The following is a 57,671-nucleotide window of genomic DNA, read 5'->3' on the forward strand; positions in this document are numbered from 1 at the left end:
AGGTAATAGGCGCCCAGCGCGTAGGTGAAGTGCGGGCAGCTGACCTCGACCACCTCGGCGCCGCGCTCCTCGAGGAGCTTGACGGCCTGGTGGAAGGAGTCGAGCACGCCGGACTGGTAACCCTCGCCCTGCAGTTCGGTGACGACACCGATCCGGACGCCGGCGAGATCCCGCTCGGCCCCTTCGCGGGCCGCCGAGACGACGTCGGGCACCGGCACATCGATCGAGGTCGAGTCCCGCGGGTCGTGCCCGGCGATGATCTCGTGCAGCATCGCGGTGTCGAGGACGGTACGGCCACACGGGCCGCCCTGGTCGAGCGACGAGGCGCACGCCACGAGCCCGTAGCGCGAGACCGTGCCGTACGTGGGCTTGACGCCGACCGTCGCGGTGACCGCGGCCGGCTGCCGGATCGAGCCCCCGGTGTCGGTACCGATCGCCAGCGGGGCCTGGTACGAGGCCAGCGCGGCGGCGCTGCCACCCCCCGAACCACCCGGGATCTTGCTGGGATCCCACGGGTTCCGGGTGAGCTGGTAGGCGGAGTTCTCGGTCGAGCTGCCCATCGCGAACTCGTCCATGTTGGTCTTGCCCAGGATCGGGATGCCCGCGGCGCGCAGGCGTGCGGTGACCGTGGCGTCGTAGGGCGGAACCCAACCCTCGAGGATCTTGGACCCGCACGTGGTCGGTGCGTCGGTGGTGGTGAAGACGTCCTTGAGGGCGATCGGTACACCGGCGAGGGCCGACGGGGCGTCCCCGGCGGCGATCGCGTCGTCGGCGGCTTTCGCGGCGACCAGCGCTTCGGCGCCACTGACGTGGAGGAACGCGCCGAGTCGGTCGTCGATCTCGGCGATACGGTCGAGGTGGGCCTGGGTGACCTCCACCGAGCTGACCTCGCGGGCACCGATCCGGGTGGCGAGTTCGGCGGCGGACAACCCGGTCAGATCACCGTCGGGACGCGGCGCGGCGACATGGGATCCGGGGGCGCTGGAATCGGGACTCACTGCTCTTCTCCCAGGATCTGCGGAACCGCGAAACGGTCCTGCTCGACGGCCGGTGCACCGGACAGCGCGGCGTCGGTCGTCAGCCCCGGGACGACGACATCGGGGCGCAGCACATTCGCCAGTTCGGCCGGGTGGGCCGTGCCGGGCACGTCGTCGGCGGCCACTTCCGACACCGACGCGACGTGGGTCAGGATCGAGTCCAGCTGCTCGGCGTAGACATCGAGTTCGTCCTCGCTCAACGCCAGGCGCGACAGACGCGCCAGATGCGCGACTTCGTTGCGCGATATGGACTTCGGTTCGCCAGCCACCGCAGCGTCCTTCCTTCCATCACTCTTCGTTCGGGTCTCGCCGTCCCCCGCCGTGTCGTCGACCGATGTCGTGTCGGCGTCTGGGCGACGTCTCCAGACTATGGGAACCCGCGACGACCGCTTCCCCCAGCCACCGGTTGGCAGCCGTGCACTGCGCGCCGCCGGCGCGTGGGTGCGAGAATGTCGCACGTGTCCTACCTGTTGCGGGTCTATCTCGAAGACCGGCCGGGCAGCCTCGGCGTGCTCGCCGTGCAGCTCGGCTCGGTCGGCGCAGACATCCTGTCCCTCGAGGTCGTCGAGCGCGGCAACGGTTACGCCGTGGACGACCTCGTCGTCGAGGTGGCGCCCGGGGCGCTGCCCGACAGCCTGATCACCGCGGCCGAGAAGGTCAACGGCGTCCGTGTCGACTCGATCCGCCCCTACTCGGGCGTGCTGGACACCCATCGTGAACTCGAGTTGGTCGATCAGGTGGCCACTGCCGGACGTGACCGGTTGCAGATCCTGGTGGACAACGCGCCCCGCGTCCTGCGCGTCTCCTGGGCGATGGTGGTCACACCCGCCAGCGGCGGCGTGCTGCAGCTCTTCGGCTCGTCCGGCGCCCCGGAGACCCCGCTGACCAGGGCGGATTGGCTACCGCTCGAGAGAGCCGTCGAGCTGGACGCCGACGGCGACTGGGTGCCCGGCGCCTGGCAGGACATGGACACCCGTCTCGCGGCGGCTCCCCTGGGCTCGGAGTCGAAGGCGATCCTGCTCGGACGCATCGGCGGACCGGACTTCCGGCCGTCGGAGGTCGCCCGACTCGGTTATCTCGCCGGGATCGTCAGTACCGTGCTGCGCGCCGAGAGTTAGCCACAGCCGGTCGATCCGGAGGCATCATGGTCTGATGACGTCCATCACGTTGATACAGGGCGACATCACGACACAGTCGGTCGACGCGATCGTGAATGCCGCGAACTCCACACTGCTGGGCGGCGGCGGTGTCGACGGCGCGATCCACCGGCGGGGCGGCCCGGCGATCCTCGCCGAGTGCAAGGAGCTGCGGGCGGGCACCTACGAACGTGGACTACCCGTCGGCGAGGCCGTGGCCACCACCGCGGGAGACCTCGACGCACGTTGGGTCATCCACACGGTCGGACCGGTGCACTCCTACGACGAGGACCGTTCATCCCTGCTCGTCTCCTGCTACCGCGAGTCCCTGCGCCTCGCAACCGAACTCGGTGCCACCACCATCGCCTTCCCGGCGATCTCGACCGGCGTGTACGGCTGGCCGATGGACGACGGCGCCCGCAAGGCGGTCGACACGGTGCGTGCCACGCTGCCGGAGACCTCGATCGAGGAGGTCCGTTTCGTCCTTTTCGACCAGCGTGCCTTCCGCGCGTTCGAGTCCGCTCTGGGCTGATCGACGGTCACTCGGGGCTGCCGGTCTCCAGCAACTTCTTGAACGCGTCCTCGTCGAGCACCGGCACGCCGAGCTGTTCGGCCTTGTCGGCCTTGGTGCCCGGCGAATCCCCCACCACCACGTAGTCGGTCTTCTTCGACACCGAACCCGACGCCTTGCCGCCGCGTTGCAGGATCGCCTCCTTGGCCCCGTCACGGGAGAAGTCCACCAGCGAACCCGTCACGACGATCGTCTTGCCCTCGAGGGTCCGCGGGATCGACTCGTCGCGCTCGTCTTCCATGGAAACGCCTGCGGCGCGCCACTTCTCGACGATGTCTCGATGCCAGTCGACGGTGAACCAGTCGTGGATCGACTGGGCGAGGGTCATTCCCAACCCCTCTACGCCGGCGAGCTGGTCGATGTCGGCGGCCTCGATGGCCTCGAGGGAACCGAATTCGGTGGCGAGGGCGCGGGCGGCGGTGGGCCCGACATGGCGGATCGACAGCCCGACCAGCACGCGCCACAGCGCCACGTCCTTGGCTTTGTCGAGGTTCGCCAGCAACCGCTTGCCGTTGGCCGAGAGCGCCCCCGCCTTGGTGGTGAACAGATCCGTGCGGATCAGGTCCTCGGCCGTCAGCGAGAAGAGGTCACCCTCGTTGGTGAGCACCCCCGCCGACAGCAGGGCCGACGCGGCCTCGTAGCCGAGCGCCTCGATGTCGAAGGAACCCCGACCGGCCAGGTGGAAGAGCCGCTCGCGCAACTGGGCCGGACAACTCTCCTGGTTCGGACAGCGGAGGTCGGCGTCGCTCTCCTTTTCGGGACGCAGCGGCGTCTCGCAGGCCGGGCACAGTTCGGGCATCTCGAACTCCACCTCGGTGCCGTCGCGGAGATCGACGACGGGCCCGAGGACCTCGGGGATCACGTCCCCCGCCTTGCGGATGGTGACGGTGTCGCCGATCAGCACACCCTTGCGCTTGACCTCCGAACCGTTGTGCAGGGTCGCGCGCGAGACCGTGGACCCGGCGACGAGCACGGGATCGAGGACCGCGAAGGGAGTGACGCGGCCGGTCCGCCCGACGTTGACCTGGATGTCGGAGAGCTTGGTGGTGGCCTCCTCGGGCGGGTACTTGTAGGCGATCGCCCACCGCGGCGCCCGCGAGGTGGAACCGAGGCGGCGCTGCACCGTGACGTCGTCGACCTTGACCACGATGCCGTCGATCTCGTGCTCGACGTCGTGACGGTGCTCGCCCCAGTAGGCGATCTTGTCGATGATCTCGTCGGCGCCGGACACCTTGGTGGTGTGGGTCGACACCGGCAGACCCCAGGCCCCGAGCGCCAGGTAGGCGTCGTGCAACGACTCCGGTCGCCAACCCTCGGTGTGCCCGATCCCGTGACAGATCATCCGCAGCTTGCGACGGGCCGTGACCTGCGGATTCTTCTGCCGCAGCGAGCCGGCGGCCGAGTTGCGCGGGTTCGCGAACGGCGGCTTGCCCTCCGCCACGAGCGAGGCGTTGAGCGCCTCGAAGTCCTCCACCCGGAAGAAGACCTCGCCACGCACCTCGAGGACCTCGGGAATCGGGTACTCCGGGGACTCGGTCAGGCGCATCGGGATGTCGTCGATGGTGCGCGCGTTCAGTGAGACGTCCTCACCGGTGCGTCCGTCGCCACGGGTGACACCTCGCTCGAGAACCCCGTTCCGGTAGACCAGCGCCAGGGCCACGCCGTCGATCTTGAGCTCGCAGAGGAAGTCGGCCCGGGCGCCGGCGTCGGCGACCACGCGGTCGACCCAGGCGCGCATCTCGTCGTGGTCGAAGACGTTGTCCAGCGACATCATTCGCTCGAGGTGGTCCACTGCGGAGAACGCCGTGGAGAAGCCACCCCCGACGAGCTTGGTGGGTGAGTCGGCGGTCGCGAGTTCGGGATGCGCGTCCTCGAGCGCCTGCAGGCGTCGGAGAAGCTGATCGAACTCGCCGTCGGTGATGACCGGCGCGTCCTTCACGTAGTAGCGGAACTGGTGCTCGCGGATCTCCTCGGCGAGCGCGGTCCACTCCTCACGCAGGTCCGCCTCCGGCCCCGACTGCTCGGTGACCGGCTGGCCCGACTCCGTTGTATCTGCCACGTTCCGAGGGTATCGGAGTGGTGGGACAGACCCAGCTCGTCAACCGATGCCTCATTCGCGCGGTACTGCTTCCCTCCCGCTGATCGGATCCGATCAGCGGGAGGGAGACGGGACCGCGGGAGTTTCCGCGCCGACCATCACAACGGACCGAGCTTCGCCACCGACCGTTTGGGTGCGATCTGGCGGTAACTCGTGTCGAGGAGTTCGGCGACCTCGTCCCAGTCGGTCCCGTCGTCGAGGATCAGCCCCACCCAGCCGGCCGGCCCGAGGTAGGCGGGCAGGAAGAACCGCGGATCGTCCAGCAGCGCGGGCCGCTCGGAGTCGTCGGCGAGGACCAGGATCGACTGATCGTGACGCACCTTGCTGCCCTTGACGCCACCGCCGTAGTTGCCGAACATCTTGCCGCAGCGAAAGGTCGGACGACCGTGCGCGACGACCTCGGTCGCGTCGGGCAGCGCGAGCGCGATCTCCCGTATGCGGCCCAGATAGGGATCCGCGTCGTCGAACATGATCGGGTGCGGCATACCGACGAGAATAGGTCCGCGACGCCGGGCCCGCAGGGGTTTTCAGAGCGCGGAGGGATCGCTGCCGAGCAGCTGACCGGCCTCCGCGGTGATCGCCAAGGCCGTCTTGGCCCACTTCGTCGACGCCCCGGCCAGACCACAGGTCGGCGTCACGATCACGTTGTCCGACAACACTTTGCGGTCCAGCCCGATGCGGTCGGTCAGCGCGGCGAGTTCGGTCGCCACGTGTTCGGCGGCCAGCGGACGATCGGGCGCTGTCGACGTCACACGGCCCGCGAGGAGGACGCCGCCGCGGTCGACGAGCATCCCGATGCCGTCGAGATCGGTCGCGGACGGTGTGGTGATGTCGATCGAATATGCAACCCCGGGAAGATGTTCGAGGAGGTCCCACCGCGGTGTGCCGCAATCGTGCAAGACCACCGGGACGCCGACGTGGTCGACGAGTTCGGTGAGTGCGCGAGCCACCTCGACCGCCGGTATCGCCCGGATGGGGTCGAAGCGGGTCAGCGGCTTCACCGTGCCGTCGATGACCTGGCCGACCATCGGCTCGTCGAGCTGGACCACCACGCGCGCACCGAGCCGGCGTTCCACCTCGGCGACGTGCTCGCGCACACCCTCCGCCGTCGACTCGACGATGTCGCGGACGGCTCCGTGGTCTTTCAGGACTCGTTGCCCGTTCGTCAGCTCGACAGATGCCGAGGTGGTGAACGGACCGGCCACCTGCACCTTGAAGGTGCGGCCGGTACCGATGAAACCCGCTGTCTCCCAGAGTTCCTCGACGACGTCGAGGTCCTCGGCAAGCAGGTCCGCGGCGCGTCGGGCCAGGCGGGAGTGGCGTTGCGCCAGCCGGTAACCCCATGTCGCGGTGTCCATCGGCAGGTCGACGAGGATCGCCGCCATCCGGCCGATCAGATCCGCACCGATACCTCGCGCGGGCAGTTCGACGAGGTGGGCGAGATCGAGTTCCCCGTTCACCACCGCGGCGGCCGCACGTGCGTCGGTGCCGGGCATCGACCCCACGCCGGTGCCCACTCCGGTGGGCAGTGCCGCTCCGGTCACCGAGACGCGACGACAGTCGGCTGCGACGAGGTGGTGGCGATGCGTCCGCACCCGACGACCTGGTCGCCGCGTCGGGCATCGGGCAGGTACAGCACCGCGGCCTGACCGCGGGCGACGCCGGTGAGCGGCTCCTGCAGCGCTATGTCGATACCGGGTTCACCGTCGATCGTGGTGGCGGTCGCGCGCACCGGCGCGAGCCCGCCGTGGGCTCGGACCTGCACCATCGCGTCGAAGGGTTCGTCCGGAGTGACGCCGGAGGTCCACACCGCGCGCGTCGCGGTGATGCCCCAGACCTGCAGGTCGGCAGCCGTCCCGACCGTCACCGTCCCCGAATCCGGGTCGATCTCGGTGACATAGCGGGGCTTGCCATCGGCGGCCGGCGCCTCGACCCCCAGGCCCTTGCGCTGCCCGATGGTGAAACCGTGGACCCCGTCGTGCTCGGCGAGGCGCTCGCCCGACGTCGCGTCCACGATCGCGCCCGGCCGGACGCCGATGCGGGCGCCGAGGAACGCGCGGGTATCGCCGCTCGGGATGAAGCAGATGTCGTGGGAGTCCGGCTTGTCCGCGACGGCCAGGCCGCGCCGGGCCGCCTCGGCCCGGATCTCGGACTTCGGGGTGTCACCGATCGGGAACATCGCCCGCGACAGCTGATCACGCGTCAGCACGGCCAGCACATACGACTGGTCCTTGTCGGCGTCGACCGCTCGTCGTAACTCGCCGTCGGTCAGTTGCGCGTAGTGACCGGTGGCCAGCGCGTCGAAGCCGAGCGCCATCGCCTTGTCGGCGAGGGCCGCGAACTTGATCTTCTCGTTGCACGTCAGACACGGGTTCGGGGTGCGTCCGGCCGCGTAGGCCTCGACGAACTCGTCGATCACATCGTCCTTGAACCGGTCGGCGAAATCCCACACGTAGAACGGGATTCCGAGGACATCGGCGGCGCGGCGGGCGTCGGAGGCGTCCTCGCGCGAGCAGCATCCGCGCGAACCGGTGCGCAGCGCACCCGGAGCCGTCGACAACGCCAGATGAACTCCGACCACCTCGTGACCGGCCTCGACCGCCCGGGCCGCGGCAACCGCCGAGTCGACGCCGCCGCTCATCGCTGCCAATACGCGCATCAGGAGATCCTTCCGCCGGGGACCGAGACCAGTCCGGCCGCCCGCGCCCGGTCGACGACCTCGTCGATGACCGCGGCGACCGCGTCGATGTCGGCCTCGGTGGTGGTGTGGCCGAGGGAGAACCGCAGCGACGACCGCGCGTCGGCCATGTCCAGACCCATCGCCAGGAGGACATGGCTGGCCTGGGCGACCCCGGCGGTGCAGGCCGATCCGGTGGAACACTCGACGCCCTTGGCGTCGAGAAGCATGAGCAGCGAGTCACCCTCACAACCGGCGAACGACACGTGCACGTTCCCCGGGAGGCGACGATCGCCGTCGGCACCGTTCCGCACCGTTCCGTCGACGCCGAGGAGAATGTCGGTCAGCCGGGTCTGCAGGGCGCGGACGTGCGCGGTGTTCTCGTCGAGGTGCTCGACGCACCACGACAGTGCGGCGGCCATGCCGGCCGCACCGGCGACGTCCTGGGTTCCCGAGCGCACGTCGCGTTCGTGGCCGCCGCCGTGCAGCAGCGGCACACATCCGACATCGCGACCCAGCAGCAGGGCGCCGACACCCTGCGGCCCGCCGAACTTGTGGGCGGTCAGGCTGAGCGCCGAGAGGCCGCTCGCGGCGAAGTCGACCGGCAGATGGCCGACGGCCTGGATCGCGTCGGAATGCACCGGGACGCCGAATTCGGACCCGACCGCGGCGAGCTCGGCGATCGGTTGGATCGTGCCGACCTCGTTGTTGGCCCACATCAGCGAGATGAGAGCGGTCTCGGCGGCGTGCTCCTCGAGCTCCGCGCGCAGGTCGGCGGGCGAGACGACACCGTCGGCGTCGACCGGGAGCAGGACGAGCTCGGCTCCGGCCTGCTCGGCCAGCCACTGCGCGGGGTCGAGGACGGCGTGATGTTCGATCGCCGAGGTGATGATCCGGCGACGGCGAGGATCGGCGTTCCGCTGTGCCCAGTAGATCCCCTTGACCGCCAGGTTGTCGGCCTCGGTGCCGCCGCCGGTGAAGACGACCTCGGAGGGCCGGGCACCGACCGCCGCGGCGATGGCCTCGCGCGCCTCCTCGAGCCGACGACGTGCGGTGCGACCGGATCCGTGCAGCGACGAGGCGTTACCCGGCTGCGCGAAGACGGCCGTCATCGCCTCGACGGCTTCGGGCAGCATCTGCGTCGAAGCGGCGTGGTCGAGGTAGACAGGCGCCTTCACGGGCGGTCGGCTTGGCACGGGCATCGCTAGCAAGGATAAACGCGCGTAGGTCGCCGACAAATTCCGCGATCGGACGCGGAACGACAGCCCGCCTCAGACCCGCTCGAGGTAGAAGTACAAGTGACGGCCGTCGATGACTCCGCCTTTGCCGTTCATGATCCCCATCACCGTGGTGTCGTCGACGCGCTTGAAGTGGTCGATGACCGGCTGACCGTCGTAGACCATCGATGCGGTGATCTCGCCGCGGAACTCGATCGCCCACAGGCTGGCCTCGCCCTTGCCGAGTGTGGTGTTGGAGTAGAGGTTGCCGTTCTCGTCGCGGCACACCAGCGGTTGGACGTCGCTGCGTGAGGTGAATGTCTTACCGAACCAGTTGGCCTTGGCGAGCGCACCGTTGATGGCGTGCCCGGTGGTGAACTCGCCGCCCTTCCATGCGCCGAGCATCTCCTCGGGCCGTAGCGGCGACAGTCCCGCCCACACGGTGTCGAGGTCGGCGTCGTCAACTCGGCCGTCGACGTCCCGGAGTTCGAAGAACTTGGCGCGCGCGGCTTCTCGGGTCTGAGTGGACGTCATCGTCGGCCTCCTGGGGGTACGCGGTTGATCGTCCGCAGAGCTGCGGACGGCTACCGGAAAACCTATATCAGAGAACGGGTGATGTCACTTTCCGCGGCCGGGAACCGCCCCGCCACGACGCGCTCACACCGACGCGCCAGCTCGCGACGATCTGCGCCGGGTTCCTCGGGCGGGTGGATGACCATCGTGACGACGAGACCACGCGCCCGCAGGACCCGCCGCAGCGTGTCGGCGGGGGTGTCGGCGCCGATGAAACTCGGTGCCGTCGCGGTGGTCCCGTCGCTGCCGACGAAACGCAACCTCACCGGCACGACCGGCACGTCCGCATCGATCGCGGCCTGGAAGAACGCGGGTCGGAATGCACCGGCCGAGCGGCCGCAGTACGTGGTGCCCTCGGGGAACACGATCACCGACGAGTCGCGGTGCAGCCGCCCGGCCACGTCGCCGACCGTCCCCGGCAGACCGCGGAGTGTGCCGCGGTCGACGGCGATGACGCCGAACCGGCGCGCGAGGGACGACACCACCGGCATCCCGACGACATCGGATTTGGCCACCACGTCAGCAGGGCTGATCAGCGCGAGCGCCAAGACATCGAGGAACGAGATGTGGTTGGCGACCACGAGTCCGGCGCGGGTCGGGCCACAGCGCCGGTCCTCGACGCGGACGGCGATGCCCAGGGCCGCCAGCAGTGCACCCGACGCGGATCGACGCAGGGGACGCGGCGGACGACGACGCAGCCGCGCCACCGCCCCGGTGGTCAGCGCCGCCCAGACGATCCACACCACGACCACGACGAGTCGGCACAGACGCCACGCGACGATCGTCGCGCCGAAGACCGCGTCGAACCGCCCGGCCCGCGGTGCACCGATGCAACCGTCGCCACAGGTGCTGATCGGGAACCACGGGTGCGCGAGCGCGCCGGCCGGGCGGGCAGGCGGACACGCGGCGTGTTCGCGTCGGGGACGCTCGGAGCGAGGTCCGACCGGACCGACCAGCAGGGCGGTCATCGTGCCGCGCCACCGGGCTCCGGCGTGGCATCCGCGCGGGCCGAACCCAGCCGTCGGGCACTCGATCGCAGCCGGTCGAGGTATCGCTTGTTGGCCCCTTCGCGGTCGAGCAGGGTCAGGAAGTCCGCGACGTCGAAGACGTCGTCGACCGCCGGCTCGCCACAGATGCGGGCGCCGAGGCGGAGGTATCCACGCATCAGCGCCGGCATCGCGACAGTGTCGGACGGCACGATGTCGTCGAGCAGGCGTCCGCCGATGCGCGCCGGTGCCAGCGGGTGGGCACGTCGCTCGGGGTCCCGGTGGTCGTCCCGCAGACGATCGCGCAGGGCGCGCAGCGACGACCCCGGCAGCCATTCACCCGGCGTGTGCAGGGGCACCGACACACAGCCCATCAGGTATCGCAGGTCGGCGTCGTCCATGTACTGCAGCAGCGCCGCCCACATCAGCGCGGTGACCGACCCGTCGCGGTACTCGGAGTGGACACACGCCCGACCCAATTCGACGGTGGCGGAGACGATGTCGTTCATCTCGCGGAGGTCGAACTCGGTGGCCGAGTACCAGCCGCCGGCGGCGATCGCCCGCGCCGGGGAGAGCAGGCGCGCACACCCGACGACCCCGTCGTCGGCGTGGCGGACGATGAGGTGCTCGCAGAAGGCGTCGAACCGGTCGGCGTCCCGTCCGGTGACCGCGTCACCGATGCAGTTGGAGAAGCCGGGTTCGTCGGCGAAGACGCGATACCGCAGTTCCTGGGCGGCGACGATGTCGGCGGGATCGTCGGACACGAGGACCCGGATGGGCCCCGCGGTGAGCAGGGTCGTCGGCACGGCCCGCGAGAACCGAGCGCGCGCGACATGGCTGGTGCGGACTGGCGACTGCATGGCGTTCATGACTCGAATGAAAACGAGACCGGGCATCGGCGGGACCACCGCAGCGTGTCGTGTCGGTGCGGGTTCGATGAACTCGGGCCGCCACCGGATGAACAGGCCTCGCCACGGCCACCTGCGGGTGAACGACCCCCGAACGCACGGTGACCCCCGACGGGGAGTCGGGGGTCACCGGGTTCTGCAGTTGATCAGTTCATGATCACTTGCGCTTCTTGACCTCTTCGGTCAGCTGCGGCGCAACGTTGAACAGGTCGCCGACAACGCCGTAGTCGGCGATCTCGAAGATCGGGGCCTCTTCGTCCTTGTTGACGGCCACGATCGTCTTCGAGGTCTGCATGCCGGCGCGGTGCTGGATGGCGCCCGAGATGCCCAGGGCGACGTACAGCTGCGGCGACACGGTCTTACCGGTCTGACCGACCTGGAACTGACCGGGGTAGTAACCGGAGTCGACGGCCGCGCGCGACGCGCCCACGGCGGCACCGAGCACGTCGGCGAGTTCTTCGACGACGGAGAACTTCTCGGCGCTGCCGACACCGCGACCACCCGAGACGACGATCGACGCCTCGGTCAGTTCGGGACGATCGCCGCCGACGTTCGGCTCGACCTTGGTGATCTTGACCGCGCCCTCTTCCTGAGCCGGGACCTCGACGTCGACACGCTCGCCGGCGCCGGCCTGCGGCGCGGCCTCGACGCCACCGGGGCGGATCGAGAAGACCGGGACCTCGCCCTTGGCCTGGGCGTCGACGGTGTAGGCGCCACCGAAGATGGAGTGGATGCCCACGCCGCCTTCCTTGACGTCGACGATGTCGGCGAGGACGCCAGAGCCGAGGCGCACGGCCAAGCGGCCGGCGATCTCCTTGCCGTCGGCGGTGGCCGCGACGAGGATGCCGGCCGGCGAGGCGGTCTCGGCGATCGAGGCCAGCACGTCGACCTGCGGGGTGATGAGGTAGCTACCCGCATCGTCGGACTCGGCGACGTAGATCTTCTCCGCGCCGGCCTCCTTGAGTCCGTCGAGGATGCCGTCGGCCGAGCCGGGCTTGCCGACGACGACCGCCGACGGGGTGCCGAGTGCGCGGGCGGCGGTGATGAGCTCGCTGGTGACCTTCTTCAGGGCGCCTTCGGCGTCCTGTTCCACGAGAACGAGTACTTCTGCCATGGTGGTTTTCTCCTGAATGTCTGGGGGTTCGCCGGTGGTCTGCGTGGAGAAGGTCAGATGATCTTCTGGCCGACCAGGTACTCGGCGACCTTGGTGCCGCCGTCGCCTTCGTCGGTGACGCGCTCGCCCGCGGTCTTCGGCGGCTTCGGGGTGTTCGCCGTCACGACCGAGCCGGCGTTCTCCAGGCCCACATCGCTTGCCTCGACGTCGATCTCGGCGAGGGTCAGGACGGTGACCTCCTTCTTCTTGGCGGCCATGATGCCCTTGAAGGAGGGGAAGCGCGGTTCGTTGATCTTCTCGTTCACGCTGACGATGGCCGGCAGGCTGGCCTCGACGTGGAAGATGCCGTCGTCGGTCTCCCGCTCGCCCTTGAGGGTCTCGCCCTCCAGGGTCAGCTTGCGCAGGTGGGTCAGGTGCGGGAGCTCGAGGTACTCGGCGATCATGGCCGGGATGGCGCCGACGCGACCGTCGGTGGCCTCGTTGCCGGCGATGACCAGCTCGACACCCTCGACCGTGCCGAGCGCCCGGGCCAGCACATAGGCGGTCTGGACCGCGTCCGAGCCGTGCATGAGGTCGTCCTTGATGTGGATCGCCTTGTCGGCGCCCATGGACAGGGCCTTGCGGATGGCGTCGGTGGCGCGCTCGGGACCCGCCGTCAGGATGGTGACCTCACCGCCGTCGGCCTCCTTGATCTTCAGCGCTTCCTCGACGGCGCGCTCGTTGATCTCGTCCAGGACGGCGTCGGCGGCCTCACGGTCCAGGGTGTAGTCGTCGTCGGACAACTTGCGCTCGGACCATGTGTCGGGAACCTGCTTGATCAGTACGACAATGTTTGTCATGGGTCTACGTCGACCTCCTGCATCGGGTTCGGCAACTTACCGGCGGGTAAGGCCATGGGTCCCCACCACTTTAGCGTCTCCCATGTTTCCACTAAACATCGACTACCTCACACAATGCACGCTACCGTTCGCTCGCTCGCTACGACGGCCCCGGCGGTCCCCGGGGCATGCCCTACTCTCTGTCAGATGACTGACGCAGACCTCGGATCGTCGCGCGGGACGGCAACCACTGGTCTCGAGGCGCTCGACACCGACCAGCAATTGGCGCTGACCGGCGAGCGGACGGTCCCGGGGATTCCCGCCGAGAACTACTGGTTCCGGCGCCACGAGATCGCCTACCGCCACATCGCCGACCGGTGCGCGGGCCACGACGTCCTCGAAGCCGGCTCCGGCGAGGGGTACGGCGCCGCGATGATCGCCGACGCCGGGGCGTCGTCGGTGGTCTGCGTCGATTACGACGCCGCCGCGGTCGAACACACCCGACGCCGCTATCCCCAGCTCGTCGTCCACCAGGGCAACCTCGTCGACCTCCCCCTCGCCGACGCCTCGGTCGACATCGTGGTCAACTTCCAAGTCATCGAACACCTCTGGGATCAGCCGCGATTCGTCGCCGAATGCCACCGCGTGCTGCGTCCGGGCGGGGTCCTGCTCATGTCGACGCCCAACCGCATCACCTTCTCCCCCGGTCGCGACACACCGCTCAACCCGTTCCACACCCGTGAGCTCGACGCGGCCGAACTCACCGAACTGCTTCTCGACGGCGGCTTCGTGATCGACGCGATGTGGGGAGTCGTCCACGGACCGCGCCTTCGCGCCCTGGACACCAAATGGGGCGGTTCGCTCATCGACGCCCAGATCGAGCGTGCGCTCGCCGGCGAGCCCTGGCCGGACGAGCTGGCCGCGGATGTCGCCGGCGTGGTCGCCGCGGACTTCGATGTCGTCGATTCCGGCGTGTACGACATCGACGACTCGCTCGACCTGTTCGCCGTCGCGTTGCGGGGCTGAGGGTGACCACCCGCACCGAACCCGTCCCGGGCCAGTTCACGCTGGTCCTGCACTCGCATCTGCCGTGGCTGGCCAATCACGGACGTTGGCCGGTCGGCGAGGAGTGGCTGTATCAGTCGTGGGCCGCGTCGTACCTGCCGCTGTTCGACATGCTCGAGCGGCTGGCCGCCGACGGTTTCAGCGACCAGCTCTCCCTCGGGATCACGCCGGTGCTGGCCGCGCAGCTCGACGATCCGCACTGTGCGTCGTCGATGTACGAGTGGCTCGCCGACTGGCAGCTCCGGGCCACGCAGGCAGCGATGTCCCGCGACGCCGACCGAGCCGCGGCGGGCCGCCGTGAGTACCTCGACGCCCAACGCGCGCTGGACACCTTTGCGTCCCGATGGCGTCACGGCGCGTCGCCACTGATCCGCGGACTGGCATCGAGCGGCGTCGTCGAGATCCTGGGCGGCCCCCTGGCCCACCCGTTCGCACCGCTGCTCGACCCGCGACTGCGCCGATTCTCGCTGACCGAGGGGCTCGCGGACGCCCATGCGCGGTGGGGTGTCGACCCGACCGGGATCTGGGCACCCGAGTGCGCCTTCGCGCCGGGGATGGAAACGGAGTACGACCGAGCGGGCGTGCGCCACTTCATGGTCGACGGGCCCGCCTTGCACGGCGACACCGCGCTGGGACGCCCCGTCGGCGACAGCGTCGTCGTCGCCTACGGACGTGACCTGACGGTGAGCTATCGCGTCTGGTCGCCGAAGTCGGGCTATCCGGGTCATGGCGCCTATCGGGATTTCCACACCTATGACCATGAGACCGGGCTCAAGCGGTTCCGGGTCACCGGCCGGACCGTGTCCGGGCAGGACAAGAAGCCCTACGACCCGGCTCGCGTCGACGCGGTTGTCGACCGGCACGTCGAGGACTTCGTCGCGCATGTGCGGCAGCGTCTGGTCGACGAGTCCGCGCGGATCGGCCGGCCCGCGCTGGTGGTCGCCGCGTTCGACACCGAATTGTTCGGGCACTGGTGGCATGAGGGCCCGGTCTGGCTGGAACGGGTGCTGCGACGTCTGCCCGAGGTCGGGGTCACCGTCGGGACACTCGCGGGCGCAACGCAGGCCGGGCTCGTCGGCGCGCCCATCGACCTCCCCAGGTCGTCGTGGGGGTCGGGTAAGGACTGGCGGGTGTGGAACGGCCCGGCCGTGCAGCACCTGGTCGACCTGAACGCCGAGGTCACCGAGACGGCGCTCGACGCGGTCGCCAAGCTGCGGCAACGAGTGAATGCACGCAGCCGGGTCGCCGATCAGATCGTGCGCGAGGCGCTGCTGACCGTGTCCTCGGACTGGCCGTTCATGGTGTCGAAGGACACCGCGGCGCAGTACGCTGTGTCGCGAGCTCACACGCATGCGCATGCCACCCGCGAAATCAGCGACGCGGCGATGCGGGGCCGCGACGACGCAGCCGAGACGCTCGCCGCCGCCTGGGCGCGTGCCGACAATCTCTTTCCCGCACTCGATGCGCGCCGGCTGCACACGGCTCTGACCGCCGACCGGGTCGGTGTCGAGGGGGGAATCCGATGAAGGTGTTGTTCGTGTCGTGGGAGTACCCGCCGGTGGTGGTGGGCGGACTCGGCCGGCATGTCCATCACCTCGCCACCGAGATGGCCGCCGCCGGGCACGACGTGGTCGTGCTGACCCGGCGTCCGTCGGGGACCGATGCGGTGAGTCATCCGACGACGGACACCGTCGTCGAGGGTGTTCGGGTTCTGGCCGTCGCCGAGGACCCGCCGGAGTTCGAGTTCGGGCAGGACATGATGGCCTGGACGCTGGCGATGGGGCATGCCTTCGTGCGGGCGGGACTTCGGATTCTGCACGGCGCCGGAAGCGGAGCGAGCGGGCCGGATCCGCACGGCGCCGGGAGCGGAGCGATCGGGTCGCGATGGGTACCGGAGGTCGTGCACGCGCATGATTGGCTGGTCGCCCACCCGGCCATCGCGCTGGCCGAGTTCTTCGATGTGCCATTGGTTTCCACGATCCACGCGACGGAGGCCGGGCGGCACAGCGGCTGGGTGAGCGGCCGGACGAACCGGCAGGTGCATTCGGTCGAGTGGTGGCTGGTGTCCGAATCCGATGCTCTCATCACGTGTTCGGCGTCGATGCGCGACGAGGTGAACCGACTGTTCGGCTACGACGCCACCGACATCACGGTGATCCACAACGGCATCGACATCCGTACGTGGCCGTTCGCCGAACGTGCTCGGACGAGCGGTCCGGCCGAGCTGCTGTTCGCGGGTCGGCTCGAATACGAGAAGGGCGTGCAGGATCTGCTCGCGGCTCTCCCCCGGATCCGGCGCAGCCATCCGGGTACGACGCTGACGATCGCCGGTGACGGCACCCAGCGAGACTGGCTGATGGAGCAGGCGCGCAAGCATCGGGTCGGCAAGGCGGTGCGGTTCGTCGGCCCGGTCGACCACACCGAGCTGGTGACGCTGATGCACCGCTGCGACGCCATCGTGCTACCGAGTCGCTACGAGCCGTTCGGGATCGTGGCGCTGGAGGCGGCGGCGACCGGCGTGCCCTTGATCGTGACCACGGCCGGGGGTCTGGGTGAGGCGGTTCGCGAGCCGGACACCGGGCTGACGTTCGAGCCCGCGGATGTCGCCGGTCTGGCCGCGGCGGTCCGGGCCACGCTGTCCGATCCGGGCGCGGCCGCGCAGCGGGCACTGCGGGCCCGGGCGCGGCTCACCGCGGAGTTCTCCTGGGCCGAGGTCGCCGAGCGCACCGCGAGCGTGCACCTCGCCGCGAAGCGTCGGGTCCGGCACGCGATCGGACGGCCCGACATCCCGGAACGTCCGCTGCCAGAACGGGACTCGGGCCAGCCATAGCCCCCTGCTCCCTGAGGAGCCCGGAGCCTGCGGAGGGCGTCACGAAGGGTCCCGCTCGGCCGCGGCCTTCTTCCGTTCGATGTCGGCGAGGGCGCGTTCGAGTTCGGCGCGTTCGGCGGCGTTCGAGGCCCAGTCGTCCATCCGGTTCTTGACCACCCGGGCGGGGGCGCCGACCGCGATGGCGTAGTCGGGGATGACGCCCTTGACCACCGCGTGCGAGCCCAGCACGCATCCTCGCCCGACGATGGTGTTGCGCAGCACCGACACCTTGGCCGCGACCCACGTGTCCGGCCCGATGCGCACCGGGCCCTTCACGATGCCCTGGTCTTTGATCGGCAGCGTGATGTCGTCCATCTTGTGGTCGAAGTCGCAGATGTAACACCAGTCGGCGATGAGGGTGGAACCGCCGATCTCGAGGTCGAGGTAGGAGTTCACCACGTTGTTGCAGCCGAAGACGGTCTTGTCGCCGATGCGGAGGCTGCCCTCGTGGCAGCGGATGGAGTTGCCGTCGCCGATGTGGACCCAGCGACCGATCTCCATGCGCGCGAGTTCCGGCGTCGCGTGGATCTCGACGTTGCGCCCGAGGAACACCATGCCCCGCAGCACGATGTGCGGATTGGCGAGGCGGAACCGCGCCAGGCGGTAGTAGCGCACGAGGTACCACGGTGTGTACGCCCGGTTGCGTCTGATCCAGCGCAGCGAGTCCAGCGTGAGAAAACGCGCCTGGTCGGGGTCGCGGCGTCGGCCTGCGCGCCGGCGGGACCGGTACGACGCATTCCACATGGTGGTCATGACCAGAAACCCTAATCGACGCGATTTTCGCGCACGATAGGCTCACTGCTGGCGCGGAGTGCCGTTCGATGGCATGCCCGGCGCCTGGACCCGACGCTGAACAGGGCACGACGACGAGGAGCAGGATGGCTTTGGCACGACCGCAGGTGTCTCGACGCCGCCGATCCGCGCTGACCCGCCTGCTCGTCGCGCTGACGGCCGTGTGCTCGATGGCGCTCGCCGCCTGCTCGGACGGCCACATCGACGTCCGCTCCGTGCCGAGCGTCGGCTGGCCCAGCTACGGGGGCGTCCCGGGCAACGCCAACTTCGCGTATGCCGATGTGCCGGAGGACCTCACGCTGAGCTGGACACGGCCGACCGGCGGCCCGGTCACCGCGCCGGTGACGATCTCCGGCAAGGGGAACGTGGGCGTGACGTCGAATGCGGCGCAGGGATGCAACGTGCTCGTGCTCGACAGCCGCTCCGGACGCAAGAACTTCTGCAAGGACATGCGGGCCGGTGTCGAGATCAACGCGATGCTCGTCGATCAGTACGACCAGCCCTATCTCGGCGAGGAGACGACCTTCCTCGCCTTCAATGCCGGCGGCGCCATCCGCTGGCGGGCCGGCGTGATCGGGGTACCGCTGTCGGCGAAGTTCGCGGCCCCGAACGAGGTGCTGGTCGCCACCACACAGGGTCAGATCCTGCTGATCGACACCCAGCGCAACGAACTCCTCGCGCCTGAGGTGAGACTGCGCGACGACGCCGACCCCGCGCAACCGCTCCGCGGCTTCGGCGATTGCGTGAGCAACGGGCCGCAGTGCGCGATCCCCGCCCCCGCTGCCGTCGACACCGAACGAGAACGCTTCTTCCTCAACTTCTTTCCCCAGGGCGCAGCGACGTCGCAGATCCGCGCGATGAAGTACGGCGCCGTTGCCGGGAACCGCGAAGTCCGGACTGCGTGGCAGGCCGACGTCCCCAGCGGCGTCATCGGGACCCCGACGCTCTCGGCCGACGGCGCGACCGTCTATGCGTTCTCGCGCGACGGCAAGATCGTCGCCCTGAACGCCGAGGACGGATCGACGCGGTGGACCTACGACATCGGCGGCCACGGATTCGCGACGATGACCGTCTCCCCGGACGGTCTGATCATCCCGACCGGTTCGCTCGGCGCCCCGCTGACCCTGCTGCGTGATCGGGGCGATGGTGCCGAACAGGTCTGGCAGCGCACCGATCTGGCGACGGTGAGCCTGTCCGCCTTGACCCAGCAGCAGACCGCGTGGACGGTCGCCCGCGATCCCGGCAAGGACTCCCTGTCCCTGGTCGAGGTGTCCACGACCGACGGCGCGACGAAACGGATTCTGCCGCTGCCGAATTCGCGCGGTTTCGCGACCGGCGTCTCGGTGTCCTACTCCGGACAGATCGCGACCGCGACCAATCTCGGCGAGGTGTACTTCTTCGACAGCAAGGCCGATCTCGAGTAGGTGTTCGTAGAGTGCGGGATTCGTACCGGAAACCGATACCGATCCCGCACTCTGCGTGATCGGGTTCGTTTCAGAACCGGACGCCCGGCTCACAGATGAACGCGGCACCCTTCCGCCCGATCCGGGTCAGCACCACCGACAACGGCCGGGAGCCCCTGAGCTTGAGCTTCTTCCGCAATCGGTCGGGGTCGACGTCGAGTCCGCGGACGAGGATCTCGAGGGGGCCGCAGTCGAGCGCCGCGAGCGCCTTCCGGAGCGCCTTCTCGGTCACGCCCGTCTGCTCGATCACCCGGAATCCGCGGGCGCCGTCGGGGACGGAATCACCCGTGAGATAGGCGATCTGCGGATCGAGTTGCCAGAGCCCGGACCGGTGGGCGTAGTGCTTGACCAGCCCGGCGCGCACGATCGCCCCGTCCGGGTCGACGATCCACTCGCCCGCCTCACCGGCCGGCACGTCGTCGTCTTCGCGGTCGGTGACCTCGACCTCGGCGATGGTTCCGTCGGCGCGGGTGCGGAGCACGGTGGCCCGCCGGCCGGGCTCCACACCCGGGCCCGTCCACAGGCACGCCTCGCGCACGCCGCCGTCGACTGAGGTGACCTGGACCTCGCCGTCGAAGCCATAGCGGTTTCGCAGCATCTGATGATCCAGTCCGGGAGCGCATTTCACGATGAGCGCGCGGCCGGGGTAGGTGGTCAACAGCTCGAAGAGCGGTGGGGTCAGCTGATCGAGTCGGAAGATGCGGCCCGCGTCCGATCGCCGCGCGGGATCGGCGAGGAGCACGTCCGCGGTCGAGGTCGGGGTGAGCGCGTCCGCGACCAGCAGCGTCGCCTCCGGCAAATTGGAACGCGCCATCGCGAGCCGGACCCGGTCGATGTCGCTGCCGATGACACCCGAGATGCCGTTGGCGCGCACCAGCTCTCGCAACTCCGCCCCGATCGAACAGGTCAGGTCGTGCACCACCGATTCCGGGAACCGCGCCGCGATTTCGGCCGCACGGTGCGCGGCGACCACCGACGCGGTCGCCTGCTGCAGGGCGTCGTCGGTGAGCAGGAGCGCCTCGGCATCGCGCAGCTTCGAGCGGGCGCGCCTACGACACTGCACCGTCTCGATCAGCGCGGCGTCGTGGGGCGCGTATCGGCTGCGTACCTCGGTGATGTCGGCCAGCATCGTCGACGGGGTGAGCTCGAGGCCGGCCACCGTGTCGAGCGCCTTCTCGCCGTGCCGCGACCGCAGGAACGCGACGTCGTCGAGATCGAAGGAGTAGCCCATGGCCTGACGACGGAACCGCCTACTGCGGCTTCGTCCCCGTCACCACGACGTTGTAGAAGAACTTCGGCGGCACGACCTTCCGCAGCACGTTCTCGTCGAGCCAGGTCAGCCGCTTCCAGCCACCGAAGGCAAAGCGGGCCCAGCCCCAGCCGAGCTTCTCCGGCGGCACAGCGGCCTCGAAGGTGCGGACCGGCCAGCCGAGCATCGCGGCGGCCAGTTCCTCGGTGGCGGTGGCCACCTTCTGCGCGCCGGCGGCGCGGGCGATGCCGGCGAGCTCGTCGGGATCGAAGGTGTGGATGTCGACCACGGCCTCGAGCGCGGCCGCACGCGAGGACTCGTCGAGTTCCTCCTGCGGGCGCCGCCACCCCTGCAGCGGACCGAGCTTCGTGACGTTCGTCGTGGCGAACCACGTCGCCCGACTCATCCAGCGCGCGTAGAAGTCACCGATCGTCGACGGCTCACCCGCGAAGATGAACCGCCCGCCGGGCTTGAGGACCCGCAGCACCTCACGCAGCGCCTGCTCGACATCGGGAATGTGGTGCAGCACAGCATGTCCGACGACAAGGTCGAAGGTGTCGTCGTCGTACGGGATCTTCTCCGCGTCGGCGACCCGGCCGTCGACATCGAGACCGAGGTTCTCCGCGTTGCGCAGGGCGACCTTGACCATGCCCGGCGAGAGGTCGGTGACCGACCCCTTCGACGCAACACCCGACTGCATCAGGTTCAGCAGGAAGAAGCCGGTGCCACAACCGAGTTCCATCGCGCGGCCGTACGGTAGGGGCTCGTCGGTGGCCACGGCGTCGAAACGGCCACGCGCGTAGTCGATGCAGCGTTCGTCGAAGCTGATCGACCACTTCTCGTCGTAGGTCTCGGCCTCCCAGTCGTGGTAGAGCACCTGGGCGAGTTTGGTGTCGGTGAGGGCCGCCTTGACCTGTTCCTCGGTGGCGTGCGGATTGGGAGCGGGATCGGTGCCCGGTGTGGCGTCGGTGGTCATGATCGCTTCCTGTGTGCGTGGTGATGGGGTGCTGTGGTCGAGGGGTACGCGGCGACGACGGCTCAGCGGCCGACGAATTCCGCCTTCCCGGGGCCGTTCTCGAGGAACGAAGTCAGACCGATGGCGCGGTCCTCGGTCGCGAACAGCGGGGCGAACAACTGCTCTTCGATCTTGAGCCCGGTGTCGAGGTCGACGCCGAGCCCCTGATCGACGGCCTTCTTGATCGCGGCGAGCGCCACCGAGGCGGCGCCGTCGAACTGTCCGGCCCAGGCGAGCGCGGCGTTGTAGACCTCGTCCGGCGCGACGACCTCGTCGACGAGTCCGATCGCCAGCGCCTCCGCGGCGTCGACGAAGCGGCCGGTGAACATCAGGTCCTTGGCCTTCGACGGCCCGATGAGGCGTGCCAGCCGCTGCGTGCCGCCGCCGCCGGGGATGAGACCGAGCAGGACCTCGGGCAGCCCGAGCTTCGCGTTGTCGCCCGCGATCCGTCGGTCGGCACCCAACGCGACTTCGAGGCCACCGCCGAGCGCGTACCCGGTGATGGCCGCGACGGTCGGCTTCGGGATGGCGGCGATCGCGCCGAGATCGCTCTGCAGGCGACCCGCCACCCGGCTCATCTCGGCGTAGCCGACGTCCCGCATCTCCTTGACGTCCGCGCCGGCCGCCAGGATCTTCGGGCCGCCGTAGACGACGACGGCCTTGATGTCGGCGCGGACCGTGGCCTCCTCGGCCGCGGCGGCCAGTTCGGCCTGCACCTGCCGGCTCAACGCGTTCATCGGCGGCCGGTGCAGCAGGATGGTGCCGACCCCCGGATGAGCGTCGGAGCACTCGAGGGTCACGAACTCAGGCATGGTCGAAGGCTACCGGTAGGTAAGTCCGATCGATGCCCCAGCCCGACGACCCAGGCCGACGACCCGGCACGCACGACGCGGCCCGGAGTCCGCCGCCCACCGGCATCGGAGCCATACAGTGGCGGTCATGGCGAAAACGTCGGGTTCCGCAGGTGATCCCATCGAGCTCGAGGTCGGCGACCGCACCGTCCGGCTGTCGAGTCCCGACCGCGTCTACTTTCCCGAGCGCGGTGAGACCAAGCGCGATCTCGCCGAGTACTACCTGTCCGTCGGCGACGGGATCGTCCGTGCGCTGCGCGACCGTCCGTGCATGCTGCACCGGTTCCCCAAGGGCGTCAGCGGCAACAAGGTCCACCAGAAGCGCATCCCCGCCGGTGCGCCGGACTGGCTGGAGACCACCGAGATCTACTTCCCGCGGTACGGCCGCACCGCCGACGAACTGTGCGTCACCGAACTGGCATCGGTGATCTGGGCGGTGCAGATGTCGACCGTCGAGTTCCACCCCTGGAACTCACGACGCGACGACCCCGAGTCGCCCGACGAGTGGCGTATCGACCTCGACCCGATGCCCGACTGCACGTTCCCCCGGATCCGGCGGGTGGCGCACGTCGTCGAAGAGGTTCTCGACGAACTGGGTATGCGCGGGTTCCCCAAGACCTCGGGCGGTCGCGGGCTGCACATCTACGTCCGCATCGCGCCGGAGTGGGGCTTCCCGCAGGTCCGGCGTGCGGCGCTGGCCTTCGCTCGGGAGGTCGAACGTCGCGCCCGACGACGTGACGACGACCTGGTGGCGCAAGGACCGCGACCCGGCGGCGGTCTTCGTCGACTACAACCAGAACACCCGCGACCACACCATGGCGTCGGCCTACTCCGTGCGTGGCAACGAGCGGGCCACCGTGTCGACGCCGATCACCTGGGCCGAGATCGACGACATCGAACCCGACGACTTCACCATCGCCACCGTGCCGGCCCGGTTCGCCGAACTCGGCGACCTGCACGCGGAGATCGACGACGTCGCGCACCGACTCGACACCCTCATCGACTGGGCCGACCGCGACGACATCGGCACCGACGAGGACGCCGAGATCATCGATATGGATCGGTGACGTCGCGTAACGACCGCAATGCCTTCTCCAGGGCGGCGAACTCAGCGTCGCCGAGATGCTCGCGCCACTCCTCCTGCTGCGCCTCGACCTCGCGCGCAGCTACCTCGCACAGATGAACGCCGCGCTCACTCAGCGTCACCAGCCGGGCGCGACGGTCGGACGGGTCCGGCACCCGGGTCAGGTAGCCAGCCGCCTCGAGTTGGTCGACGATGCCACCCGCGGTCTGCTTGGTGACACCCGCCTGCTCGGCGAGATCGGTCAACCGCATGGGTTCGGGTGCCAGCCGCTGTAGCACCCGGGACTGCGCCGGAGTGATGTCGTCGGCCCCTTCCTCGGCGATCCGTGCCAACACCCGGCGCTCGGTCGCGCGATGGGCGATGAACATCAGGACGGCGATCTGCGGGTCGGACACGACGTTGACTTTAGTACGAAACCCTGACTAATATCAGTCAGGGAACCTGACTATCTGTGCGGCGGGAGCGACCGATGGACACCGACCTCATCTGGCAACGGATCGACGAGCAACGACTCGAACTCGCCGGACTGATCGAGACCCTCACGCCCGAGCAACTCGCCACCCCGTCGCTGTGCGACGCGTGGACGGTGCGCGACGTCGCGGTCCACCTCACCCACTCCCACACCTCACCGGCACGAGCGATGATCGCCGCGTGCCGATACGGATTCCGGTTCAACACGATGATCCGCGAACTCGCGCTCCGCGACGACACCACGGCGGATCAGGCCGCCTCGAAGTTGCGCGCCATGGTCGGTTCGCGTCGGCATCCGATCGGGACGACTCCCATGGCGCCGCTGCTGGATTCGCTCCTGCACGGGCAGGACATCGCGGTCCCGCTCGGACTCGACCGGCCGATGCCGACCGACGCCGCGACGGCGTGCGCAGACTACCTGTGGTCGACGGGTTTCCCGTTCCACGCACGTCGCCGAAACGAGGGACGACGCTACGTGGCCACCGACAGCGACTTCGCGGCCGGGACGGGCGCGGTCGTCGAGGCGCCGATCCGCGACATCGTCATGCTGTTCGGCGGACGGACGAACGCCGCCGGGGCACTGGCGCCCTCAACCTGACAGCGCGTCCGGTCAGAGCGTGATCTCGGGCGGCTGCTGATCGCCGAGAGTCCGGAAGTACTCGTCGGAGCCGGGGAAACCGAGGCCGGCCAGCCCGGCGCCGGGTGTCACGTTCGGCAGGATCGGTTCGATGACACGCTCGGCGTCGAGCAGTTCGTCGATGGTCGAGAACTGCGAGACGTAGTTGAGCTGCGACCACGTGGGCGGCATGAGGAAGTGCTGGCCCGCGGCCCAGGAATCGATCGCGACCCGGGCGTTCACCCACCGGGCGACCTCGGCTTCGGTGGTCTCGGCGTCGGCGTGCTGTCCGTCGGGCATCGCGGCCAGGAAGAACCGGGTGTCGTAGCGTCGCTTCTCGTTCACCGGGGTGATCCAGTGCGCGAGCGGACGCAGCAGATCGGCACGCAGCGTCAGTCCGCGCGCGGTGAGGAACTGCGCGAACGACAACGACTTCTCGACGAGGCGTTGCCGATCCTCGGCCAGTCCCTCCGGGTCGGCGAAGGCGCCGTCGGCATCGGTCGCGAGCAGGACGCCGCACTCTTCGAACGTCTCGCGGACGGCCGCGCACACCAGGGCCTGGGCGATCTCGGCGTCGCTGCCGAATTGCCCGGCCCACCAGGTGGCCTCGGGACCCGTCCACGCCAGGTCGGCGTCGGCGTCCCGCTTGTCGACGCCGCCGCCCGGGAACACCGTCATTCCCCCCGCGAAGGCCATCTGCTTGACGCGGCGTTGCAGGAAGACCTCGATGCCGTCGGCAGCGTCGCGGACGAGCACGACGGTCGCGGCATCCCGCAACGGTGCGGACACGATGTCCGGGCCCTGCTGCTGTGTCGACGTCATTCAGTTACGTCCTGCTGCTCGACGGTGGCCACCCGCACGGCGCCGGCGCCGCGCGAAGTACCGGCCGTCGACCTTGTCCAGAACGATCTGCTGGCGGAAGGCGGCGGTGAGGTTCTCACTCGTGAGTACCTCCTCGAGCAGCCCCTGGGCCACCACGCCACCCTCGGACAGGATCATCGCATGTGTGAAACCTTCGGGGATCTCCTCGACGTGGTGGGTGATCAGCACGATGGCCGGGGCGTCGGGGTCGGCGGCGAGACGCGCGAGACGATCGACGAGTTCTTCGCGGCCACCCAGGTCGAGCCCGGCGGCCGGTTCGTCGAGCAAGAGCAGTTCGGGGTCGGTCATCAGCGCGCGCGAGATCACGACACGCTTGCGCTCGCCCTCCGACAGCGTGCCGAAGCGACGGTCCGCGAGGTGCTCGGCACCCATCGATTCCAGCGATTCGACGGCCTGCGCACGGTCCATGGCGTCGTAGCTCTCGCGCCACCGCCCCAGGACCGCATATCCCGCCGAGATGACGACGTCGCTGACGATCTCCTCCGGCGGCACTCGATCGACCAGCGACGGGCTCGAGACCCCGATCCGGGTCGACAGCTCGCGGATCTCGACCCGGCCGAGCTTCTCGTTGAGCACGAAGGCGGTGCCGACGTCGGGTGGATCTCCGCCCCGGCCAGTCGGATCAGTGTCGTCTTGCCCGCGCCGTTGGGTCCGATGATCACCCAGCGTTCGTCCAGTTCCACCTGCCACGACAGCGGGCCGACGAGAGTCTTGCCGCCTCGAACGACGGCGACGTCGCGAAAATCGATCAAGAGGTCGGGATCGGATTCGGTCACTCCCCCATCCTGCACCACGAGGGAATGGTCGACCCGTTCGACTCACGGCAGACCGGACGGCGGGAATAGTCCGGGGCGTCGGCCGCATTGAACATCGTCGTGACCCCTTCGAACCTCCCCTTGGCGATCCTGGATCTCGCGCAGATCGGTCGTGACGAGACTGCCGCGCAAAGCCTGTCCGCCAGTGTCGATCTCGCACAGAACGCGGAGAAGTGGGGCTACCGCCGGATCTGGTACGCCGAGCACCACAACATGTCGGCCATCGCGTCGTCGGCGCCGGCGGTGCTCATCGCACACATCGCCGCGCACACCTCGACCATCCGTCTCGGCGCCGGCGGCGTGATGCTGCCGAACCATTCCCCGCTGACCATCGCCGAGCAGTTCGGCACACTCGCCGAACTCCATCCCGGGCGCATAGACCTCGGGCTCGGGCGCGCGCCCGGCAGCGATCAGCAGACCTTCGCGGCCCTGCGCCGCACCCACGCCTCCGCGGAGCGGTTCCCGCACGACGTCCTCGAGCTGCAGGCCTTCCTCGGTGACGAGTCGCGTGTCGAAGGCGTCCGCGCGACCCCGGGGGCGGGCACCCACGTGCCGCTCTACATCCTCGGCTCGTCGCTGTTCGGCGCGCAGCTCGCCGCGGCCCTCGGACTTCCGTACGCCTTCGCCTCCCACTTCGCGCCGCAGGCGCTCACCGAGGCCGTGGCGTTGTACCGCCGCGAGTTCCGGCCGTCGGAGGTCATCGCCGAGCCCTACGTCATCGCGGGTGTCGGAGCGATCGCCGACGAGGACGCCGACCGTGCGCAGGCGCAGCTGCAGATCGCGAAACGTCAACGCGTGTCGCTGCTCTACGGCCGCGGCCGGACCTTCACCGACGAGGAAGCCGACGCCATCCTCTCGATGCCGCAGGGACGCCAGATCGACGAGATGCTGACGTACTCGGGTGTCGGGACGCCGGGCGAGGTGCGCGAGTACCTCTCGTGGTTCGCCGGGCACGCCGACGCAGACGAGCTGATCGTCGCGTCGCTGGCGCCCGATCGTGACGTGTGGCTGGGCACCTTCGGCCACCTCGCGCCGGTGAACTCACCGGTCGCCGCCGGCTAGCCGGGATTCGCAGGCCGACCGTCAGGCCAGCCGGAAGTCCTCGAAGTCGAACCCGGGCACGACGATACAGCTGACGAGTGACGGCTCGTCCCCGGCGGGCCGGGCACGCTGCCACACGCCCGGCGGCACGAGCGCCTGGGGTCGGTGACCGGCCTCGATGTCGGGTCCGACGAGAACTGTCGTCGGGTCACCGGGGACATCGGCGTCCCCGCCGAAATCGAGTTCGACCGGCGCTCCTCGATGGTGCAGCCACAGTTCGGCGCCGCGTACCGTGTGCCACGCCGACTCGTCGCCCGGCATGAGGACGAAGTAGATCGCCGTGCCGGCGGCACGGTCGCCGGTATAGCCGTCGGCAAGCGACGCCGACGGCACGACGACGTCGCTCCGCCACGTCTCCCGGAACCAGCCGCCTTCCGGATGGGGTTGCAGATCCAGAGCTTTCACCCATTCCGGCGGTACCGCAGCGCTCACGTGTCCTCCTGGGCCCGGATGACCTCGGCGATGACGGTCACCGAACCGGGCGCGATCTCGGTGAACCCGGCGTCTCGAACGGCCACCGCCCTCCCGGCGGCATCGGCGGCGAGCAGTTCTCGCCACCGCCCGGGCGTGGCCTGACGGACCGCGAGCGGGCAGTCGTCCCGACGCCACTCGATCGCGTCGTCCGCGGCGAGGAGCTTGGCCGCCAGCATCGACGCGTGACCGACCTGCGCGGCCAGTTTGCCGACGGTCATCGGCAGGTCGGGATTGGTCCACAGCACGACGCCCGAGACCGGCGGCCGCTCGGGCAGCTCTCCCTCGACCTCGGTCCCACCGATCTGCAGCTTCGCCACACGCCGGTCGAGGTCACCGACGCGGCCGGGCACGAACGCCCGTGCCGACGCCCCGCCCTCGGTCGCGGTCACACCCCAGACCTCCTGCGCGGCAGCCCATTGCGCGCCACGCGCGCGCCGGGCGATCTTCCGGATCCGTGCGTCGCACCAGGCGTCCATCGCCGCCGCCCACGGACCGTCGCCCGCACTCCGTTCGTCGAGGCACAATAACGCCACCGCTCGCGCCGCCGCGGTCAGCAGTTCGGTGCGGTCGGGCGGATCGTTCTTCTCGATGCGGAGCACCATCGCCATCGCCAGGACGTCGGCGGGGTCAGACGGATCGTCACCGCCTCCGACGTAGGCGACCAGCCGCCGATGATCGGCCGCGATCGCTTCCGGATCGACCTGCGGAGAGACCGTGCGCTCGAATTCCATGGAGCGGTGCGAGGTCAGCCCAGGGGTACCCGGCGATAGACGCCGTCGGCGGCGTCGGCCGCCTCGATCTCGTCGCGGGAGACGCCCAGGATGAACAGGACCCCGTCGAGAAACGGGTGATTCAGCGTGGCGTCGGCGACCTCGCGCAGTGCCGGCTTCGCGTTGAAGGCGATTCCCAGCCCGGCGACGCTGAGCATGTCGATGTCGTTGGCGCCGTCGCCCACCGCGATCGTCTGCTCCATCGGCACCCCGACCTGATCGGCGAACGACCGCAGCGCGTGCGCCTTGCCCATCCGGTCGACGACCTCGCCGACGACCCGGCCGGTCAGCTTCCCGTCGACGATCTCCAGGGTGTTGGCCCGGACGAAGTCGAGTTCGAGTTCGTGCGCGAGTCCGTCGATGACCTGACGGAAACCGCCGGACACGAGACCGCAGTGGAATCCGAGACGGTGCAGCGTACGGATCGTCGTCCGGGCACCGGGGGTCAGTTCGAGTGACTTGGCGACATCGTCGAGAACACTCGCGTCGAGTCCGGCCAGGGCCTTGACGCGTTCGTGAAGGGACTGCGCGAAATCGAGTTCACCTCGCATCGCCGCCTCGGTCACCGCGGCGACCTCGGCTTCGCGGCCCGCGTGCGCGGCGAGCATCTCGATCACCTCGCCCTGGATGAGGGTCGAGTCGACGTCGAAGACGATCAGGCGCTTGGCGCGCCGAGCGAGTCCGCCGCGCTCCACGGCGATGTCGACCGAATGCTTCGCAGCAACCTCGGCGAGGCCTTTGCGGAGGGCGGCGTCGGCGGCGACACCACCCCGGCCGGCAACGCTGACCATCAGTTCGAGGCCGGTGAGCGGGTAGTCGGCGATTCCGCGGATCGAGTCGATGTTGCCGCCCTGGCTCGCCAGTTTCGCCGCGACGGCGCTGAACGCGGTGGCGGTGACCGGGCTGCCGAGGATCACGACGGCATGCGAGGACGGCGAGCGGCTACCGGGATCGACCCCGATCTCCACCCGGACGTCGAAACCGATGGACGCCATCGCCTGTTCGACGACTTCCTGCAGCGCCTCGGGGTCGCCGGTGGAGGACACCAGCACGCCGAGGGTCAGCTGCCCGCGGATGACCACCTGCTCGACGTCGAGCAGTGCAACGGCCTGACCGGCCAGGGCACCCATGAGAACAGAGGTGACACCTGGCCGGTCGGGACCGGTGACAGTGACCAGGACGGTCGTACCGGAACTGGCTGTCGAGTCCTTGCTCACCGGGTCAGCGCGGGTCGGGATCCGGGGATCCCTCGTGCGTTCCCACGGTGAACGGCTCGCGACGAGCCTCTTCCATCTGACGGTCCTTGCCCGCGGCGTGGCCCGGTCCGACGTGCGCCTCGGCACGCATGCGGTCGATCATGTGCGGGTAGTGCAGCTCGAACGCCGGGCGCTCCGACCGGATGCGGGGCAGCTCGGTGAAGTTGTGGCGCGGCGGCGGGCAGGAGGTGGCCCACTCGAGCGAGTTGCCGAAGCCCCACGGATCGTCGACGGTCACGACCTCGCCGTAGCGGTAGCTGCGGAAGACGTTCCACAGGAACGGCAGGGTCGACAGGCCGAGGATGAACGCGCCCACGGTCGAGATCATGTTCAGCGTCGTGAAGCCGTCCGACGGGAGGTAGTCGGCGTAGCGACGCGGCATGCCTTCGTTGCCCAGCCAGTGCTGCACCAGGAAGGTCATGTGGAAGCCGATGAACGTCAGCCAGAAGTGGATCTTGCCGAGTCGCTCGTCGAGCATGCGTCCGGTCATCTTCGGGAACCAGAAGTAGATGCCGGCGTAGGTGGCGAACACGATGGTGCCGAAGAGCACGTAGTGGAAGTGCGCGACGACGAAGTAGCTGTCGGACAGGTGGAAGTCCAGCGGCGGGCTCGCGAGCAGCACACCGGTCAGACCACCGAAGAGGAACGTCACGATGAAGCCGACCGAGAACAGCATCGGGGATTCGAACGTGATGTGACCGCGCCACATCGTTCCGATCCAGTTGAAGAACTTCACGCCGGTGGGCACCGCGATCAGGAACGTCATGAAGGCGAAGAACGGCAGCAGCACGGCGCCGGTGACGTACATGTGGTGGGCCCACACCGCGGCCGACAGGGCGGCGATGGCGAGCGTGGCGTAGATCAGACCGGAGTAGCCGAAGATCGGCTTCCGCGAGAAGACCGGGAAGACCTCGGACACGATGCCGAAGAACGGCAGGGCGATGACGTACACCTCGGGATGCCCGAAGAACCAGAACAGGTGCTGCCACAGGATGACGCCGCCGTTGGCCGGGTCGTAGATGTGGGCACCGAACTGGCGGTCGACCTCGAGACCCATCAGCGCCGCGGTCAGCAGCGGGAAGATGAGGAGGATCAGCACGCTGGTCACCAGGATGTTCCAGGTGAAGATCGGCATGCGGAACATCGTCATGCCGGGTGCGCGGAGACAGATCACGGTGGTGACCATGTTGACGCCACCGAGGATGGTGCCGAGACCCGAGACGGCCAGACCCATGATCCACAGGTCGGCGCCGATGCCGGGGCTGTGCACGGCGTCGGTCAGCGGCGTGTATGCGGTCCACCCGAAGTCGGCGGCGCCACCGGGCGTGATGAAGCCGGCGACGGCGATGGTCGAACCGAAGACGAACAGCCAGAAGCCGAGTGCGTTGAGTCGCGGGAAGGCGACGTCGGGCGAACCGATCTGCAGCGGCAACACGAAGTTGGCGAAGCCGATCACGATCGGCGTCGCGTACATCAGCAGCATCACGGTGCCGTGCATCGTGAAGAGCTGGTTGAACTGCTCGGTGGACAGGAACTGCATGCCCGGCATCGCGAGCTCGCCACGCATCAGCAGGGCCATGAGGCCGCCGATGAGGAAGAACGCGAAGCAGGCGGTGATGTACATCATGCCGATCAACTTGTGATCGGTCGTCGTCAGCAGCTTGTAGATGAACGAACCCTTGGGCTGATAGCGCTCCGGGAACGGACGCACTGGAGCCACTTGTGTGGTGGGTTGGTCTACCGCGGTCACAGATCCTCCTCTTGCCCGAACCCGACGCCGAACCCCTTCGGCCGTCGGTCGGCACATGAACAAACCGAGCGCTGGTTACTGATCCTAAACCCTCACCGGTGCCCGGGCCGAGCGGGTCCTACGATCTGTCGTATTCGATGTCGGAGCCACCGGATCGGCAGTGCTCATCGGCGGTTTCTTCGACGACGCGCCAGGCTCTCGGGGCACCCCTCAGATCGCCGGCGTCCGGCGCCCGGGAGTGCGCATCCGAGCCTACGCCGGGTGCCTCGGGACCGGTGCTAGGTTGGGCGGGTGCAACGGAGGGTCACGGTCGCGAACGAGGCCGCCAGAAGTGTCGGCGCCGCCACCGGCGAGACCCGACGCTCACTCGTCCGACGCGTGGGCCTGGCGACCACGATCGGGTTGACAGTGGTCGCGCTGGCCTCCTGTTCGGGCGAGGAACCGCTGACGACTCCGGACGGCTCCCCCATCTCCACCGTGACGACACGGGTGGCGGAGGTGAACATCGTCTCGGCCGACCGTGATTACGCGAAGACCTGCCTCGCACCCACCGCGCCGGATCCGGGTGAGGCCGACGTCGACCGCATCGTCGTGACCGACCCCGCCGTCCTCGACGCGCTGTGCGCCCTCGGGCTCGGCCCCGAGGTCGTCGCGGTGGCTGCCGAACCCGGTTCCGTGCCCGAGTATCTCGGTCCACAACTGACCTCGGTCCCGGCCATCGGACCGACGCCCGACGCCGCGGCGGTCGCCAACGCCGACGCCGGACTCGTCCTCACCACCGCCGACACCGCGGACTCCGCCCGCGCGTTCCCCGGTGTCCGCACCGTCACCGTCCCGGCCGACGGCACCTGGCAAGAGCAGTTCCAGGCCGTCGCCGACGCCGTGAACCGCAGCGGGTCGGGTCGGACGCGTCTCGCCGAGTACACGACCGAGGCGACCAAGACCGGCCGGCGGATGGACGCCTCGCACACCCAGGTGTCGCTGGTGCGATTCGGCGACGACTCCGAGACCATCGCCGGGATGAACACCTTCGCCGGCCAGGTGCTCGGGGACATCGGCGTCCAGCGGCCCGGGCCGCAGCGCGTGCCCGACTCCTTCGCCCTCACCGACGAGAACTTCCGCGACGCCGACGCCGACCTCATCTATGTGAGCTTCGAAGGCGAGGAAGGCCTCGCCCACGGGGAAGAGGTCCTGCTCAGCGACGAATGGCTCAGCCTGGGCGCACCCGTGTGGAAACGTGTGCTCGCCGTCGACGACGACGTCTGGTACGAGTCCTCGGGACTCGCCGCCGCCTGGCTGGTCCTCAACGACGTCAAGGGCTCACTCGACGGCAACTCCTGACGGTCTCCGATCGGCAGGTGTCGCACATCGTTGCCCCAGGCGCAACGAAGCGCTACATCTGCGTGGCCGTTTCGACCACTTCCGATCACCCACGTCCAAACCCTCGCCGGGGCGACGTCGACACATCAGGATCGGCGCATGAGTGTCACCGACGAATACCTCGCGAACAACGCCGAATACGCCAAGACCTTCACCGGGCCGTTGCCCCTGCCGCCGGCCAAGCACGTCGCGGTGGTGGCCTGTATGGACGCCCGGCTCGACGTCTATCGCATCCTCGGATTGAACGAGGGCGAGGCCCACGTGATCCGCAACGCCGGCGGGGTGGTGACCGACGACGAGATCCGCTCCCTGGCCATCAGTCAGCGACTGCTCGGCACCACCGAGATCATCCTCATCCACCACACCGACTGCGGCATGCTGACGTTCACCGACGACGACTTCAAGCGCCAGATCCAGGACGAGATCGGGCAGAAGCCCGCGTGGTCGGCGGAGGCGTTCGCCGATCTCGACGAGGACGTCCGCCAATCGATCACCCGGATCCAGAACAGCCCGTTCGTCACCAAGACCACGTCGTTGCGCGGGTTCGTCTTCGACGTCGCGACCGGACTCCTGCGCGAGGTGTCCTGACCCGGGTAACTCGACCCTCCTACGAGTCGCCGCCCTCGGAGCGCTGAACCGCTTCGGGGGCGTTCTCGCGGGTGGCCATCCCACCCTCGCGTCCGTGGTCCTGCGGGCCGGGCGGATCCTTCTCCACTTCCTTCTCGGGAGCGTCTGTCCCGGACGTCTTGTGGTTGTCGGACTGTCCCATCGATACCTCCGTGCTCGTGCCGGCTGCGACGATCGTCGATACCCGGGGAGTCGGGCGGACAAACCACCTCGCTGCCCGGCCGGCCGCGCGACGCCCGGGCGGTGTCGGAGGCCACGGCTAAACTGGCCGACGATCCTCGATGCCACATGATTCGCCGTCCAGCGGTCAGACTCCCCCGGACTCTGCCCCGAAGCCTCATCTCGCCGAGCCCCTGCACGCCCTCTGGCGGCCGGGCGTCGGCATGGCGGTGTGGATCGACGGCGATGTGTCCGATCTCCCGCCACCCCTACGCGACCTCCTCGACGGTCGACGATTCCGCAGCGAGATCCCCGTCGTCGACGCCGGCGATCGACGGCAGTTCGTGCGCGCCGCGACTCTCGGTCTGACGTCGGCGGTCACTTTGCTCGACGCATCGCGGTCGGTCCCGGTGGCGGGTGACGTCCGGTGGTACCGGTACCTGCTCGACGGCGTGCGGTCGTTCGTGCGGTCGGGCACCGTGGCGCCGTCGGTTCTGCAGGTGGCCGGCGAGTGGATGGTGCGCTGGGTCGTCGTCGCGACGCCGACGTGGCGCAGCTGGCATGCCGTCGTCGTGGGAAGCGCGCCGGATGCGCTTCTGCACAACGGGTCCGCACCCGCCCTGGACGACTTCCTCGCCGAACTCGTCGACCACGAATGCCGTTCTGCCATCGCTCGTTCCGCCGTCCGCCTCGGTGAACCACGGCCCGCGTCACCCATCGTGCGGGCACTGCTCCCCGACGCCGATCCCCGCCCGCCCAGCTCACCGGAACGTCTCGCCGCCGCCGCGGGTGGCTGGTCGCGGTGGAACGCCGGCGCTCCGCGCGACGATCGTTCGCTCATCTTCCGGCTGCACGAACCCGAGTACGACGACCTCGCCGACGCTCAGTGGGCCGACGCATGGGACGACGACACGGTCGACCCGCCGAGCCGCGCCGAGGTGGCCGAGACCTCGCGGTGGCGACTGCAGGTCTGTCGTCGGAGCATCGACGGACAGGTCGAACCCGTCGCGCCGCACCGCCTCGACGCCCACGAACTCGACGAACTGACGACCGAGTTGGCCACGGCAGTCCGTGAATTTCCCGAACTGGGCCGCGCCGACCCCGATCGTGGCTCCCTCGACTTCCTGCTGCCGACCGCGATCACGGAAGAACTATTCGCCACGGGCGCGGCGGCGCTCGGCGCCGTCGGCATCCCGGTTCTGCTGCCGAGGACGATCGCCGAGGTCCGTCCGAGTCTGACCCTGCGCGCGCTCGCGCCGCCCGGCAGCGGGGCACCGGCGGCGATGGTCGGCCTTCGGGAGATCCGGGAGTTCGAGTGGCGTCTCGCCCTCGGCGACACCCCAGACGCGATCACGCTCACCGATGCCGACCTCGACGAATTGTCCGGCCAGAAAGGCGATCTGGTCCGCGTGCGCGGAGTGTGGATGCGCGCCGAGGGCGCCGCGCTGACCCGGGCAGCCACGTTCGTCGCCACCCAGCGCGCACTGGCCGCGGTCGAACCGCCGAGCGACTTCGGCGAGCTGTTCAACCTCGTCACCGGCGAGTCGGACCGTCTACCTGTACCTGTGTCACGCGTCGAAGGCCTCTCCTGGCTCGACGACGTCGCCGACACCGGCGTCCTTCGACCTGAATCCGTCGCGCCACCGACGGGGTTGACCGCCACCCTGCGTCCATACCAGCAGCGCGGCCTGGACTGGCTCGCCCATCTGTCGACCCTCGGCGTGGGCGGCGTGCTGGCCGACGACATGGGCCTGGGCAAGACCCTGCAGGTCATCGCACTCGAATGCCACGAGCGTAGCGGTCCGTCCGCGTCGCCTGCCGATGATCCTCGAAAGCCGACGCTCGTCGTCTGCCCGATGTCCCTGGTGGGCAACTGGGCGCGGGAATTCGCCCGGTTCGCGCCCGCGCTCCGCGTGGCGATCCACCACGGGCCCTCTCGCGAGTCAGGGGCGGCGTTCGCGGGCATCCGCGACTCCGTCGACATCGTGGTCACCACCTTCGCGATCGCGGCGCGCGACCACGAGTTGCTGTCCTCGCAACCCTGGCATCGGATCGTGGTCGACGAGGCCCAGCACCTCAAGAACGTGAACACCATTGCGGCCAAGGCGGTTCGGACGGTCCCCGCCGGCCATCGCCTCGCTCTCACCGGCACCCCGGTCGAGAACCGCCTGGAGGATCTCCGCGCCGTCATCGACCTGGTCAACCCTGGACTACTCGGCTCCGCGTCGGTCTTCCGTGCACGCTACGCCGAACCGATCGAACGGGATCGTGACCCGGCCGCCCTCCGACGGTTGTCCGCGATCACCCGGCCGTTCATCCTGCGCCGCGAGAAGACCGATCCGGCGATCGCCGCCGACCTCCCGGAGAAGGCGGACTTCGCCGTCCGGGCCAACCTCACGGTCGAGCAGGCGGCGCTGTACCGCGCGGTGATCGACGAACTGATGACGGCACTGCGCGACAAGCAACAGCGCACACTACGACGCCGCAACGTACTGGCCGCACTGACCCGCCTCAAGCAGGTGTGCAATCACCCCGCGCACTATCTCGCCGACGGCACCGACCTGGTCCGCGACGGCGAACACCGCTCAGGCAAGGTCGAGCTGCTGGCCGACATCGTCTCCACCGTCGCCGAGGAGCGCGACCGCGCATTGGTCTTCACCCAGTTCGCCGCCTTCGGTGACATGCTGTCGTCGTGGTTGTCCGCGGAGTTCGGCAGCGAGATCCCGCTCCTGCACGGCGGTCTGGGTCGCACCGAGCGCGACCGCCTGGTCGCCGACTTCCAGTCCGACGACGGGCCGCCGGTCCTGCTGGCGACGCTGAAAGCCGGCGGCACCGGGCTCAACCTGACCGCGGCCAACAACGTCATCCATGTCGATCGGTGGTGGAACCCGGCTGTCGAGGACCAGGCCACCGACCGCGCCTACCGGATCGGCCAGGACCAGAAGGTGTCGGTGCATCGGTTCGTCTGTGTCGGCACCATCGAGGAGCGCATTGACGACATGATCGCCAAGAAGCGTGAGCTGTCCCGGCTGACGGTCGCGGCCGGCGAGAACTGGGTGTCCGACCTCGCCGACGACGAACTCTTCGAACTCATCCGGCTGCGCGACGAGGCGGTCAGCGAATGACGGTGCGCAAGAAGGGCACGCAACGACGCGGTGAGCGTGGCACGATCGCGGTCCGCGGCTATGGCCTCACCTCGTGGTCACGCGCCTTCGTCGATGTCGTCGAGGGCCGCGGCGCCGACGGCGAATCGGTCGCGGACAGCCGTCGTATCACCAAGGCGCGCAGGTATTTCCGCGATCGGCATCTGCGCGGCCTGCGGATCGGCGCCGGCCGGGTGACCGCCTCGGTGGAGGGCACCCAGCTCGAGCCGTTCGACGTCATCCTGACCACCCGCACCGTCGACACACCGACACTCGCGAACCTTCTCCGCGAGCGCAACGCTGTCGATGAACTCATGCTGCTCACCCGCGGCGAACAGCCGCCGGGGCTGGGTGAGCTACTGGTGCCCACGGAGTCCGCCGACGTCATGACCGACTGCACGTGCCCCGACGAGGCGCCGCGGTGCATCCATGCTCTCGTCACCTGTTACGAGGTGGCCGCCGAGATCGACCGCACCCCGTTGACCCTGCTGACCGTGATGGGCACCGACCTGCGAGCGCTGCTGGCCGAGATCGACTCTCGCCCACCGGATTCACGGACCTCCGACGACGGCGGGTCAGCAACCTCACTGCAGGTCGACGACTACTACGGCACCGCCTCGACGTTGCCTCCGCTGCCGTCGCCGTCGCGGATGAACCCGCTGACCGCGCTCGACGGCGGCGAACTACGGGCGGCGTTGCGCGCCACCGGCGTCGCGCCCGCCGACATCGCCGAGGCGATCGACGAGCTCGGCGATCTCTACGACCGCCTCACCGCCGGCGATTCGTAGCGCCAATGCGCATATAGCACGCGTCGACGCTACGAAATCCTCGGTGGGACTAGAAGTCCCAGTCCTCGTCCTCGGTGTTGACGGCCTTGCCGATGACATAGGAACTGCCCGACCCGGAGAAGAAGTCGTGGTTCTCGTCGGCGTTGGGCGACAGCGCCGACAGGATCGCCGGGTTCACGTCGGTCTCGTCGCGCGGGAACATCGCCTCGTAGCCCAGGTTCATCAGGGCCTTGTTCGCGTTGTAGCGCAGGAACTTCTTGACGTCCTCGCTCAGCCCGACCTCGTCGTACAGAGCCTCGGTGTAGTCACTCTCGTTGTCGTAGAGCTCGAACAGCAACTCGAAGGTGTAGTCCTTGAGCTCCTGACGACGCTCCGGGGTCTCGACCTCGAGTCCGCGCTGATACTTGTAGCCGATGTAGTACCCGTGCACCGCCTCGTCGCGGATGATCAGGCGGATCAGGTCGGCGGTGTTGGTGAGCTTCGCGCGGCTCGACCAGTACATCGGCAGGTAGAAGCCGGAATAGAACAGGAACGACTCGAGCAGCGTCGAGGCGACCTTGCGCTTCAGCGGGTCGTCGCCACGGTAGTAGTCCATGACGATCTGCGCCTTGCGCTGCAGCTGCTCGTTCTCCTCCGACCAGCGGAACGCCTCGTCGATCTCCTTGGTGGAGCACAGAGTGGAGAAGATCGAGCTGTAGCTCTTGGCGTGCACGGACTCCATGAAGGCGATGTTGGTGAGCACCGCCTCCTCGTGCGGGGTGGTGGCGTCCGGGATCAGCGACACCGCACCGACCGTGCCCTGGATGGTGTCGAGCAGGGTGAGACCGGTGAACACCCGCATGGTGAGCTGCTTCTCGTATTCGGTGAGCGTGCCCCACGACGGGATGTCGTTGGACACCGGCACCTTCTCGGGCAGCCAGAAGTTGCCGGTGAGGCGGTCCCACACCTCGGCATCCTTCTCGTCGGGCACGCGGTTCCAGTTGATCGCCGAGACCCGGCTGACCAGCTTGATGGGCGCTCCGTCGGCGGGGCTGTGGCGTTCGGTGGAGGTCATTGGTCCTCACAAACCGCTAAGTACATTGGTGCAACACACATCTCACACATTCCTTTCGTCCTCTGGAGCAGTGGACACCAAGACACTAGCCCGGTGCGGGTGGACGCTATGTCCACCCGCACCGAGCCTGACTAACGTCGCGGCAGGGACAACAGGTTGTTGGTCCATACCCCGTCGGCATATGTCCGCAGATACTTGGACCCACTTGAGGGTTTCACGACACCGACATTCACTCGATGCCCGTCTTCCTCAACGTATGCCTTGCCGTCATTCTCGATCCAGTCCACGAGCGTTGCCTTGGAGCTGGAGCCCGACTCCCCGGTACTGGGATTCGTCCACCACAAATGAGTGATGTGCTGGTGCTCATACCCACCGGCGAGCCGAACTGCTGTCAATCGAATAGCCATGATCTGTACTTCCTCGTCTTGTAATTCACACCGCGAATGGTTTCGCGGTCGTACTCCGAGGCCGTACACTCGATGCTGCAACGCGGTTGAGTGTATCGGCCGTCCGAGGGTGGGTGAGTTGGTAGCTCACCCACCCTCAATCTTTACGTCATGCCTCCTCCTGCGGTGAGTGGTTCGCGGATGCGCAGGTCACAACATGCAGCTGACGCAATTTTCCACCTCGGTCCCCTCGAGCGCGATCTGGCGCAGGCGGATGTAGTAGAGCGTCTTGATGCCCTTGCGCCATGCGTAGATCTGCGCCTTGTTGACGTCGCGCGTGGTGGCGGTGTCCTTGAAGAAGAGAGTCAGGCTGAGGCCCTGGTCGACATGCTGCGTGGCCGCGGCATAAGTGTCGATGATCTTCTCGTACCCGATCTCGTACGCGTCCTGGTAGTACTCCAGGTTGTCGTTCGTCATGTACGGCGCCGGGTAGTAGACGCGGCCGATCTTGCCTTCCTTGCGGATCTCGATCTTGGCGGCGACCGGGTGGATCGAACTGGTCGAGTGGTTGATGTAGCTGATCGAGCCGGTCGGCGGGACGGCCTGCAGGTTCTGGTTGTAGATGCCGTCACGCTGGACGGCGGCCTTCAGCTCACGCCAGTCGTCCTGGGTCGGGATGGCGATCCCGGCCTGCCCGAACAGGTCTCGCACCTTCTGGGTCGCCGGCTCCCACACCTTCTCGGTGTACTTGTCGAAGAACTCACCGCTCGCGTACTTCGACTTCTCGAAGCCGGTGAACGCCCGGCCGCGCTCGGCGGCGATCCGGTTCGACGCGCGCAGCGCGTGATAGAGCACCGTGTAGAAGTAGATGTTCGTGAAGTCGATGCCTTCTTCGCTGCCGTAGAAGACCCGCTCACGCGCCAGGTATCCGTGCAGGTTCATCTGCCCCAGGCCGATGGCGTGAGACTGGTTGTTGCCGTGCTCGATCGAGGGCACCGACGTGATCGTGGTCTGGTCGCTCACCGCGGTGAGGCCGCGGATCGCGGTCTCGATGGTCTGGCCGATGTCGGGCGAATCCATCGTCTTGGCGATGTTCAGCGAACCCAGGTTGCACGAGATGTCCTTGCCCACTTCGGCATAGGACAGGTCGTCGTTGAAGGTCGACGGCGTCGACACCTGCAGGATCTCCGAGCACAGGTTGGAGTGCGTGATCTTGCCGTCGATCGGGTTGGCCCGGTTCACCGTGTCCTCGAACATGATGTACGGGTATCCCGACTCGAACTGCAGCTCGGCGAGGGTCTGGAAGAACTCGCGCGCCTTGATCTTGGTCTTGCGGATGCGGCGGTCCTCGACCATCTCGTGGTACTTGTCCGTCACGTTGACGTCGGCGAACGGTACGCCGTAGACACGTTCGACGTCGTACGGACTGAACAGGTACATGTCGTCGTTGGCCTTGGCCAGCTCGAACGTGATGTCCGGGATGACCACACCGAGTGACAGGGTCTTGATACGGATCTTCTCGTCCGCGTTCTCGCGCTTGGTGTCGAGGAAGCGGTAGATGTCGGGGTGGTGCGCGTGCAGGTACACCGCGCCCGCGCCCTGCCGGGCACCGAGCTGGTTGGCGTAGGAGAAGGAGTCCTCGAGCAGCTTCATGATGGGGATGACACCCGAACTCTGGTTCTCGATCTTCTTGATCGGCGCACCGTGCTCGCGGATATTGCTGAGCAGCAAGGCAACTCCGCCGCCGCGCTTGGAGAGCTGCAAGGCCGAGTTGATCGACCGGCCGATCGACTCCATGTTGTCCTCGATACGCAGCAGGAAGCACGAGACGGGTTCGCCGCGCTGCTTCTTGCCGGAATTGAGGAAGGTCGGCGTCGCCGGCTGGAACCGGCCGTCGATGATCTCGTCGGTGAGGTTGCGCGCGAGGACCGTGTCGCCGTCGGCCAGGGTCAGCGCCACCATGCACACGCGATCCTCGAAACGCTCCAGGTACCGCTTGCCGTCGAAGGTCTTGAGCGTGTAGCTCGTGTAGTACTTGAACGCCCCGAGGAAGGTCGGGAAACGGAACTTCTTGCTGTAGGCGTGCCCGAAGAGGCTCTTGACGAACTCGCGGTCGTACTTCGCGAGAACCTCGGGCTCGTAGTAGTTCTCTTCGACGAGGTAGTCGAGCTTCTCGTCGAGATCGTGGAAGAAGACCGTGTTCTGGTTGACGTGCTGCAGGAAGTACTGGTTCGCGGCTTCGCGATCCTTGTCGAACTGGATCTTGCCGTCGGCGTCGTACAGGTTGAGCATCGCATTGAGAGCGTGGTAGTCGAGCTCGCCCGGGTCGTGTCCCGAGGGCCCGGGGTGCACACCCGACTTGCTGGCTGAAGTGGTGTCCGAGACGGCGGCGGTGGGCGACACGACAGATGACTCCTGCGGGTAGTGGTGGCTGTTACCGAGGGCCGGTGCGGCCAGAGTATGGGAGGGGTACGACAAAGCCTGATCGAGCGGAATTCGCAGGTCAGGCGGGCGAGGCGCTGAGCGACACGCTCGCCGCGAACGCCGGACTCTGGGCGAATTCGGCGAGTCCCGCGCGGACGCGGTCGACATCGTCGGAGGTGCCCATCAATTCGAACCGGTAGAGGTAGGGGACGTGGCACTTCCGTGCGATGACATCGCCGGCGTAACAGAACTCCTCGCCGAAGTTCGTGTTACCCGCCGCGATCACCCCCCTGATCGATGACCGATTGTGTTCGTCGTTGAGGAAGCGGATGACCTGCTTGGGAACGTAGCCGCCGGGTTGCCCCGTCGCCTTGCCCCCGCCGTAGGTCGGGCAGACCAGGACATACGGCTCATCGACACGGAAAACACCGGTCCGATCGAGGACCGGGATGCGCACAGCGCGCATGTCCAGTTTCTCGACGAACCGGTGGGTGTTCTCCGAAACCGAGGAGAAGTACACGATCAACGGCGATTCTGCCGCCATGTCTCCTCCAGCCTGGACGTTCTCGTCGATCTCGCCGGCCGTGTCCGGCCCGGCACTGTCGGTGTCAACGCCGTGAGCGGCGTGACCATTTCCTCGATGACCCCGCGGTGCGGCGTGATCCGGCTTCCCCGTCGGATCGCCTCCGAACCGTCGGTCGGGCGGGCGATGTCACCGTCATGGTGACGACAGATCAGGCAGCGGCGGTGGCGAGTGCCTTGATGCGGTCGGGACGGAAGCCCGACCAGTGCGCGTCGCCGGCGACCACGACGGGTGCCTGCAGGTAGCCGAGCGCCATCACGTAGTCACGCGCCTCGGCATCTTCGGTGATGTCGACGATCTCATAGGACAGACCCTGCTTGTCGAGGGCCTTGTAGGTGGCATTGCACTGGACGCAGGCCGGCTTCGTGTAGACGGTGATAGACATTCGGAGGTACTCCTCGGGTCGTAGGAATCGCCAGTGACGTGCGGTTTCCCAGCGTGAAGATGGTGACCTGGATCACCATCGTGGTGGCTTTCTCCGAGGAGTCGAACTGCTTCTCGTCGTCTGCCTGACTGGTAGCTCAAACACTACACCTAGTGGCTGACATTTCTGGTCACCACAAGGGCTTGTGAATAACATTGATGGAAGACATGCAGGTCGGAGCGGTGCACGATCACAAATCCCCCGCGTGTCCTCCGCGTGTCCGGCGTGTCGTTCACAGGCTGTCCCGAGGCGGTCCACAACATGTCCACCGACCATCCACATCCGCCCCCGGTCGCACTCGCGGCCCGACGCCGGCACCCCCGGACACGACGACGCCGCGCCGGGCAAGGGCCGGGCGCGGCGTCGGGACGTTGGTGCGGGTCAGGCGCTGACAGCGACCTCGTCGACGAGCCGGGTGACGGACGCGACGACCTTCTCGACGACCTCCGGAGAATCCAGGCCGGCCTCGGGCAGTGCCGCGAGCTGCAGACCGAGGTCGGCTTCCGCGATCGCGCGACCGCCGGCGATGCCGACCGACTTACGGGTGTCCTCACGGGTCCACGCGCCGCCGTACTGGCCGAGGGCCGCGCTCAGCACCGCGACGGGCTTGCCCGTGAGCGCGCCGGTGCCGTAGGGCCGCGACAACCAGTCGATGGCGTTCTTGAGTGCGGCGGGGATGGTGCCGTTGTACTCGGGGGTCGCGATCAGCACGCCGTCGGCGGCGCCGACGATCTGGCGCAGGTTCGCCACGGCTGGGTCGAGCTGCTCCTCGATGTCGATGTCCTCGCTGTAGAACGGCAGCGAGCCGAGATTGTCGACGACCGTGATGGAGACTCCCGACGGCGCATTGTCCGCGGCCAGGTGGGCGAGCTGGCGGTTGACCGAGGCCGTACGCAGGCTTCCGACCAGCGCGACCAGTTCGACGACTCGTTCCGACATGTGATTCCTCTCGATGGCACAGGAGTCCGTGGAAGTCCACGCGACCTTGTCTACGACATGCTCTAACCGGACCAGGGTCCGATTCATTCCGCATCTGGTCAAGAGTTACGCTCATCACGTGCCAAACGGGCCCGACCACTCCCCACTCCACATCTCGCTCAATTCTTCGGGGACCGAACGTGCCGACGCCGCACGTAACCGGCGTCTGCTGCTGGCTGCCGCCAAGAACCTCATCGATCACCACGGTGCGGCCGCGGTGACGATGGAGGCGGTTGCCCGCGAAGCGGGTGTGGGCAAGGGCACAGTGTTCCGTCGCTTCGGCAGCCGGACCGGGCTCATGCTCGCTCTCCTCGACCACAGCGAGTCCGAGATCCAGCAGGCGTATCTGTCCGGTCCGGAGCCGCTGGGTCCCGGCGCTCCCCCGCTCGACCGACTCCTCGCCTACGGTCGCGCTCGCCTCAAGCTCACCGCCGACCACCTCGACATCCTGCTGGAGGCCGGCGCCGCGCCGAGGACTTCATGAGTCACCCGGTGGCCCGAACGTCCACCCAGCATGTGCAGATCCTGTTGCGCCAGTTGGGTTTCGACGGCGCGCTGGATTTCCTGGCCCTCACTGTCCAGGCGCCGCTCTCGGCGAGTTCGGTCCGCTACCTGTTGGTGGACATCGGGCTCGACCTCGAGACGATCACCCATCAGTGGCAGGACATGGTCACCGCGCTCGTCACCGGACACGACCGGTCCTGACCGTCGGGTCCATCCCGGTCACGCGTCCTCGCGGCGGCGGTCAGGCGGCGAGGTGTCCGGCGTACTCGCCGCGCGCCGCGGCTCGCGGACACCTAGCCTGGGTTCCTGTGAAAGCTGTGATCATCGGCGCCGGTATGGGCGGGACCTCGGCGGGCATCGCGTTGCGACAGCTCGGGCACGAGGTCGAGATATACGAGCAGGTCACCGAGAACCGCCCCGTCGGCGCGGCGATCTCGGTGTGGTCCAACGGGGTCAAGTGCCTGAACCACCTCGGCCTCGAAGCCGAGACCGCCGCGCTGGGCGGCATCGTCGATTCGATGAGCTACATCGACGCATTCACCGGAGAGACGATGTGCCGCTTCAGCATGGCACCGCTCATCGACGAGGTCAGGCAACGTCCTTACCCGATCGCACGCGCCGAACTCCAGCTCATGCTCATGAACGCCTTCGGCCACGACGAGATCCGGTTCGGCAAGAAGATGGTCGCCGTCCACGACGGTCCGGACGGCGCCACGGTCGAATTCGCCGACGGCACCACTGCCCAGGGTGATGTCGTCATCGCCGCCGACGGTGCGAGATCGCTTGCCCGCGACCATGTGCTCGGTCAAGCGGTCGAGCGTCGTTACGCCGGGTACGTGAACTTCAACGGACTCGTCCCGATCGACGAGGAGATCGGACCGGCCACCGAATGGACCACCTACGTGGGCGATTCGCGTCGGGTATCGGTGATGCCGGTGGCGGGCAACCGGTTCTACTTCTTCTTCGACGTGACCATGCCCGAAGGGGTTCCGTTCGAACGCGGAACCGCACGCGAGGTGCTCGCCGAGGAGTTCGCCGGATGGGCGCCCGGCGTCCAGAAGCTCATCGAGACACTGGATCCCGCGACCACCAACCGCGTCGAGATCCTCGACATCGATCCGTTCCACACCTGGGTCCGGGGACGTGTGGCACTACTCGGCGACGCCGCGCACAACACGACCCCCGACATCGGGCAGGGTGGTTGTTCGGCGATGGAAGATGCGATCGCCCTGCAGTTCGCCTTCCGTGATCACGCCGACGACCTGCACGCGGCCCTCGCGACCTATGAGGCGTCACGCACCGAACGGGCCGCCGACCTCGTGCTCCGCGCACGGAAGCGCTGCGACGTCACGCACGGCAAGGACCCGGAGGCGACCGCGGCCTGGTACGAGGAACTGCGATCCGAGGATGGCACCAACGTCATCCGCGGGATCGTCGGCAACATCGTCGGCGGCCCGCTCACGTAGGGCCGCGGCGGGAGCGCCGTCGATCATCCGCCGGTCGAGGGTCCTTCGGTGTGCTCCGCGCCGGCGTCGAGTCGTGCGGTCTCCAGGCCGTCGTGCGCGACGAGGGCGTTCTCGCGCGAGAGGGTCGGCCCGGGCGCGAGCAGCGACACCACCGACCACGGCGCGCGGGACGGTGAATCCCCGAGCCCGAGGATGCCGCCGGTCTCGAAGTCCGGCACGCCGAACCGCACACCCGAATCGTTGACGTAGAACAGCGATTCGGTGCGCGAGCTGTCCGCCTCGTTGCCGGTCACCTGCAGATACTGGCCCGAGCCCGGCGGCATGTAGACCGCGTCGAGGTTCGGTCCGGCACCATCGGACGACGTCAGCCGGACCGGCACCGCGTCCGACGCGAGCGGCAGTTCACGCCCCGCGAGCAACGTCGTCTGTGCGCGCGGCTCCCCCGTCCCGCGGGTCCAGGTGCGGCACAGCGTCGGATCGCCGCCCACGTCCAGCAGCGTCGGCGCGACTTCGGGAAAGTCCGAGACGGGTTCCGACTCCACGGTTCTCAGCGCAGCGAGCTGCCCCGGGGCGACGGTGGTCACCGGAGCTGCGTCGGAGTCGGCCAGCCGCATGAGTTCGGCGGTCGGGGCGCTGATCTCCTGCACCCCGTCGCGCAGCACCAGATGATAGGACGTCGTGTCGTCGACACCGACCGACTTGACGACACTGCCGACACTCGCGCCGTCGACTGCCCCGGGCTGGCCGGCACCCGAGATCTCCGGCACGGCAAGCGGATCGACCAGTGGGAAGGTGTTGAGTAGGCCGGTGGACATCTGCCGGGGCGTGGCCCCCTCGAGACCGAGGGCCCGCATGACGGGCGCGCTCTCGGTGTCGACAGCGGCACGGACCGGACTCCAGACACCGTCCCGGAACAGCTGATACACCAGGAAGGTCTGGTCGCCGCCATCGACGAGCACGGCGTCGGCGGGGTTCGCCGTCCCGATCGCGTCACCCAGACGCGGCGTCTCGGCGATGACGGTCTGCTCGATCGACTCGACCGGCGCGTCCGACACGGTCGACGAATCGCAGACCGTCCAGGTGGAGGAGTCCGGGTGCGCCGACTTCGGCAGTGCCGCCGGCGCACCCGGGATGCCCAACAGGGGTCCGCGCGGGTACGGCTTGAGCTTGTTGTCCCCGACCGAGGTCGGCGACTCCGAGCTACCCGTCACCAGCCGTGCCGAGGCCAGGTTGAGGACGGGATGCAGGGTGTCCTCGATCAGGACGTAGGTGCTGCCGCTGTTCTTGCTGACGATGATCGTGGCGTCGCCGACGGACCCCTGCGGCCGGATCAGGCCCCAGATTCCACACCCGCCGAGGACCAGCAGACCGAGGACGGTCCCGACCACGAGCGCCTGCAACTGTGAACGCATGGGATCGTGCAACATCCGGACGTCGCGTCGTACCAGGGCGTGCTCGAGCCTCTTGATCAGGAAACGGTAGCCGTTGACCTGGGCTTTGGTCGTCAGCTGACGTGCCACGGCTCCCCCTGTCCGCACCCGGGCCGCGGCGTCGGACCTTCTCCGGCGGCGAGCGGGTTGTGATCTCCTGCGGCATACCCCCTGCCGCGCGGTAGTAGCCTAACCGACAAACATGCCCCTGACGTGTGGGGCTCCACCGCTTGTGCACACTCTCGGTGGACGGCACACGCCAGTCGGCAGCGGTGATCGAGGGGGTCGCAACCGTGGAGCGGAACAGGCGTGGGATCGCACTGCCCACACTCGTCGTGATCGAGGCGGTGCTGGCGCTCGGACTCGTCGTCTGGGTGGTGTCCGGCAGCGTCTGGGGTGCAACCGCACTCGGCGTGGCCGCGGTCGTCTCCGCAGGTCTGGTGCGGGTCGGCGGCCGGCCGTCGGTGTTCGGTCGAATCGTGGCGAATCTGTCGTTCTCGTGGTCGCGGATGCGCCGCGACCACGCCGATCTCGCCCCGGCCCCGTTCGACATCCCGCTGCCCGCCCCCAGTACCCACGCCACCGCACGGCGGACATCGGCTCCGACGACCATCGGCGCGAGGTGGGTCGGCGACACCCTGGTCACCGTCGTCCGGGTGGACCCGGGCAGCCCGGCCGTCACCTACCTGACCCCGGGCCACAGCGAACTCGGCGACGAATCGGGCCAGGTGGTGCCCCTCGGCGTCCTGGCCGAGTGCATCAGTCCCTACGACATCCGGCTCAGCTCCATCGAGGTCATCAGTCACGGTGTGCGCGTGTGGGGTTCGGGCATCGCGCCGGACACCTACGACCGCACCCTGGGCCCGCTGTCGGCGACGGCCCAACGGTCGGTGCTGGTCGTCCTCCGGCTCAATCCCCTCGACTGCGCCGACGCCGTCGCCCGCCGCGGGGGCGGCGCGACCGGTGCACTGCGCACCGCGACGGTGACCACCCGCCGCGTCGCCAAGAGGCTCGCCGAACACGGCTTGTCGACGACCATCCTGTCGGCGGCACAGATCACCGCCATCACGGCGCAGCTCATCGAGGGCGCAAGCCTCGACTCGCTCGCCGAGGAACGCGACTCGGTCGGCGTCGCCGGTCTGCGGATGCGCAGCGCCGCCGTCGAACCGGCCGCCCTGACCGACGTGCTGCGCGGCATCTGGGTCAACTCCGCGGTCTCGACGACCGTCACCGTGAAGTTGTGCCCACGAGTCACCGAGGGCAGGCGTCGCGGCGATCGCACGACGGTCGAGGTGTCCGGGATCGTCCGCGTCAACGAGTTCCCCGCCGCGAGGCGCGCACTCGGTGGATGGCCCGCGGGTCTGATCCCCCTCGACGGCCGCCAGTTCGACGCTCTCGCAGCGAGTCTCCCCATCTCGACGCCGACCCGGCTCGACCGGGCCGTACCCGCACTCACGGGTTCGGAGGCGGAGGCGTTCCTCGCCTCGGCGCGTATCCCGGCAGGCGGTTGCGGCCAGCTCATCGGCGCCGATCACGCCGGCCGCGCGGTCGCCACCCGGCTCGTCGGACCCGGTATCTCCACGGTCTCGGTCGCCGCGGGCATTCACGTCGTGGCCCAGATCGCTCTCCGCGCAGTCGCGGTCGGTGCCGCGGTGCGCGTGCACACCGACCGCCCGCACCGGTGGACCCCGGTGGTCACCGCCGTGGGCGATCCGAGCGCGCTGTCACTCTCGGGCGACCGCACCCCGGCGCGCCCCGGCCCCGGCCTGGTCATCGTCGACGGTGTGGCGCCACCTTCCCCACAACCCGACACCACGCGGATGATCGTCGTCGCACCGGGCCTCGGCGAACCCGCCGACGGCGCCACCGTCGCGCTGCGTCAGAATCCGCGTACGCCACAGGACATCGCACTCGACACCGGCGGGCGGCCGATCCTGGTCACCATGGTCGCGACCCCCGACGAATGGAACCTGATCGGCGGCTACCCCGAACCCGCGGGCACCGCTGCGGCTACTCCGGTCCGGCGCTGACGGACTGACATCATTCGGACGCGGACGCCACCGATGAGGTCGGGTCGGGTTGCGCCGAGACCGCGGCCGGCACCAGCGCGCGGTAGAAGACCGCACGAGCCGACGCCGCGCGGACGATGACGTCCGGGTCGTCGTCGGTGATCCACACCGCCCGTCCGGCCGTCACGGTGAGCGGGTTCCCACCCGCCGGTCGGACCTCCACCGCGCCGCTGAGCACGGCGAGGATCTGCGGGCCCGGCATGTCGAAGCAGATCGACGAGGCGTGGTGGAGGCCCGTCCCGTCGAGTTCGACACGCGACAGCCGGAATTCGGGAGCGGGGGTGAGGTACACGCGCTCGGCGCCGACGGTCCGGATCTGCGGGGTCAGGTCCGAGACATCGACCGGGGTGAAGTCGAGGACGCGCAACAACTCGGGAACGTCGATGTGTTTGGGCGTCAGTCCGCCCCGCAGCACGTTGTCGGAGTTCGCCATGATCTCCACGCCCGTACCGCGGAGGTAGGCGTGCAGGTTGCCCGCGGACAGATAGAGCCCCTGCCCGGGTTCAAGGTGAATGTTGTTGAGCAGCAACGATGCCAGGACACCGGGATCGTTCGGGTAGGCCTCCCCGAGTTCACACACCGTCCGCAGTTCGGCGACGAACTCCGTCTCACCCGCGCTCAGCACGGTGACCGCGCCGGCGAGTACCGCCGGGACCAGCTGACGGAGCAGCGACTCGGGCAGCGTCAGCCACGTCGTGAAGAGCGCCCGCAGCCCCTCCGAGTCCGGCTGCCCCGCGAGCATCCCCAGATAGGGGTCGAGCTCACTGACCTGCAGTGCGCGGAGCAACCGAATGGTGTCCTCCGGTCGACGGAAGCCGGCCAGGGCGTCGAACTGGGTCGTCGCGACGATCAGTTCGGGCTTGTGCCATGGATCGCGGTAGTTGCGGTCGCGGGCTTCGAGCGCGACACCGCGGGCGTTCTCGCGTTCGAATCCTGCCCGGGCCTGTTCGGCGGACGGATGTGCCTGCAGGGACAGCGGTTCCTCGGCGGCGAGCACCTTCAGGAGGAACGGCAGACGCTCGCCGAAGGCCGCCGTGCTTGCCGCGCCGAGCGTACCGATCGGATCCGCGTCGATCACGTCGACGAGATCCTGCTCGATCCCGGCGACATCGACGCACCGAGCCGACCCCGCGGGATGGGACCCGAACCACAGCTCCGCCTCCGGGTGCGCCGACGGCACGGACCTACCCTGCATGGACGCGATCGCGGTCCGCGACCCCCAGGCGTATGGCCGCACCACTCCGTCGATGATCCTCATTGCAACGCGTTCCCAACCAGGCGGAGGTACACCGCCGCCATCTCGACCCGTAGTGCCACGATCAGGAAATCCAGTACATCCCCCGGGCCGTCGGCCACCGGATCCTCACCCGGCGCCGGACGCCGGTCCTCCCACTCGCGGCCGTCCGCGCCCCCGGCGGCCGAAGTCTCTTGCGCACGATCGATTCCGACGAGGAGATCGACCTCGCCGAGACCGGTGATCCGCTGACGCGTGAACCATTCCCGCCGCCCCGTCGAGACGACCTGGACACGCGGCGCGGGAGCTGCCGGCGGTCCGTCGAAGTCGGGGTCGTAGAAGATCGAGTCCGCACTCGGTGCGACATCCGAGCGCGACCCGAGCAACTGCACCATTCGCGAGACGTCCGTGAGTTCGGCTGCGGCGCTGACGATCCCGGAGAGTCCGACGAGCCCGGCGACGGCATGCCGGGCGATGGCCGCGCCGGCCGGGCTGTCCGCCGTCCAGACGGTGGGGCGGCCCCGGACGCGCAGCGCCAGCGATTTGGCGCGATTGTGGAAGGCGTCGCGGGCCGGGTGTCCGGTCGAGGCCTCGTCGTCGAGTGCGTCGGCGAGGTCGTCGAGTGCGGGCACGCTCCCGGTGAACCGGACCTGGGTCAGCGCACCGAACACCGCGAGCAGCGCGGCGGCGAACCCCACGAAGCGGAAGCGGGGTTCGATGTCGAACCGCGGCGCAAGGTTGATCCCGTTGCCGCCCAGCGCATCTCGAAGAGGCCCGGCCACGGGGGCGACCACCACGACCTCGGCCCGCCGGCGTAACGCCCGCGCGGCGGCGTCGGCGAGCGCCATGTCCCCGGCATCGTCGCCGGCGACGATCACGACGTCGAGCGGGCCGATCCACCCGGGCAACACCGGACCACTGACCACCGGGACGTCCACCCGGGCCCCGAGCGTGGCCACCGCGAAGTCGGTCGCCCGATGGGAGACGCCGCTGGAACCGTGGACCACGATGACGCTACGGGGACGCAGGTCCGCGAGCGGGGCGAGCACGCCTTCGCGCACCGCTTCGGCGACGGCGCGCACCTGTGCGCCGGCGAGCGCGACCGCTCTCAGCAAACCGTCGACATCGGCCGAGATCAGCTCCTCGGCGTCGTCGAGGTCGGGGGAACCGGTTCGCATGTCACCAGGGTAGCCAGGTCGCGGAGTCGGCGCGCACGTACTCGGCACAGTGTCTGTGTGGTCCACGCCCCCCGCGCGGTGGTGACCGGTCAGTCGACCGGGTCCGGCAGTACCCGCAGGTGTCCGCGGCGCCCCGGGCGCGGCCGGGTCTGGTGTCGCGGGGCCCCGGCCGGCTGCGACGGTGCATCGACCGGGCCGGCGCGGTGCCGACCCGTCCGACGGTCGTCCACGGCATCGCGATGGGCCTCGACGAACGCGGTGTCCTCGAAGGCGTCGAGGGCGTCGATCGGACTGCGGTCGACGTACCGCGGGCGTCCACCGCCGGCGACGGCTCCGGCTTCCCGAACCGCCTCGGCGAGCGCGGTCAGCTCTTGATCCTCGGCCGGCGGCGCGGAGAATCCCCGCTCGCTGCGCAGCATCTCCCAGCCGCGCGGGACGGTGATCCGGCGGGCGTGATCGTCGCACAGGTCCCACGAGTGCGGCTCCTGCGACGTCGCGAGCGGACCGATCACCGCGGTCGACTCGGCGTAGACGAAGGTCAGGGTAGCCACCGCGGATCGGGCGCAGCCGGGTCGGCAGCACAGTCGGGGAAGCTTCACGTGACGAGATTAGCCCTCGTCGCTCGCAACCGCGTCGGCGACACGCTCACCGGGCGGGCGGCCGGCGAAGACCCGGACCGCCGGAGCAGACACGCAGTGACCGGAGGAGACACGGACTCGTCCGACCTCCTACACTCTCGCCATGCGTATCGACCCGAAGCCGACTCCACGTGGCTCCTCCGGCCTGCCGGAGGCGCGCCGCGGTCGTCGGCGGACGGGTCGTCACCGCGATCGTCGCGGACGGGGACTGCGCTCGCCGTTGCTGCCACAGGGCGTGCCCGCCCACAACAGCCGGTCCGATGAATTCGACGCGGTCGCCCTGGAGGCGTTCGCCGAGATCGACGCGCAGTGGCATGACCAGATCGCCGGACTCGACATCGCCGTCGACGAGATCCCCCGGCTCCTGCCACGTGACCCCGAGACGGTCGAGTGGCCCGACGAGGTGACCGCCGACGGTGCGGTGCCGCTCGCACGGCTGATCCCGGCCGGGATGGATGTGAACGGCGCACCGACGCGGGCGCAGATCATCCTGTTCCGCCGGCCACTGGAGTCCCGGGCCAAGAAGGGCACCGAGTTGCTGGATCTGATCCACGAGGTACTCGTGCAACAGGTGGCGACGCATCTGGGCGTCGACGAAGACACGATCGACCGCGGACCAGAGTGATCCGCGGTCGATGATCGGTGGGGACGACTCCGTCGCGAGCCGTCCGGTCAGATGGTGACGCCGGTCAGATGATGCCGCGCTTGAGACGCCGGCGCTCACGCTCCGACAGGCCGCCCCAGATGCCGAAGCGTTCGTCGTTGTGCAGGGCGTACTCGAGGCATTCGGACTTGACCTCGCAGCCCTGGCAGATCCGCTTGGCCTCACGCGTCGATCCGCCCTTTTCCGGGAAGAACGCCTCGGGGTCGGTCTGCGCACACAGGGCACGGTCCTGCCACTGCTCTTCGACGGCGTCGAAGAGATCGTCGAAGTCGTTGGGCACCAACGAAAGATGACGACGACCCGGCTCGGCCTCGTCGGCGACGGGCCCGTGCGGCGACCCGAAGTCGGTCCCGATACCGATGGCCGACGCGGCGGCGGTGCCGCCGATCATCGAATCATCAACGGGGCCAAGGGTGTTGAATTCGGCGGTGAATTGCGGGCGGTTCTGTGGTTCAAGCGGATTGCCGATCGGGTTTTCCAAAGCCATCGTCGGCGCCTCCTAGCTCGGGATGTTGGTAGTTTCTGCGTCCTCTGCGAACACGGCCTGTGTGCCGCACCCACCACTGTTGCCACACCACTTGTACTACGGATGTGGAAACACCCACATCAGACGTACACAGCGCCCGAGCGACGGCCCGCGAAGTGCCGGAACCGACCCTCACCCGAGTTCGAACATACGATCGAATCCGTTGAAGTCCAGCGGTTTTCGATCCGAAGGTTCTCGATCTCAAACTCGGAATGACACTGATGTGATTACACACGCCCAAGGCGGTCCGGGTCAAGTTGAAGTCAAAGATTCTCTGTTTACCACCAGGATCCGACAACCCTGTGACTCGACACGACATTGACCTCAACCCGACGTGAATGTCACACCGAACCCGGCACGGGTCGAAACCATCCGCACCGCACCGACAGCGCCTGACCGCCGACTCGCACCGCGCACTACAGTGGCGGTGTGAAGGAGTACCTGCTGTGAAGGTGACCGTACTCGTCGGGGGCGTCGGAGGGGCACGATTCCTCCTCGGTCTGCGCGAATTGTTCGGCCCGACGGCGTTCCCGGCCCCCCAGGACGACGCGTCCGGCGCCCCGGCGACCGAGCACGAGATCACCGCCATCGTGAACGTGGGCGACGACGCCTGGATGCACGGCGTCCGCATCTGCCCCGACCTCGACACCTGTATGTACACACTCGGGGGCGGGATCGATCCCGAACGCGGGTGGGGTCGGCGCGACGAATCCTGGCGCGCGAAAGAGGAACTCGCCGCCTACGGGGCCGACCCGGATTGGTTCGGCCTCGGCGATCGCGATCTCGCGACCCACCTCATCCGGACCCAGATGCTCGACGCCGGGTACCGGCTGTCCGACGTCACGGCCGCCCTGTGCCGGCGCTGGGTCCCCGGGGTGCGGCTCCTGCCCGTCACCGACGATCGTCACGAAACCCACGTCGTGGTCGCCAAACCCGACGGCGAGGACGGCGAACGGGTCGCGATCCACTTCCAGGAATGGTGGGTACGCCATCGCGCGCAGATCCCCACCTTCGGCTTCGCGCAGGTCGGTTCGGACGACACGGCGCCGGCACCCGGCGTCCTCGACGCGATCGCCGACGCCGATGTCATCCTCCTCGCGCCGTCGAACCCGGTCGTGAGCATCGGCGCCATCGTCAGTGTTCCCGGGATGCGCAGCGCGCTGCGCCAGACCAGGGCCCCGGTGGTCGGGATCTCACCGGTCATCGACAACCGTCCCCTGCGCGGCATGGCCGACGAATGCCTGTCCGTGATCGAGGTCGAGTCCTCGGCACAGGGGATCGCCGGACACTACGGCGCCCGCAGCGGCAACGGGATTCTCGACGGTTGGCTCATCGCCGACGGCGACCACGCCGCTGTCGACGGCATCGCCGTCGGTACCGCACCGCTGCTCATGACCGACCCCGCGGCCACCGCGCAGATGGTGCGTGCGGCCTGCGCGCTCGTCGACGTACCGCTGCCCGAGACCAACAAGGGCGTGCAGTGACCGCTCGCCCCGACCACCGCGCACCGGGACATCTCGAGATCCGGCCGGTGACCGGCCTGCCCGAGTTCACCGCCGACTCCGACGTCGCGGGCGAGATCCTCGGCGCCGCACCCTGGCTCGAGTCCGGCGACGTGCTGGTGGTCACCAGCAAGATCATCTCCAAGGCCGAAGGGCGGATGGTCGATGCGCCCAGCGATCCCGAGGAGCGGGACGCACTGCGTCGTCGCCTCGTCGACGCCGAATCGGTGCGCGTCCTGGCCCGTAAGAACCGAACCCTGATCACCGAGAACCGTCTCGGCCTGGTGCAGGCCGCGGCCGGGATCGACGGCTCGAATGTGCGCAGCGATCAGCTGGCACTCCTGCCGGAGAACCCCGACCGCAGTGCGGCGTCACTGCGGCGTGCCATCGCCGACGCCGCCGGCCTCGACGTCGCGGTGATCATCACCGACACGATGGGTCGGGCCTGGCGGACCGGACAGACCGACGTTGCCATCGGCGCGGCCGGCATCGCCGTGACCCACCCATACGAGGGCGGCGTCGACGACTACGGGAATCCGTTGATCGTCACCGAGATAGCGGTGGCCGACGAACTCGCCGCCGCGGCAGACCTCGTCAAGGGCAAGCTCGCCGCCGTCCCCGTCGCCGTCGTCCGCGGGTTCGCTCCGGCCGACGACGGCACCACCGCCGCCGACCTCATCCGTCCCTACGACGAGGACCTGTTCCGCCTCGGGACCGAAGAGGCGATCGCACAGGGCCGCCGAGAGGCCATCCGCACCCGGCGTTCGGTGCGCACCTTCGCCGACCGGCCCGTCGACCCGGCGGAGCTGCGCGACGCCCTCGCCGAGGCGCTCACCGCCCCGGCACCCCACCACACACATCCGGTCCGCTTCGTGTGGATGCGTTCCGCCTCGCGACGCCGCGAACTGCTCGACGCGATGACGCGCGACTGGCGCACCGACCTCGAATCGGACTCGAAGACAGCCGAATCCATCGAGAAGCGACTTCGACGCGGGCAGATCCTCTACGACGCCCCGGAACTGGTGATCCCGTTCCTCGTACCCGAGGGCGCCCACGACTACCCCGATGATCGTCGCAACGCCGCCGAGCACACGATGTTCACCGTGGCCGCGGGCGGGGCGGTCGCCACCCTGCTCACCGCGCTGGCGGTCCGCGACATCGGCAGCTGCTGGGTCGGGTCGACCATCTTCGCCGCGCCGACGGTGCGCCGCGTCCTCGATCTGGATTCGAGTTGGGAACCGCTGGGGGCCGTCGCCATCGGACATCCGCTCGAACCGGCCGGGTTGCGCGACCCCGCCCCCACCGCGGAGTGGGTCGTCGAACTGTGACCGCCGAGTCGCTGCACGCCTCCGCCGTCGAGGCCCTGACACGGTGGGAGACACCCGATCCCGCCCAGGACTCCCTGCGTCACGCATATCTCGCGTTCCTCGCCGCGTCCCCGGACGGGTGTCTTCGGGCCTGCGCACCAGGACATCTGACGGGTTCGGCGATCGTCTTCGACGCGACGCGCCGACACGTTCTGCTGACCCTGCACCCCCGCGTCGGGAAGTGGATACAGCTCGGCGGTCACTGCGAACCCTCCGACGATTCCCTCGCCGGCGCGGCGCTGCGCGAGGCGCGAGAAGAGTCGGGCATGCCCGAACTCGTGCTCGACACCGCCGACCCCACGCTCGCCGGTGACGGGATGGTCCACCTCCACACCCACCCGATCACCTGCTCCTTGGGAGTCCCCACCCGCCACCTCGACGTCCGCTACCGGGTGGTCGCCGCCCCGACGCCCGACGGCGAACTCCCCCGCGTCGTATGCAGTGACGAGTCCGTGGACCTCCGCTGGTGGCCGGTCGACGCGCTTCCGGACGACGCCGGAGACGACATCGCGACGCTCATCGACGCGGCCTTGCGGGACGGCGGCTCCCCCGCTCCCTGAGGTGCGAGCGAAGCGAGCCACGAAGGGCCGTCGTCAGACCCGGATGTTCTTCCCTACCGTCACGACACCACCGGCGCTGACGGAGAACCGCTCGCGGTCGGCGCTCACGTCGACACCGAGTTGCTCGCCGTCGCCCACCACGACGTTCTTGTCGAGGATCGCCTTGCGGACGACGGCACCCTTACCGACGCGGACGCCGGGCATCAGCACGCTGCCCTCGACCACCGCGCCGTCTTCGACGATGACGTTCGAGGACAGCACCGAGTTGCGGACCGTGCCCCCGGAGATGATGCAGCCGGATCCCACGACCGAGTCCTCGGCGACCCCGGACTGGACGAACTTGGCGGGCGGCAGGTTGTGGGTCTCGCCGCGGATGGGCCAGCGGCCGTTGTAGAGGTTGAAGATCGGGTGGACCGACACCAGGTCCATGTGCGCCTCGTAGAACGCATCCAGTGTTCCGACGTCGCGCCAGTAACCGGTGTCGCGTTCGGTGGCACCGGGTACCTGGTTGTCCTTGAAGTCGTAGACGAAGGCGGTGTTCCGGCGCACGAAGGCCGGGATGATGTCACCGCCCATGTCGTGGTCGGAGTCCGAGTCGGCGGCGTCGGCGCGCAGCGCGTCGACCAGCGCCTCGGTGGTGAACACGTAGTTGCCCATCGACGCGAACGTCACGTCGGGATCGTCCGGCGTGCCGGGCGGATCGGCCGGCTTCTCCAGGAAGCGGGTGATCTTCCCGCTCTCGTCGGAGTCGATGCAGCCGAAGGCCACCGCCTCCGCTCGGGGCACGCGGATCCCGGCCACCGTGACGTCGGCGCCGGATTCGATGTGCGCGGCCACCATCTGCGACGGATCCATCCGGTACACGTGATCGGCTCCGAAGACGACGATGTACTCGGGTCGTTCGTCGGTGATGAGGTTCATCGACTGGA

Annotated in this window: 52 protein-coding genes and 4 pseudogenes (2 of these 56 cut by a window edge); 20 read left to right on the forward strand and 36 right to left on the reverse strand. The window is 68.7% G+C overall.

From position 1 onward, the window contains the following. Both gatA and gatC read right to left on the reverse strand, forming a co-directional pair. Positions 1–998: pseudogene (gene gatA / locus QAD21_RS16295) on the reverse strand (Asp-tRNA(Asn)/Glu-tRNA(Gln) amidotransferase subunit GatA); it reaches 522 nt to the left of the window's first position. Continuing rightward, a complete protein-coding gene (gene gatC / locus QAD21_RS16300; protein ID WP_065632687.1) occupies positions 995–1,306 on the reverse strand; it encodes an Asp-tRNA(Asn)/Glu-tRNA(Gln) amidotransferase subunit GatC in 312 nt (103 codons plus the stop codon). Before gatC ends, gatA begins: the two are co-directional and overlap by 4 nt. Before the next feature lie 180 nt (positions 1,307–1,486). Here gatC and QAD21_RS16305 point away from each other — a divergent pair, with 180 nt between their 5' ends. Beyond that, on the forward strand, positions 1,487–2,155 hold the full coding sequence (locus QAD21_RS16305) for an amino acid-binding protein (protein ID WP_065632686.1): 669 nt from the start codon (positions 1,487–1,489) through the stop codon (positions 2,153–2,155). 34 nt (positions 2,156–2,189) lie between these two features. Further along, positions 2,190–2,705 (forward strand): O-acetyl-ADP-ribose deacetylase, encoded by a 516-nt coding sequence (locus QAD21_RS16310; RefSeq protein ID WP_165629819.1) that lies wholly within the window; start codon positions 2,190–2,192, stop codon positions 2,703–2,705. A gap of 7 nt (positions 2,706–2,712) precedes the next feature. Here the strand turns inward: QAD21_RS16310 and ligA are convergent, their stop codons facing one another. From ligA to QAD21_RS16360, 10 genes are all read right to left on the reverse strand, one after another. After that, positions 2,713–4,803, reverse strand: coding sequence for an NAD-dependent DNA ligase LigA (ligA, locus tag QAD21_RS16315; RefSeq protein WP_165629818.1), 2,091 nt, complete (start codon positions 4,801–4,803; stop codon positions 2,713–2,715). Positions 4,804–4,940: 137 nt separating this feature from the next. Continuing rightward, positions 4,941–5,327: an MmcQ/YjbR family DNA-binding protein gene (locus QAD21_RS16320; protein WP_165629817.1), complete on the reverse strand. Its 387-nt coding sequence runs from the start codon at positions 5,325–5,327 to the stop codon at positions 4,941–4,943. 42 nt (positions 5,328–5,369) lie between these two features. Then, positions 5,370–6,386 (reverse strand): vitamin-B12 independent methionine synthase, encoded by a 1,017-nt coding sequence (locus QAD21_RS16325; protein ID WP_165629816.1) that lies wholly within the window; start codon positions 6,384–6,386, stop codon positions 5,370–5,372. Continuing rightward, positions 6,383–7,501, reverse strand: coding sequence for a tRNA 2-thiouridine(34) synthase MnmA (gene mnmA / locus QAD21_RS16330; protein ID WP_058252159.1), 1,119 nt, complete (start codon positions 7,499–7,501; stop codon positions 6,383–6,385). The genes QAD21_RS16325 and mnmA overlap by 4 nt, the downstream gene beginning before the upstream one ends. Continuing rightward, on the reverse strand, positions 7,501–8,721 hold the full coding sequence (locus QAD21_RS16335) for a cysteine desulfurase family protein (protein WP_175401208.1): 1,221 nt from the start codon (positions 8,719–8,721) through the stop codon (positions 7,501–7,503). Before QAD21_RS16335 ends, mnmA begins: the two co-directional genes overlap by 1 nt. Before the next feature lie 69 nt (positions 8,722–8,790). After that, positions 8,791–9,270 (reverse strand): DUF4334 domain-containing protein, encoded by a 480-nt coding sequence (locus QAD21_RS16340; RefSeq protein WP_159371154.1) that lies wholly within the window; start codon positions 9,268–9,270, stop codon positions 8,791–8,793. A gap of 62 nt (positions 9,271–9,332) precedes the next feature. After that, a complete protein-coding gene (locus QAD21_RS16345; protein WP_165629815.1) occupies positions 9,333–10,277 on the reverse strand; it encodes a lysophospholipid acyltransferase family protein in 945 nt (314 codons plus the stop codon). Next, positions 10,274–11,260: a GNAT family N-acyltransferase gene (locus QAD21_RS16350; RefSeq protein ID WP_165630808.1), complete on the reverse strand. Its 987-nt coding sequence runs from the start codon at positions 11,258–11,260 to the stop codon at positions 10,274–10,276. The genes QAD21_RS16345 and QAD21_RS16350 overlap by 4 nt, the downstream gene beginning before the upstream one ends. Positions 11,261–11,360: 100 nt before the next feature. Further along, positions 11,361–12,317: an electron transfer flavoprotein subunit alpha/FixB family protein gene (locus QAD21_RS16355; RefSeq protein WP_068970697.1), complete on the reverse strand. Its 957-nt coding sequence runs from the start codon at positions 12,315–12,317 to the stop codon at positions 11,361–11,363. 53 nt (positions 12,318–12,370) lie between these two features. Next, complete coding sequence (locus QAD21_RS16360) at positions 12,371–13,156, reverse strand: electron transfer flavoprotein subunit beta/FixA family protein (RefSeq protein WP_004019278.1); 786 nt, start codon at positions 13,154–13,156, stop codon at positions 12,371–12,373. 186 nt (positions 13,157–13,342) lie between these two features. Here QAD21_RS16360 and QAD21_RS16365 point away from each other — a divergent pair, with 186 nt between their 5' ends. From QAD21_RS16365 to QAD21_RS16375, 3 genes are read left to right on the forward strand one after another with little or no spacing between them, the layout of a single operon-like run. Beyond that, positions 13,343–14,161: a class I SAM-dependent methyltransferase gene (locus QAD21_RS16365; RefSeq protein WP_068970698.1), complete on the forward strand. Its 819-nt coding sequence runs from the start codon at positions 13,343–13,345 to the stop codon at positions 14,159–14,161. 2 nt (positions 14,162–14,163) lie between these two features. Next, on the forward strand, positions 14,164–15,726 hold the full coding sequence (locus tag QAD21_RS16370; RefSeq protein WP_068970699.1) for a glycoside hydrolase family 57 protein: 1,563 nt from the start codon (positions 14,164–14,166) through the stop codon (positions 15,724–15,726). Then, positions 15,723–17,030, forward strand: coding sequence for a glycosyltransferase family 4 protein (locus tag QAD21_RS16375; protein WP_068970700.1), 1,308 nt, complete (start codon positions 15,723–15,725; stop codon positions 17,028–17,030). Before QAD21_RS16370 ends, QAD21_RS16375 begins: the two co-directional genes overlap by 4 nt. A 39-nt stretch (positions 17,031–17,069) precedes the next feature. Here QAD21_RS16375 and QAD21_RS16380 read toward each other — a convergent pair whose 3' ends face one another. Beyond that, positions 17,070–17,822: an acyltransferase gene (locus QAD21_RS16380; RefSeq protein WP_065632672.1), complete on the reverse strand. Its 753-nt coding sequence runs from the start codon at positions 17,820–17,822 to the stop codon at positions 17,070–17,072. 125 nt (positions 17,823–17,947) lie between these two features. Here QAD21_RS16380 and QAD21_RS16385 point away from each other — a divergent pair, with 125 nt between their 5' ends. Then, positions 17,948–19,285 (forward strand): PQQ-binding-like beta-propeller repeat protein, encoded by a 1,338-nt coding sequence (locus QAD21_RS16385; RefSeq protein ID WP_165629814.1) that lies wholly within the window; start codon positions 17,948–17,950, stop codon positions 19,283–19,285. Between the two features lie 70 nt (positions 19,286–19,355). On the opposite strand, the gene QAD21_RS16390 is transcribed toward QAD21_RS16385, so the two are convergent. The 3 genes from QAD21_RS16390 to QAD21_RS16400 all read right to left on the reverse strand — a co-directional run bounded on the left by QAD21_RS16390 (position 19,356) and on the right by QAD21_RS16400 (position 22,400). Continuing rightward, positions 19,356–20,555, reverse strand: a complete 1,200-nt coding sequence (locus tag QAD21_RS16390) for a class I SAM-dependent methyltransferase (RefSeq protein WP_165629813.1) — start codon at positions 20,553–20,555, stop codon at positions 19,356–19,358. Between the two features lie 19 nt (positions 20,556–20,574). After that, positions 20,575–21,549: a class I SAM-dependent methyltransferase gene (locus QAD21_RS16395; RefSeq protein ID WP_165629812.1), complete on the reverse strand. Its 975-nt coding sequence runs from the start codon at positions 21,547–21,549 to the stop codon at positions 20,575–20,577. A 62-nt stretch (positions 21,550–21,611) separates the two neighbouring features. Further along, the gene (locus QAD21_RS16400; protein ID WP_058252172.1) at positions 21,612–22,400 is read right to left on the reverse strand and encodes an enoyl-CoA hydratase-related protein; all 789 of its coding nucleotides are present in this window, start codon (positions 22,398–22,400) and stop codon (positions 21,612–21,614) included. 127 nt (positions 22,401–22,527) lie between these two features. Here QAD21_RS16400 and ligD point away from each other — a divergent pair. After that, positions 22,528–23,506, forward strand: a pseudogene (gene ligD, locus QAD21_RS16405) (non-homologous end-joining DNA ligase). On the opposite strand, the gene QAD21_RS16410 reads toward ligD, so the two are convergent. Beyond that, complete coding sequence (locus QAD21_RS16410; protein ID WP_165629811.1) at positions 23,487–23,918, reverse strand: MarR family transcriptional regulator; 432 nt, start codon at positions 23,916–23,918, stop codon at positions 23,487–23,489. The pseudogene ligD and the gene QAD21_RS16410 overlap by 20 nt on opposite strands. A gap of 74 nt (positions 23,919–23,992) precedes the next feature. Between QAD21_RS16410 and QAD21_RS16415 the strand changes: the two genes are divergently transcribed. Further along, a complete protein-coding gene (locus tag QAD21_RS16415; RefSeq protein ID WP_159371164.1) occupies positions 23,993–24,592 on the forward strand; it encodes a maleylpyruvate isomerase family mycothiol-dependent enzyme in 600 nt (199 codons plus the stop codon). Between the two features lie 12 nt (positions 24,593–24,604). Here the strand turns inward: QAD21_RS16415 and QAD21_RS16420 are convergent, their stop codons facing one another. Together QAD21_RS16420 and QAD21_RS16425 are read right to left on the reverse strand one after the other, a co-directional pair. Next, the gene (locus QAD21_RS16420; RefSeq protein ID WP_137809018.1) at positions 24,605–25,432 is read right to left on the reverse strand and encodes an NUDIX domain-containing protein; all 828 of its coding nucleotides are present in this window, start codon (positions 25,430–25,432) and stop codon (positions 24,605–24,607) included. Continuing rightward, a pseudogene (locus tag QAD21_RS16425) lies at positions 25,433–26,268 on the reverse strand (ABC transporter ATP-binding protein). A 99-nt stretch (positions 26,269–26,367) separates the two neighbouring features. On the opposite strand from QAD21_RS16425, the gene QAD21_RS16430 reads away from it, so the two are divergent. Next, on the forward strand, positions 26,368–27,369 hold the full coding sequence (locus tag QAD21_RS16430) for an LLM class flavin-dependent oxidoreductase (RefSeq protein WP_068970716.1): 1,002 nt from the start codon (positions 26,368–26,370) through the stop codon (positions 27,367–27,369). Positions 27,370–27,390: 21 nt separating this feature from the next. On the opposite strand, the gene QAD21_RS16435 is transcribed toward QAD21_RS16430, so the two are convergent. From QAD21_RS16435 to ctaD, 4 genes are read right to left on the reverse strand one after another with little or no spacing between them, the layout of a single operon-like run. After that, the gene (locus QAD21_RS16435) at positions 27,391–27,840 is read right to left on the reverse strand and encodes a cupin domain-containing protein (protein ID WP_068970707.1); all 450 of its coding nucleotides are present in this window, start codon (positions 27,838–27,840) and stop codon (positions 27,391–27,393) included. After that, a complete protein-coding gene (locus QAD21_RS16440) occupies positions 27,837–28,613 on the reverse strand; it encodes a peptidyl-tRNA hydrolase (protein ID WP_068970708.1) in 777 nt (258 codons plus the stop codon). Before QAD21_RS16440 ends, QAD21_RS16435 begins: the two co-directional genes overlap by 4 nt. Before the next feature lie 14 nt (positions 28,614–28,627). Beyond that, the gene (serB, locus tag QAD21_RS16445) at positions 28,628–29,869 is read right to left on the reverse strand and encodes a phosphoserine phosphatase SerB (RefSeq protein ID WP_068970709.1); all 1,242 of its coding nucleotides are present in this window, start codon (positions 29,867–29,869) and stop codon (positions 28,628–28,630) included. Between the two features lie 4 nt (positions 29,870–29,873). Further along, a complete protein-coding gene (gene ctaD / locus QAD21_RS16450) occupies positions 29,874–31,658 on the reverse strand; it encodes a cytochrome c oxidase subunit I (protein ID WP_065632663.1) in 1,785 nt (594 codons plus the stop codon). A 291-nt stretch (positions 31,659–31,949) separates the two neighbouring features. On the opposite strand from ctaD, the gene QAD21_RS16455 reads away from it, so the two are divergent. Further along, on the forward strand, positions 31,950–32,999 hold the full coding sequence (locus tag QAD21_RS16455) for an ABC transporter substrate-binding protein (RefSeq protein ID WP_189340070.1): 1,050 nt from the start codon (positions 31,950–31,952) through the stop codon (positions 32,997–32,999). A gap of 138 nt (positions 33,000–33,137) precedes the next feature. Next, on the forward strand, positions 33,138–33,626 hold the full coding sequence (locus QAD21_RS16460) for a carbonic anhydrase (protein WP_065632744.1): 489 nt from the start codon (positions 33,138–33,140) through the stop codon (positions 33,624–33,626). 19 nt (positions 33,627–33,645) lie between these two features. Here the strand turns inward: QAD21_RS16460 and QAD21_RS16465 are convergent, their stop codons facing one another. Beyond that, positions 33,646–33,807, reverse strand: a complete 162-nt coding sequence (locus QAD21_RS16465; protein WP_165629809.1) for a hypothetical protein — start codon at positions 33,805–33,807, stop codon at positions 33,646–33,648. A gap of 139 nt (positions 33,808–33,946) precedes the next feature. Between QAD21_RS16465 and QAD21_RS16470 the strand changes: the two genes are divergently transcribed. Then, positions 33,947–36,949 carry a DEAD/DEAH box helicase gene (locus tag QAD21_RS16470; RefSeq protein WP_068970710.1) on the forward strand — a complete coding sequence of 1,001 codons (3,003 nt, stop codon included), beginning with the start codon at positions 33,947–33,949 and terminating at the stop codon, positions 36,947–36,949. Continuing rightward, on the forward strand, positions 36,946–37,755 hold the full coding sequence (locus QAD21_RS16475; RefSeq protein ID WP_068970711.1) for a hypothetical protein: 810 nt from the start codon (positions 36,946–36,948) through the stop codon (positions 37,753–37,755). Before QAD21_RS16470 ends, QAD21_RS16475 begins: the two co-directional genes overlap by 4 nt. Before the next feature lie 49 nt (positions 37,756–37,804). On the opposite strand, the gene nrdF is transcribed toward QAD21_RS16475, so the two are convergent. The 6 genes from nrdF to QAD21_RS16505 all read right to left on the reverse strand — a co-directional run bounded on the left by nrdF (position 37,805) and on the right by QAD21_RS16505 (position 43,565). Further along, a complete protein-coding gene (gene nrdF / locus QAD21_RS16480; protein WP_068970712.1) occupies positions 37,805–38,809 on the reverse strand; it encodes a class 1b ribonucleoside-diphosphate reductase subunit beta in 1,005 nt (334 codons plus the stop codon). Between the two features lie 131 nt (positions 38,810–38,940). Next, a complete protein-coding gene (locus QAD21_RS16485) occupies positions 38,941–39,216 on the reverse strand; it encodes a DUF3892 domain-containing protein (protein WP_078112943.1) in 276 nt (91 codons plus the stop codon). Between the two features lie 189 nt (positions 39,217–39,405). Beyond that, positions 39,406–41,598 carry a class 1b ribonucleoside-diphosphate reductase subunit alpha gene (gene nrdE, locus QAD21_RS16490; protein WP_068970713.1) on the reverse strand — a complete coding sequence of 731 codons (2,193 nt, stop codon included), beginning with the start codon at positions 41,596–41,598 and terminating at the stop codon, positions 39,406–39,408. Between the two features lie 100 nt (positions 41,599–41,698). After that, positions 41,699–42,163, reverse strand: coding sequence for a class Ib ribonucleoside-diphosphate reductase assembly flavoprotein NrdI (gene nrdI, locus QAD21_RS16495; RefSeq protein ID WP_055475910.1), 465 nt, complete (start codon positions 42,161–42,163; stop codon positions 41,699–41,701). A 190-nt stretch (positions 42,164–42,353) separates the two neighbouring features. After that, entirely contained in the window at positions 42,354–42,587 is a 234-nt protein-coding gene (locus QAD21_RS16500; protein WP_055475909.1) for a redoxin NrdH, read from the reverse strand. A gap of 420 nt (positions 42,588–43,007) precedes the next feature. Next, positions 43,008–43,565, reverse strand: a complete 558-nt coding sequence (locus QAD21_RS16505; RefSeq protein ID WP_055475908.1) for an NAD(P)H-dependent oxidoreductase — start codon at positions 43,563–43,565, stop codon at positions 43,008–43,010. Between the two features lie 118 nt (positions 43,566–43,683). Between QAD21_RS16505 and QAD21_RS16510 the strand changes: the two are divergent. Together QAD21_RS16510 and hpxO are read left to right on the forward strand one after the other, a co-directional pair. Continuing rightward, positions 43,684–44,309: pseudogene (locus QAD21_RS16510) on the forward strand (helix-turn-helix domain-containing protein). A 107-nt stretch (positions 44,310–44,416) separates the two neighbouring features. Then, entirely contained in the window at positions 44,417–45,574 is a 1,158-nt protein-coding gene (gene hpxO, locus QAD21_RS16515) for an FAD-dependent urate hydroxylase HpxO (RefSeq protein WP_055475906.1), read from the forward strand. A gap of 23 nt (positions 45,575–45,597) precedes the next feature. Here the strand turns inward: hpxO and eccB are convergent, their stop codons facing one another. Next, positions 45,598–47,094 (reverse strand): type VII secretion protein EccB, encoded by a 1,497-nt coding sequence (gene eccB, locus QAD21_RS16520; protein ID WP_055475905.1) that lies wholly within the window; start codon positions 47,092–47,094, stop codon positions 45,598–45,600. A gap of 203 nt (positions 47,095–47,297) precedes the next feature. Between eccB and eccE the strand changes: the two genes are divergently transcribed. After that, positions 47,298–49,034 (forward strand): type VII secretion protein EccE, encoded by a 1,737-nt coding sequence (gene eccE, locus QAD21_RS16525; RefSeq protein ID WP_055475942.1) that lies wholly within the window; start codon positions 47,298–47,300, stop codon positions 49,032–49,034. Between the two features lie 10 nt (positions 49,035–49,044). On the opposite strand, the gene manA is transcribed toward eccE, so the two are convergent. From manA to QAD21_RS16540, 3 genes are all read right to left on the reverse strand, one after another. Beyond that, the gene (manA, locus tag QAD21_RS16530) at positions 49,045–50,331 is read right to left on the reverse strand and encodes a mannose-6-phosphate isomerase, class I (RefSeq protein ID WP_055475904.1); all 1,287 of its coding nucleotides are present in this window, start codon (positions 50,329–50,331) and stop codon (positions 49,045–49,047) included. Beyond that, on the reverse strand, positions 50,328–51,485 hold the full coding sequence (locus tag QAD21_RS16535) for a hypothetical protein (protein ID WP_058252542.1): 1,158 nt from the start codon (positions 51,483–51,485) through the stop codon (positions 50,328–50,330). The genes manA and QAD21_RS16535 overlap by 4 nt, the downstream gene beginning before the upstream one ends. An 89-nt stretch (positions 51,486–51,574) precedes the next feature. Continuing rightward, a complete protein-coding gene (locus QAD21_RS16540) occupies positions 51,575–52,084 on the reverse strand; it encodes a DUF3499 domain-containing protein (protein ID WP_171011554.1) in 510 nt (169 codons plus the stop codon). Between the two features lie 142 nt (positions 52,085–52,226). On the opposite strand from QAD21_RS16540, the gene QAD21_RS16545 reads away from it, so the two are divergent. Further along, a complete protein-coding gene (locus QAD21_RS16545; protein WP_058252540.1) occupies positions 52,227–52,748 on the forward strand; it encodes a metallopeptidase family protein in 522 nt (173 codons plus the stop codon). Between the two features lie 64 nt (positions 52,749–52,812). Here QAD21_RS16545 and QAD21_RS16550 read toward each other — a convergent pair whose 3' ends face one another. Continuing rightward, on the reverse strand, positions 52,813–53,070 hold the full coding sequence (locus QAD21_RS16550) for a WhiB family transcriptional regulator (RefSeq protein WP_171011557.1): 258 nt from the start codon (positions 53,068–53,070) through the stop codon (positions 52,813–52,815). 689 nt (positions 53,071–53,759) lie between these two features. On the opposite strand from QAD21_RS16550, the gene cofD reads away from it, so the two are divergent. The 3 genes from cofD to QAD21_RS16565 are packed head-to-tail and all read left to right on the forward strand — an operon-like array spanning position 53,760 to position 56,742. Next, positions 53,760–54,797: a 2-phospho-L-lactate transferase gene (cofD, locus tag QAD21_RS16555; RefSeq protein ID WP_068972064.1), complete on the forward strand. Its 1,038-nt coding sequence runs from the start codon at positions 53,760–53,762 to the stop codon at positions 54,795–54,797. Beyond that, the gene (locus tag QAD21_RS16560) at positions 54,794–56,143 is read left to right on the forward strand and encodes a coenzyme F420-0:L-glutamate ligase (RefSeq protein ID WP_058252537.1); all 1,350 of its coding nucleotides are present in this window, start codon (positions 54,794–54,796) and stop codon (positions 56,141–56,143) included. The genes cofD and QAD21_RS16560 overlap by 4 nt, the downstream gene beginning before the upstream one ends. Then, entirely contained in the window at positions 56,140–56,742 is a 603-nt protein-coding gene (locus tag QAD21_RS16565) for an NUDIX domain-containing protein (protein ID WP_068972063.1), read from the forward strand. Before QAD21_RS16560 ends, QAD21_RS16565 begins: the two co-directional genes overlap by 4 nt. A 33-nt stretch (positions 56,743–56,775) precedes the next feature. Here the strand turns inward: QAD21_RS16565 and glgC are convergent, their stop codons facing one another. Further along, positions 56,776–57,671, reverse strand: partial view of a glucose-1-phosphate adenylyltransferase gene (gene glgC, locus QAD21_RS16570; protein WP_165629808.1) — the 3' portion only. The gene runs 319 nt beyond the window's last position; 896 of the gene's 1,215 nt are visible here — the last part of the coding sequence; its start codon lies off the right edge, out of view; it ends in the stop codon at positions 56,776–56,778.

Origin of the sequence: Gordonia sp. SMJS1 (assembly GCF_029866425.1) — a bacterium.
GTDB classification, from domain to species: Bacteria; Actinomycetota; Actinomycetes; order Mycobacteriales; family Mycobacteriaceae; genus Gordonia; species Gordonia hongkongensis.

Bases quoted from the DNA above. Each gene is read 5' to 3' on its own strand.
- QAD21_RS16305 (WP_065632686.1), top strand. From the start codon at position 1,487: ATGTCGCACGTGTCCTACCTGTTGCGGGTCTATCTCGAAGACCGGCCG.
- QAD21_RS16310 (WP_165629819.1), top strand. From the start codon at position 2,190: ATGACGTCCATCACGTTGATACAGGGCGACATCACGACACAGTCGGTC.
- QAD21_RS16320 (WP_165629817.1), bottom strand. From the start codon at position 5,327: ATGCCGCACCCGATCATGTTCGACGACGCGGATCCCTATCTGGGCCGC.
- mnmA (WP_058252159.1), bottom strand. From the start codon at position 7,501: ATGCGCGTATTGGCAGCGATGAGCGGCGGCGTCGACTCGGCGGTTGCC.
- QAD21_RS16335 (WP_175401208.1), bottom strand. From the start codon at position 8,721: ATGCCCGTGCCAAGCCGACCGCCCGTGAAGGCGCCTGTCTACCTCGAC.
- QAD21_RS16340 (WP_159371154.1), bottom strand. From the start codon at position 9,270: ATGACGTCCACTCAGACCCGAGAAGCCGCGCGCGCCAAGTTCTTCGAA.
- QAD21_RS16345 (WP_165629815.1), bottom strand. From the start codon at position 10,277: ATGACCGCCCTGCTGGTCGGTCCGGTCGGACCTCGCTCCGAGCGTCCC.
- QAD21_RS16355 (WP_068970697.1), bottom strand. From the start codon at position 12,317: ATGGCAGAAGTACTCGTTCTCGTGGAACAGGACGCCGAAGGCGCCCTG.
- QAD21_RS16360 (WP_004019278.1), bottom strand. From the start codon at position 13,156: ATGACAAACATTGTCGTACTGATCAAGCAGGTTCCCGACACATGGTCC.
- QAD21_RS16365 (WP_068970698.1), top strand. From the start codon at position 13,343: ATGACTGACGCAGACCTCGGATCGTCGCGCGGGACGGCAACCACTGGT.
- QAD21_RS16375 (WP_068970700.1), top strand. From the start codon at position 15,723: ATGAAGGTGTTGTTCGTGTCGTGGGAGTACCCGCCGGTGGTGGTGGGC.
- QAD21_RS16380 (WP_065632672.1), bottom strand. From the start codon at position 17,822: ATGACCACCATGTGGAATGCGTCGTACCGGTCCCGCCGGCGCGCAGGC.
- QAD21_RS16385 (WP_165629814.1), top strand. From the start codon at position 17,948: ATGGCTTTGGCACGACCGCAGGTGTCTCGACGCCGCCGATCCGCGCTG.
- QAD21_RS16390 (WP_165629813.1), bottom strand. From the start codon at position 20,555: ATGGGCTACTCCTTCGATCTCGACGACGTCGCGTTCCTGCGGTCGCGG.
- QAD21_RS16395 (WP_165629812.1), bottom strand. From the start codon at position 21,549: ATGACCACCGACGCCACACCGGGCACCGATCCCGCTCCCAATCCGCAC.
- QAD21_RS16400 (WP_058252172.1), bottom strand. From the start codon at position 22,400: ATGCCTGAGTTCGTGACCCTCGAGTGCTCCGACGCTCATCCGGGGGTC.
- QAD21_RS16415 (WP_159371164.1), top strand. From the start codon at position 23,993: ATGGACACCGACCTCATCTGGCAACGGATCGACGAGCAACGACTCGAA.
- QAD21_RS16420 (WP_137809018.1), bottom strand. From the start codon at position 25,432: ATGACGTCGACACAGCAGCAGGGCCCGGACATCGTGTCCGCACCGTTG.
- QAD21_RS16440 (WP_068970708.1), bottom strand. From the start codon at position 28,613: ATGGAATTCGAGCGCACGGTCTCTCCGCAGGTCGATCCGGAAGCGATC.
- QAD21_RS16460 (WP_065632744.1), top strand. From the start codon at position 33,138: ATGAGTGTCACCGACGAATACCTCGCGAACAACGCCGAATACGCCAAG.
- QAD21_RS16465 (WP_165629809.1), bottom strand. From the start codon at position 33,807: ATGGGACAGTCCGACAACCACAAGACGTCCGGGACAGACGCTCCCGAG.
- QAD21_RS16470 (WP_068970710.1), top strand. From the start codon at position 33,947: ATGCCACATGATTCGCCGTCCAGCGGTCAGACTCCCCCGGACTCTGCC.
- QAD21_RS16475 (WP_068970711.1), top strand. From the start codon at position 36,946: ATGACGGTGCGCAAGAAGGGCACGCAACGACGCGGTGAGCGTGGCACG.
- nrdF (WP_068970712.1), bottom strand. From the start codon at position 38,809: ATGACCTCCACCGAACGCCACAGCCCCGCCGACGGAGCGCCCATCAAG.
- QAD21_RS16485 (WP_078112943.1), bottom strand. From the start codon at position 39,216: ATGGCTATTCGATTGACAGCAGTTCGGCTCGCCGGTGGGTATGAGCAC.
- nrdI (WP_055475910.1), bottom strand. From the start codon at position 42,163: ATGGCGGCAGAATCGCCGTTGATCGTGTACTTCTCCTCGGTTTCGGAG.
- QAD21_RS16500 (WP_055475909.1), bottom strand. From the start codon at position 42,587: ATGTCTATCACCGTCTACACGAAGCCGGCCTGCGTCCAGTGCAATGCC.
- QAD21_RS16505 (WP_055475908.1), bottom strand. From the start codon at position 43,565: ATGTCGGAACGAGTCGTCGAACTGGTCGCGCTGGTCGGAAGCCTGCGT.
- manA (WP_055475904.1), bottom strand. From the start codon at position 50,331: ATGAGGATCATCGACGGAGTGGTGCGGCCATACGCCTGGGGGTCGCGG.
- QAD21_RS16535 (WP_058252542.1), bottom strand. From the start codon at position 51,485: ATGCGAACCGGTTCCCCCGACCTCGACGACGCCGAGGAGCTGATCTCG.
- QAD21_RS16545 (WP_058252540.1), top strand. From the start codon at position 52,227: ATGCGTATCGACCCGAAGCCGACTCCACGTGGCTCCTCCGGCCTGCCG.